This window comes from Novosphingobium sp. (assembly GCF_030696665.1).
Taxonomy (GTDB): Bacteria; Pseudomonadota; Alphaproteobacteria; order Sphingomonadales; family Sphingomonadaceae; genus Novosphingobium.
On record NZ_JAUYRV010000026.1, the window covers coordinates 113540 to 170200 of the forward strand.

Below are 56661 nucleotides of genomic sequence, written 5' to 3' on the forward strand. Positions count from 1 at the left end.
ATAACGGGCGATCTGGCCAACCTCACCGAAGAGGACGAACACGCGCTCTAAGGTCAAAATCCTCCCCGCCTTTGCGAAGCGCAGGTGGGGAGGGGGACCGCCCGCGCAGCGGGTGGTGTAGGGATGAAACCGTCCGACTGCCCCCTGCTGCTGTCACTCCGCCCCTTCTTCCACAAACTCAATCAGATTGCCCGCGCAGTCCCGCACGAAGCAGCCCTTGCCGAAGCTTTCGCGGACGACAAACGCTATGTCAGCGCCCTTAATCTCCATCTCGGCCAGAAACGCTTCAAGGTCCGCGACGCGGAAAGCCACGTGCTTGTTGCCGTGGGTGCGCACGTCTGCAGGGGGTGACCGGCGGTCTTCGGGAAGGGGCGCTGCGCCTTCCACCTCGAAGATCTCGAACCGCAGAGGCCCCTTGCGCACCATCGCGGTGTGGCTGCGCGCGGCTTGGATGTAGAACCGCTTTTCAACCTCGAAGCCCAGGACGCGCCCGTACCATTCAATCGCCTCATTCAGCGAAGGCACCGAAACACCGCCGTGGTGGAACGTGAAATCAGCCATCAGCTCAGCTCGGCAAATGTCTTTGCGCACCAATCCGCGATGTAATCGCGCATGCCTGTGCCGTTGTCGGCACCGCAATGCTCTACTTCGAAATCAGCCTTGGTGAATATGCGCACGTGCCGTTTGGGGCTGTTAACCGCCTGATCGTAGGACATTTGCGCATTGTAGGCGGGGATCTGCCGGTCGTTCTGGCCATGCGTGATGAGGAACGGCACGCGGATTTTCTCCACCTGCCCATCAAGCGTGATCTGATCGGCATATTCGAGGAAGGCTTGCTGGTCGTTGATGCCGAACACCCACATCACGTGGTCCCAGTAGTGCGGAACGGGATTTTCACCCTCGTTGGCCACACGCTCACGCTGGCGCTGGCCCCACACGTGGTTTGCGCCCATCACTGCACACAGCGCATAGCGCGGATCGTTGGCGGCGATGCGCGGCGCGTGATAGCCGCCGAACGACAGGCCAAAAATGCCGATCTTCGAATGGATCACGTCCGGCCGGGTCAGCAGATAATCGAAGGCCGGGCTGCCCCAGCGTTCGGCGTCGAACACGGCGGGCAGGTTGCGCTTGCGGATCGCCTCGCCTGTGCCGGGCTGATCCACGAACAGCGTGTTGATCCCGCGTGCAAGGTTCACCGCGCCGTGGCCTGCCATATCGACCTGTTCCTTCATGGAATCCAAGCCGTTGACCGATACCAGCGCAGGGCGCGGCGTGCCCGAACCGTCATGGACGAAGATCGCCGGATAGCTCGATCCTTCGTAGGGTATCTCCACCTTGTCCACGTGCAGCCCGCTCAGCGCGCTGCCCTTGTGGTAGAGTTCGAGACCTCTGTCATAAGCGGCCCAGCGCGGTGCGTAATCACGGCTTTGCAGGCGTTCGGCGCCCAGATAATAGCCCGACGCGCGCAGATACTTCGCCCCGGCAGACAGCAGGAACCCTTCCGCCTCGTCCCGTTCTGCATTGCGAGCCACCTGATCGGCCACGGCAATCCAGCTGTCGAACAACTCGGCAGAACCTGCGTCGGCCCCGGCTTTCGCAGCTTCGCGCACCGGGCGGCACACTTCATCCAGTTCGCCATGATTGCCGCCCGCAATCAGCGCAAGGTTGATGCCAAGGTTCCAGACGTAGTTTCCGGGGAAGGGTTCAAACATGGGACGATTTCCTATTCTGCGGTCCAGCCGCCATCGACGACAAGGCTGGTTCCGGTCATCAGGGCAGAGGCATCGGAAGCCAGGAACAGCACCGCGCCCATCAGGTCTTCCACCCTGCCGATGCGGCCCAGCTTGATCTTTGAAAGCACGCTGGCCTTGAACGCCGGGTCGGCGAACATCGGCTTGGTCAGCGGGGTTTCGATGAATGTGGGCGCTATGGTGTTGCTGCGGATGCTGTGGGCCGCAAGATCGAGCGCGAAGGACTTGTTCATGCCCTCCAGTGCCCACTTGCTGGCGCAATAGAGGCTGCGGTTCGGCCCGCCAACGTGGCCCATCTGGCTGCCCATGTGGATCAATGATCCTTGCGTGCCCGCCGCGATCATCCGCCGCACACAGGCTTGCGCCACAAAGAACGCGGCCTTCACGTTCAGGCCCAGCACCGCGTCGTAATCGGCCTCGCTCACATCCCACATCGGTTTGGGCCGGTTTGTCCCGGCATTGTTGACGAGGATGTGGAACGGATCGCGCGCGGCAAAGAACGCGGCCACGGCGGCAAGGTCCGATACGTCGAGCGTTGCGGCCCGCGCACCGTTGCCGATCGCGCTGGCCGCCTCGTCAATCTCTGCTGAGGACCGCGCCACCAGCGTGACCTGCGCGCCCGCCTCGGCCAGTGCAGCCGCAGCGGCAAGGCCGATGCCGCGCCCCGCGCCGGTCACCACCGCGCGCTTGCCATCAAGCCGGAACGACGGCGTGCGGGGCAGCGCCATCACGCCCGCGTCAGCTCGCTCGGCTCTGCCTGTCCGGCATAAGCCACGTTGCGCCCGCCATAGCGGCGCACGCGGATATTGGCCTGCTCGCCATGCCCGGCAAAGCCTTCCAGCGCGCACAGGCGGCTGCAATATTCACCGATCAGCGCCGACGCCTCATCGGTCAGCACGCGCTGATATGTGCAGGTTTTGAGGAATTTGCCGACCCACAGCCCCCCGGTATAGCGCGCAGCCTTCTTCGTCGGCAGCGTGTGATTGGTGCCGATCACCTTGTCGCCGAACGACACATTGGTCCGGCTGCCAAGGAACAGCGCACCGTAGTTGGTCATCTTCTGGAGGAAGTAATCAGGATCGGCCGTCATCACCTGCACATGCTCGCTGGCGATGTCATCGGCGATGCGGACCATTTCCTCGTAGCTGTCAGCCACGATCACTTCGCCAAACGTCTCCCACGCCTTGCGCGCATGGTCGGCGGTGGGCAGGATCAGCAGCAGCCGCTCGATCTCGGCCATCGTTGCGCGCGCAAACTTTTCGCTGTTGGTCAGCAGCACGCCGGGGCTGTCTGGCCCATGCTCCACCTGGCCAAGGATGTCGGTCGCTGCCATTTCTGGATCGCAGCCAATTTCGTCAGCGATGATCAGCGTTTCGGTTGGCCCTGCGAACAGGTCGATGCCCACGCGGCCAAACAGCTGGCGCTTGGCTTCGGCCACAAAGGCGTTGCCGGGGCCAACCAGAATGTCCACCGGATCGATGCTCGCCGTGCCGATGGCCATTGCGCCCACCGCTTGAATGCCGCCCAGCGCATAGATCGCATCGGCGCCTGCCATTGCCTGCGCCGCCACGATGGCGCGCGCGATTTTGCCCTGGAACGGCGGCGCACAAGTGATGACGCGCGGCACGCCTGCCACCTTGGCGGTGATGACGGACATGTGCGCCGATGCCAGCAGCGGATACTTGCCGCCCGGCACATAACAGCCTGCGTTCTGGATCGGCAGGTTCTTGTGCCCCAGCACCACGCCGGGCAGGGTCTCGACCTCGACGTCCTTTATGCTGTCACGCTGGATCTGTGCAAAATTTCGCACCTGCGCCTGTGCGAATTCGATGTCCTTGCGCTCCTGCGCGCTCAGACTGTCCACCGCCGCATCGATCTCGGCCTGGCTCAGCCGATAATCCTCGCGATCCCAGCCATCGAATTTGATCGACATATCGCGCACGGCGGCATCGCCCCGCTTTTCGATATCGGCGAGCGACGCCTCCACGATGTCGCGGACCTTGCGATCCGCCTGCGCCTTAACGTCCGCAGCCGCGCCGCGTTTGAGCCACTGGGCCATAGTTCTCCCCGCATGTTGCAATGCAATTGCCTTGCCCTTGCATCACGCGCCATGCGGCCACCATCGCATTCTATCGATGCAACGCTATCGACCGAATGCCTTTGCCGCCCCCATGCTGCACGCGTGCGCTGCAAAGGCGATCAGTTCCTGCTCCAGCCTGTCATCATCGCCACCGATGTGCATGGTGATGCTGTAATGATTATGCCCGCGCACCACCCCGCCTGCAGGCAGGCCGCCATTGTGCCTCAGCAGATCATCCATCAGCCCAATCCATTCCGTCTGGAACCGCACGGGATCGAATTCAGCGCAACACGCCATGATCGGCAACTGCACTTGCGCCAAAGCATCCTTCGTCCACCGTTGCGGATAGAGCGCCGGATCGCCTGTATAAAGCGCGTCGCGTGCATCGGGCGGGGTGTATCCATAAAGGCCCGACAGCAGGATCAACCCCCGCACATCGGCCTCGGCCTGTGCAGATCCCACATGCTTCACATAGCCCGAAACATGGACCGCCCCCGCCGAAGTTCCGCAGAGGATCACCTGCCCCGGATCGCCGCCGTGATCCGCTGCGTTCGCCTTCAACCAAGCAACAACCGCAGCAACGTCTTCCGCACCCGCAGGCCACACGTGGTCGGGCGCAAGGCGATAGTTGATCACCACACCAAGAAAACCGGCCCGCGCGGCAACGCGGCCCATGTTGGTGTTTGCCAGACTGCCGTTGTCGCCCTTGTCCCCCTTGAGGAAGCCGCCGCCGTGTACGAACACAAAGATCGGTGAAAGCGCATCACTCTTGGGCCGGTAGATGTCGAGCCGGTGCCGCGCGTGCGGACCATAGGCCACGTCCTGCACCGAAACCGGCATCGCATCGGCCAGCGCGCGTTGCTGATCGCCGTAAAGCGCCCCCAAGGCCTGCAACACCTGCGGTCCCAACTCACGCCCCATTTCGGCAATGCGAGCGGCAGTATCGGCAGACTCTTCCATCACGTGTCCTCTGGTTCCCGGCACCTTGGTAACCATTGCTGCTCATGCTGCATAGTACTACAAGGCGATGCAGCTATAACCATCGGGAATGATCATGGACATCGACACGCGGCATTGGCGGGCCTTGCGGGCGGTGATCGAACATGGCTCGTTCAACCGCGCGGCAGAGGCGCTTGGCGTCACTCAACCCGCCATTTCCAAAAGCATCGCCCTGATCGAACGTGTGGCCAAGACGCAGGTCCTGGAACGCGGCCATCGCGGGGCCGTGCCCACGGCGGCAGGCGTCATCCTCGGGCGCACAGCCATTGCGATGACCAATCTGGCCACGCAGGCGCGCGATGAACTGTCCTCGCTGGGAGAGGAAGCGCGCGGCCCCCTGATCGTCGGGTCCACGCCCAGCGCCATGCCCGGCCTGATGCCAGCGGTGTTTGGCCGCCTTTGCGCCGACAGTGGACCCTTGCGCATCGCCCTTCGTGAAGGGCTGGATTCCGAACTTCAGCCCGCGCTTGAAAAGGGCGAGATCGGGCTGCTGGTTGGCCCTGTTACCGATCTCGGCGGCACCGACGCAGGCAGACCATTACCCAACATCGTCGAAGGCGTGCTGCTGACTGAGCGCATGTATGTCGGCATGGCGAAGAGCAACCCTCTGGCAAGCGCCCAAACCTTGCGCATTCAGGACTTGCTCGATCAATCGTGGGTCTTGCCAACTGGTGGCAGCCGCTTTCACCAGCTGATCGAGGCGCTGTTCCTCAGCCGGGGCCTGCCTTGGCCCGCAGACGTGATCCGCACCAACTCACTCTACCTGCAAAAGCAGATCGCGCTGGCCAGCAACCGCCTATTCCTGCTGACTGACGTGGAACTGATCGGCCACGAACCGCAATTCGCATGGGTTCCCCTGGCAGACAGTCCCATCCGCAAATTCGGCTGGAAGCGCCTGAAGGCTGTCGTGCCCAGCCCGATGGCGAAGGCCTTCATCGACGTGATGACAGACCTGATCGCCGCCCACCGATAGAGTGGCGGCGCACCATCAGAAGCCCGCTTCCTACAGCCCGCCTCCCACCACCCGCTCATGCTGAGCTTGTCGAAGCATGCGGCACAGCGCAGCCGCAAACACCCTTCGACAGGCTCAGGGTGTGCGGGCGTGGGGAAGTCGAAGCAGTCAGCCCGCGCGGTACATCATGCTTCGTCGATCACCGGGTTGGTCAGCGTGCCGATCACGCCCACCGACACTTCGCAAACGTCGCCTGCCTTCATGTAAAGCGGCGGCTGGCGCTTGTCGCCCACACCGCCGGGTGTGCCGGTCACGATCACGTCGCCGGGAGACAAAGGCGCGAAGGTCGAACAATATTCGATCACGAAGGCCACATCCCAGATCATGTCCGAAATCGGCTGATCCTGCACCAGTTCGCCGTTCAGCCGGGTCTGCACCCGCTGGCTGCCAAGGTCGGCCACATCGTCGGGCGTCACCATCGCCGGGCCGAACGCGCCTGTGCCGGGGAAGGTCTTGCCCGGTGTGAACTGGATATTGTGGCGCTGCCAATCGCGCACCGATCCATCGTTGAACACCGAATAGCCCGCTACATGATCCAGCGCATTGGCGCGGGGAATGCGGCGGCCACCCTTTCCGATCACCACGGCCAGCTCGCCTTCATAATCGAAGCGGGTGGTTTCGGGCGGGCGTACCAGCGGTTCGCCGTCAGCAATCAGGCTGTCGGCCCAACGCGTGAAAATCGCCGGAAATTCCTTCTGGTCGCGCCCCGTTTCGGCCACGTGGGTGGCATAGTTCAGGCCAACGCACAGGATCTTGCCGGGGTTCGGCACAACGGGCAGCAGGCGCACATCGGCGCGTGCAAAGCTGGCTATGGCGGGCAGCGCCGCCAGATCGCCGCCCAGCACGTCCTTCAGGAAAGCGGGCGCGCCCTGTGCGCCCAGATCCTGCACGGTTTCACCATCAAGGCGGCCAAAGCTGGCGGTGCCATCGGGACGGCGGAAGCTGATGTAACGGGCCATTCTATTGTCTCCTCGGAGGATTTGCTTTGCGTGCCCCGGCATTCCCGCCAGCGCAAGTGCGGCCGCGCCGCCCACAAATCCTCGCCTGTTGATTGTCAAAGCGCTGCAGGTTCCCAATCGCGACGGCAGCGGAAACGCTCTTCCGCCACACGCAAGCCATCGAAATCCTTGTCCGAAACGCCCCATTGGTCGATGCGCTGCTCGGGCCACGTCCAGTCGTCCGGCACGCCGGTTACATAATCCGCAGGCACCTTCTCGACCGGCGTGGAATACTCGATCACCGGGCCGAACGGCGCGATGTAATAGGCATAGACATTGTCGCCCGGACCATGCCGCCCCGGACCCCACGCTGGTGCAAAGCCATTGTCGCGCATCCAGCCAATGCCGCGCATCACCGCGTCCAGATCGTCCATCTCGAACGCCACGTGGTTCAGGCTGGCAAAGCCCGCGCGGGCAAAGGCGGTGGAATGGTGGCTGTCGTTGCAGCGCACGAAAACCATGCCCTTTGTCCGGTCAGACACGCGGAAATCCAGCACGTCTTCCACCGCATGGCCCATCATTTCGGCATCGGCGGCGTTGAACACCACGTGCGTCAGCTTCACCGGGGACACGCGTTTGCTGGCCTTGGCAAAGCCGTCAATCGGAGCCACTTCGCTGGTGCCCGCCAGAAAGCGCAAGATCGTGCCTTCGGGCAGTTCCACCACAATGCCCGAACCATCGCCGGGATCGGTTGAAGTCACGGGCCGTGCTGCCCAACCCTGCTGCGTCACGCGCACCTTCAGTGCGGCCATCTCTTCGTCTGAACAGACAAACGTGGTTGAACGGACAAATTCAGCGTCCGATTTTTCGAACGCCACCAGATAGGGAAACGGCCCGGTCCCGCGCAGATAGTGCGTTTCGCCGCGCACATCTGCGGGATAAAGCCCCCACACGTCCACCATCCACGCCGCCGCGCCCGCCGGATCGGGCAGGGCCAGTTCGATGCTGCGCAACTTCATTTCGCATTCTCCAGATTCGCATTCGGCTCCAGATTGAACCCGGCCGCTCGAATGCCAACCAGCGCGCACTCCTCGTCACAATCGCCGGTATCGCCGCTGATCCCCACCGCGCCGATCACTGCGCCAGCATCGCGGATCAACACGCCGCCGGGCGAGAACGCGATATTGCCACCAACCACTGCCGTAACGCTTTGAAAGAAGGCGGGATTGCCTTTGGCGCGCTCTGCCAGAATGCGCGTATCGTCGCCCATGCCGATGGCGCCGAGTGCCTTTGCCCGTGCGATGTCATGGCGAAACATCGTCGCCCCATCCTCACGGGCAAAGGTCACCGGTTGCCCCCCGGCGTCCAACACGATCACCGCCAGCGGCTTGGCAGCACGCGCACGTGCCTCGGCCAGCGCTGCGGTGGCAATGGTCTGTGCGGCGGAAAGGGAAAGGCTCAAGCCGCAATCTCCTGCTTGTTTTTCAATAACATATCGCGCACGACAATAAGGTCGGCGGCATTGCCCGTGCCGAACACATAATGATCAGGCCGCACCAGCACAGCTTCTGCACCATGTGCATCGAGCCACGCCGCCACTGCACCACCATCGGGCAAGTCAGAGGCAACGAATGTGCTGACCGGGCTGAGGCCCCCGCCTTCGCGGGGGCGCGGTTCGGCCACGAACAACCGCCAGCCCTGACCGGTCAGATCATCCAGCTTGCGTCCGTCGCTCAGGATCGGCTGCACAAAGCGCGCACCTGCACCCGAAGTGCCCGGTGCGACGAAGCCCGTTGAAATTGCAGGGATTAAATCCGCCGCCGTCTCACCCGCCTTCTGCGCCGCCTGCTCGCGGATCGCGGCATCGCGCGCAGCCGCCTTGCCCGGATCTAGCTCGCAGATATAGCGCCCGGCCGCCACCGCCGCGCCAATCACCCCGCGCACATGCGGATCGCGTTCCGGCTGGTAGGTGCCAAGGATCGCCTCGTCCGCGCCATCGTTGACAATTGCCGCCATTTTCCACGCAAGGTTCGCCACATCGCGCAATCCATGACACATGCCCTGCCCAAAGAATGGCGGCGTCTGGTGCGCGGCGTCGCCGGCCAGAAACACCCGGCCCACCTGCCATTTTTCGGCAACCAGACCGTGAAAGCGATAGGTGGCAGCGCGCACGATCTTGTGCGGAACGTCCTTCATCCACGCGCCAACCAGCGCGGCGACATTGTCCGACTGCATCATCACAGCATCGTCTTCACCGGGAAGCAGCATGAATTCCCAGCGGCGGTGATTGCGCCTTCCGGGGACCACCGTGGCGGGGCGGGAAGGGTCGCACATCATCACCGAAAGGCGCTGCAGATCAGCGTCGGCGGGCACGCCGGAGATTGGCGGGAAGGTCACCGGGCCTTCCACTTCGGCATCGACAACAAGCCACGGCTCCTCGAAATCGAGGTCGTCCAGCTTCACGTTCAACGCCTTGCGCACAGGGCTGCGCGAACCGTCGGCTGCGATCACCCAGCGCGCGTCCAGATGCATCTCTGTGCGCTCTAGGTGCATCTTGGTGTCGTTCAGGAAATAGCGCACCCGCACATGGCTATCATGCTGTTCCAGAGAGGAAAATTCGGCCCCAAGCAGCAGCTTTATGTCGCCATTCTCGGCAAGGGCATCACGCAGGTGCGTTTCGAATTCCGGCTGGTAGAAAAAGTAATCGTTGGACCAACCGAACGGCTTGGGCTTCCCCACGGTGCCCATATAGCGGATCACGCCATGATCCGCGCCCACATGCAGATGGCCGTCCGTCGCCACCATGTCCGGCAAAACGCGGTCGATCACGCCCGCGCTCTGGAACAGGCGCATCATCTCGTGGTCAAGGTGAACCGCGCGGGGAAGGGGGTAATGCTCGGTCTCTTTTTCCAGCACGACGACCGAAAGACCCTGCCTTCCCAGCAGGTTGGCGGCCATAGCTCCGACAGGTCCGCAACCGATGATCGCAACGTCGATCATGCCGCAGGCGCTTTGTAGAGCGCGCCGCCCTGCATGATCATCGCCAGCCGCGCCTTGTCCTGCAGGATGCTTACGTCCTGAGTCGGGTCACCATCGACCAGGAGCAGATCAGCCAGCCAGCCTTCGCGGACGCGGCCCACTTGCAGGTCCATCAATTCACCGCCCAGCGCGGTCGCAGCGGTCAGCGCCTCGGCGGGAGTATAGCCGAAATGATCGACGAAAATCTGCAAGTCACGCGCGTTGCGGCCATTGGGATTGAACGGAAAACCATAGTCCCCGCCGATCAGGATGCGCATTCCGCGCGCCTTCAGTGCGGGCACCAGCTTGGCCTCCAGCGCCATGCGTTCGGCAGCGCTTTTCTTCATGTGGCTCATGTCGATATGCGGCGGCGGAGTGGCTTCAAGCGCGGCGATGGAGACGCCGGGCGAGGGGGCATAGAACGTAGTGTCCTTGGCCGCGATCATCACATCGGCCGCGGCCTCATCGGCATAGGATGCGTGGTAAATGATGCGCGCGCCGGCCTTTAGCGCAAGGTCGATGGCCTTGGGATAATAGGCGTGCGTGGCGATCCACAGACCGGCGTCGCGCGCGGCTTGTCCGGCGGCTTCCATTTCCTCATCGGTATAGAGCACATCGCCCGCAGAGCCGGGCTTCAGCGCATCTTCGCCCGAGACGACAAGTTTGAGCGAGCCGACGCCCTGTTCCTTGCAATAGGCCACGAAACTGCGGATGGCGTCCGGCCCGCGCCCGTTGAACACATCGCCGGTCTCGACGCCTTCCGCGCCTTCGGGGCTGCGTTCCAGCGTGGAGGGAATGAGGCGCGGTCCCGGCGTTTCACCTGCTGCGATGGCGCGGGCAAGGCCTACCTCGATGCCATCGCCCAGCGCGCCTGCGGAATAGGCGCTGGTGAAGCCGTGATCGAGCAGCACGCGCGCATTGCGCCACGCCGCCACTTTCAATTCGTCAGCCGGAAGGATGAACTGGTGGTAGATTTTTTCGACCGAGGATCCCCAGGTGAGGTGCGCATGCGATTCCACCATGCCGGGCATCAGCGTCATGCCCTTGCCTTCGATCACAGTGTCGAAAGCCTGCCCGTCAAACGCATCTGCGGCGTCTGCAATAGCCTCGATCCGGTCACCCGCCACGACTACAGCGTTGTTTCCGCTGCGCAATGTCTCGCCATCAAAGATCGAGACATCTCGGATCAGGGTACGCATGGTCTTCTCCCGGAGTGCTTTGGCTTGTTCCGGGGTTCTAGGGGGCGGAGACTATGCCGCCTAGTTCTATTGAATGATAAATGTATTCCGAATTGGAATGTTCAACATCCCCGCAAATCCGGCTCAATAGAGCTTCACTTCGATCAACCTCGGCCCGGCCTCGCCGTTCGCATTCAGCAGCGCGCGGGCCAGATCCTCGGCGGTTTCCACGCGAACGCCGGGGACGCCCATCGATTTGCCCATCGCAAGCCAGTCTATCGTCGGCCGGTCAATGTCGATCATGGTCAGTGCGCGTTCGGTGGGGGCGGGGCCAGCACCCATGTTGGAATATTCGGCCTTGAGGATATTGTAGCTGTTGTTGGCAAAGACCACCGTGGTCACCGGCAACTGCTCGCGCGCCTGCGTCCACAACGACTGGATCGTGTACATCGCGCTGCCATCGCCGACCAGACAGATGGTGCGTCGGTCAGGGCAGGCCATTGCCGCGCCGGTGGCCACGGGCGGGCTGTAACCAATTGATCCGCCAAGGTTGTTGATCATGTCATGCGGCAGCGCGCCCAATGTATAGCTCATCGATTCCCGCCCACTGGTGAGGGATTCATCCACCACGACGGCGTTTTCGGGAATGCCTGCGCACAGCGCATGGGCAATGCTGATCGGGTCCAGCTTGCCACTGGGCGCAATCCGTTCCGCCGATGATTGCAGGTGCGGCGCGGTGCCGCCAAGGCCAAGCGCATCGACCAGCATTTCGAGTCCCAGAATGCTGTCCTCGTCCGGTTCCACCAGCGTGTGGACGATGGCGTCGGGCGCTTTCATCAGGCTGGGTCGGTCAGGATAGGCAAAGAAGGCCACCGGCTCACGCGTTTCCACGGTGATGATGTGCTTGAAATCCTTGAGGAACGCCATCGCAGCGGGGACGGCATAGGGAATTCGCTCCAAGGACACGCGGCCCGCGCCCCGTTCAATCCGGGTGGTGAAGAACTGCGACCCCAGCCTGCACCCGGTCCCCGCCGCCACCATTCCGGCGAGTTCGAGCGGGGCGGTGCGCGCGGCCTTGTTGGCAAGGATCATCAGCGTCGGCTCGCCCGAGCGCAGGACGTTGGCAACGGCTTCGATGCGGGCAGCGTTCGGTGCCTTGCGCGGTTGTGCGGTGAAGCTTGGCGTGACCGAACCACTGGCGTCCTGCCACGCCGTGTCGCCCGGCAGGATCAACGTAGCGATCCGGCCCGGATGTTCGGACGCTTTCGCCACCGCCGTCGCCGTGTCCCACGCGATGCTCTGCGCGCTTTCGGCCCGGCGCACCCAGTGGCTGAGCGGGCGGCCCAGCCCTTCGATGTCGGACATCAGCGGCGGATCATGGCGCAAGTGCGAGGCGGAATGTTCGCCCACAATGTTGACCATGCCCGAACTGGCGCGCCGGGCATTGTGGATATTCGCCAGCCCATTGGCGAGGCCGGGGCCGAGGTGCAGCAGCGTGCAGGCGGGCTTGTCCCGCATCCGATACCAGCCATCGGCAGCGCCGGTACACACGCCCTCGAACAGGCACAGCACAGATTTGATACGCGGGGTTTCCAGCGCGGCCAGAAAGTGCATTTCCGACGTGCCCGGATTGGCAAAGCAGACTTCGATCCCGGTGTCGGCAAGCGTGCCGACCAATGCGTTGGCGCCGTTCATTCCGATCAATACCTCGCCCATTTGTGGCCATGATCGATAACACCACAAGAGCGCGCCAGGGCCAATACCAGCCAAGGCTAGCCGCCTTGATCAAAAATCACCACCCATATGGGGCAGCGGCACCAGATCCCAAAGGCGGGAACCATGTCTTCACGCGCTCGTTCAAAGCGCAAATAGGAGGACACATGCTAGGCAAGATCATATCGGCAATGGTCGGCAAGAAGATTGCCGAGCGGACGCATGGGATGAGCGACGGTAATGGTGCGCTGGTCGGTCTGGCCATCGCGACGGTTGCCCCCAAAGTGCTGCGGCGCATGGGACCGGGCGGCGTGATCGCTGCTGCTGCCGGTGGCTGGGTGGTTTCGCGATACCTTCGCAAGAAGCAGACCCGCCAGCGGGATTTGCCATACTGATCTGTCGCGAAGAGCGACGCACCAGTAACTATTCTCAACGTCCGGGCAAGCCAGCCGGGCGGGGCATGCATGTCCCGTTCGCGCCGGTCTGTGCGTGGACGACAAGACAGGACATTCTTCATGGCCAAGACCGTACCCGAAACTTCCGCCTCCTCGCCCGCGCTCGACAACGGTCTGGCTGACCATCAGCCGGGTAGCGGCGCGGCAAGCTATGAAACCGCCACCGGCAATGCCGGAGAGACGCATCAGAATGCGGCCAGCGGAAACAATGGTTCGGCCTTCCTGACCGACAATTTCGGCCATCGCATTTCCGACAACCAGAACAGCCTGAAGGCAGGCGCGCGCGGGCCGACGCTGCTCGAAGACTTCATCCTGCGCGAGAAGATTTTCCACTTCGATCACGAACGTATCCCTGAACGCATCGTCCACGCGCGTGGATCGGGCGCGCATGGCGTGTTTGAAGTGACCAAGGCGATCCCTGAACTGACCAAGGCAGGCCTGTTCCAGAAAAAGGGCACGACGTGTCCGGTGTTCGTGCGCTTTTCTACCGTCGCTGGCGGTGCAGGTTCGGTCGACACGCCGCGCGATGTGCGCGGGTTTGCGGTGAAGCTCTATACCGACGAAGGCAACTGGGATTTGGTTGGAAACAACATCCCGGTGTTCTTCATTCAGGACGCGATCAAGTTTCCTGACCTTGTCCACTCGGTGAAGATGGAGGCCGACCGCGGCTATCCGCAGGCTGGCAGCGCGCACGATACGTTCTGGGATTTCGTCGGCTTGATGCCCGAAACCATGCACATGATCATGTGGGCGATGAGCGACCGCGCCATTCCGCGCACCTTGCGCATGATGGAAGGTTTTGGCGTCCACACCTTCCGCTTCGTCAATGCAGCGGGGGAGGGCAAGTTCGTCAAGTTCCACTGGAAGCCCGTGCTGGGCATGGAATCGCTGATCTGGGACGAGGCCGTGAAGATCGCCGGGGCCGATCAGGATTTCCACCGCCGCGATCTGTTTGAAAGCATCGAGGCGGGCAGCTTCCCGGCGTGGGATCTGGGCGTGCAGGTGTTCGACGAGGAATTTGCCGCCAAGCAGCCCTACGATGTGCTGGATGCCACCAAGCTGATCCCGGAAGAGGACGTGCCAGTCGATATCATCGGCCGCATGACGCTCAACCGCAATGTCGACAACTTCTTTGCCGAGACCGAGCAGGTGGCCTTTTTGCCAACCAACGTGCTGCCGGGCATCGATTTTTCGAACGATCCGCTGCTGCAGGGACGCCTGTTCTCGTATCTCGATACGCAGAAGTCGCGCCTTGGCACGACCAACTTCCACCAGATCCCGATTAACGCGCCCAAGTGCCCGTTCCACAACATGCAGCGCGATGGTCTGATGCAGACGCTGGTTCCTACCGGCCGTGCCAACTACGAACCGAACTCGCTGGATGAAGCGGGCGAGGACGCAGGGCCGCGCGCATCTGTGGACACCGGCTTCACCTCGTTCCGCGAGAATGGCGAGCGTAACGACCCGACCGAGAAGGTTCGGGTGAGGGCAGATCTGTTTGCCGATCACTACAGCCAGGCAACGCTGTTCTTCCAGTCGCAAACGGAGAACGAACAGGCGCATATTGCCTCGGCAATGGTGTTTGAGCTGTCGAAGGTCACGCTGGAACACGTGCGCGTCCGCGTTCTGTCTCGCCTGCGCAATGTCGACGAGGCGCTGGCAAAGCGCGTGGCCGATGGGCTGGCGATGGACCTGCCGGAAAAGGCACCTGCCGCGCGTGAACCGGTGAAGATGAAGCCGTCTGATGCGCTTTCGATCCAGAAGCAGGCGAAGATGACCTTCGAAGGCCGCAAGGTCGGCATCCTCTTTGCCGAAGGTTCGGACAAGGCGACTATCGACAAGCTGAAGTCCGGCATCGAAGCGGCTGGCGGCAGCGTGTTCCTGGTTGCGCCAAAAGTTGGCGGGATCGCCGTCAAGGGCGGCACGCTCAAGGCCGATGGCAAGCTGGAAGGGTCGCCCTCGGTGCTGTTCGATGCGGTGGCTTCGGTCCTCATGCCCGATGCTGCGGCAAAGCTGGCCACGCAGGGCGCTGCGGTCCAGTGGTTCATGGACGCCTATGGCCATTGCAAGACCATCGCCCATTGCAAGGGCACGCAGGTGATCCTCGACAAGGCGGGCGTTGAGAAGGACGCGGGCGTGGTGCCCAACGAAGAACTGCTGAACGTCGGCCCGGTGCGCCACTTTGCGCGCGAGCCGAAGATCCGCGATCTGGCCTGAGGGAGTGACAAACATGGCAACCAAGACCAAGGAAAAAGCCCCGGCAAAGGCGAAAGCTGATGCCATCGCCAAGGCCAAAGCCATCGCGCCCGATGTTCCGGCGCGCATCGGGACAACCCCTGAGACTGACCTGCGCGGGCTGCCCGACATCTTCGGGCGGCTGATCGAAGACCACGACCGGCACCGCGCGCTGCTGGCCATGATCGAGGTGACCGAGGGCAAAAGCGCAGACCGCGAGGCCCTGTTCGAGGAACTGGTCTATGAGCTGAAATCCCACGCCGCTGCCGAGGAACAGGCGCTGTGGTCCACCGTGTTGCGCAACCCGGAAACCACCGAGTTTGCGCGCCACGCCGTGGCCGAGCACAAGGACATCGACAAGATGCTCGATGATCTGACCGCGCGCGATATGGGCAAGAAGAAGTGGATGGAGCGCTTCGCCGATCTGAAGCACGAATACCTGCACCACATCCGCGAGGAGGAGCAGGAGCAGTTCGTCGAGAGCGAAAAGATCCTGACCGACGCTGACCGCAAGCATATGCGCGACGTGTTCGAGCGCCGGAAGACCGAAGAGAAGGCGCGGGCCGAACTCAAGCCGAAGCTGAAGATCAGCGATATTGCCTGATATTTGGGCCTGACGTCACGGCGTCAGACAAAGCGGTGACGGGGCGGGGGACTATTCCTCCGCCTCTCCGCCATCGTCCATGCGGAATTCGTTCCACATGCCGTTGATGATCCCGAACGAGACGGCAAGGCCAAGGCCGAGTATCCAGGTGAAATACCACATCGTGTTGAATCCTCAGTAGAAGTCAGGACTGTTCTGGATTTCGCGCATGGTCAGCCGCCCGAACATCACCCGCATCGCCCATGCGGTATAGGTCAGCACCAGCGGCAGCAGCACCACCGTAACCAGCAGCATGATCCACAGCGTCAGGTGGCTGGATGATGCGTTCCACACCGTCAGGCTTGATCCCGGATCGATGGAACTGGGCAGGATGAACGGGAACATCGACAGCCCGACCGTGGCGATGATCCCCACCGTTGCCAGCGATGATCCGCCAAAGTTGAGCAGGTGGTTGCGGCGGCGGATTCCCACTAGCGCCAGCACCGGCCCGGCCAGCCCCAGCACTGGCGCAAACAGCGTCCACGGCTGTGCGGCATAGTTGGTCAGCCACGCGCCCGAAGCGGCTACGGCCTGCGCGTAGTGCGGGTTTGAAGGCCCGGCGGTATCCACCAGGCTACCCAGCCGGAAGCCCAGCCCGCCTTGCGCCACCGCGAGCCCGCCCAGTGCAAACAGCACCACCGCCGCCATCGCCGCCACGCTGCCAAACTTGCGCGCGCGGTCCAGCACCGGCCCATCCTCGATCTTCATGGCCAGCCATCCCGCGCCGTGCAGCACCAGCATCGCCACCGACAGCAGCCCGCCAAGCAGCGCAAAGGGCGTGAACAGGCCCAGCAGCGTGCCTTCATAGAAGCTGCGCAAATCGCCATCCAGCCGGAACGGCACGCCCAGCAGCACATTGCCCACCGCCACGCCGAACACCAGCGCAGGCACGATGCCGGACACGAACAGCGCCATGTCCCACCGGCTCCGCCACGCAGGATCGTTATGCTTCGACCGATACTTGAATGCCACCGGCCGCAGGATCAGCGCTGCCAGCACAAGGAACATCGCGATGTAAAAGCCCGAAAAGCTTACCGCATAGACAAATGGCCATGCCGCAAAGATCGCGCCTGCACCCAGGATCAGCCACACCTGATGCCCCTCCCAATGCGCGGCCACCGAATTGATCACCAGCCGCCGCTCGGCATCGCCCTTGGCCACGAAGGGCAGGAGCGAGGCGACACCAAGGTCATAGCCATCGGTCAGCGCAAAGCCGATCAGCAGCACGCCCATCAGCGCCCACCAGATGATCCGCAGCGTTTCGTAATCGAGGGGAATACCCATCGCGTTGGCTCCTTATTCGGCCGGCATCGGCGCAAAGCCGCCGCCGAAAGCTGTGTCTTGTTCAGGCTCAGGCGCATGCTCGACCGGTCCCTTGCGGATCGAGGACAGCATCAGCCGCACCTCTATCACCGCCAGCACCGAATAGAGCGCGGTGAACCCGGCAATCGTTGCCCACACTTGCCCCACGGTCAGCGAAGAAGCGCCAAGGAACGTCGGTAGCACGCCTTCGACGGCCCAAGGCTGGCGTCCGATCTCGGCCAGCAGCCAGCCGAACTCGATGGCCACCCACGGCAGCGGGATCATCAGCACCGACAGCTTGAGAAACCAGCGTTTCTCGAAGTGGCAAGTGGATGAGTAGTAGAACGCCAGCGAGAAAAAGCCGATGAACAGGAAGCCCATGCCCGCCATCAGGCGGAACAGCCAGAACATCACCGGCACGTTGGGGATCGTATCGCGTGCCGCCTGCACGATCTGATCATCGCTGGCCTTGCGTGGATCATCGATGTGGCGCTTCAGCAGCAAGGCATAGCCCAGATGCGCCTTGTTTCGCTCAAACGCCTCACGCGCGGCAACATCGGTGCGGTTCGCCTTCAGCTTTTCCAGCGCGTCATAAGCCAGAATGCCCGCCCGGATGCGCTCGTCCGCCTTCAGGACCAGATCGTTGATGCCCATGACCTCACCGGTCAGGCTGCGGGTGGAGATCAGGCCCAGCACATAGGGGATCTTCACTTCGTAGGCGGTGGACTCGCTCACAAGACTGGGAATGCCGAAGATCGAAAGCCCCGCCGGAGCGGGCTCGGTGTGCCACATCGCTTCAATCGCGGCGAGTTTCATCTTCTGGTTGTCGGTCAGCGCGTAGCCGGATTCATCGCCCAGCACCACGACCGAGAGGCTGGACGCCAGACCGAACGCCGATGCCACCATCATCGACCGCTTGGCCACGCCCACCCACTTGCCCTTGAGCAGATACCACGCCGAAACGCCCATCACGAACACCGCTGCGCAGACATAGCCCGCGCTGACGGTGTGGACGAACTTTGCCTGCGCCACCGGATTGAACAGCACCGCCGTAAAATCGGTCACTTCCATCCGCATCGTATCGGGATTGAAGCGCGACCCCACCGGGTTCTGCATCCAGCCGTTGGCAATCAGGATCCACAGCGCCGAAAGGTTGCTGCCCAGCGCCACGCAGAAGGTCACCGCAAGGTGCCCCACGCGCGAAAGCCGGTCCCAGCCGAAGAACATCAGGCCCACCATCGTGGCTTCAAGGAAGAAGGCCATCAGCCCTTCAATCGCCAGCGGCACGCCGAAAATATCGCCGACGTAGTGCGAATAGTAGGACCAGTTGGTCCCGAACTCGAACTCCATCGTCAGGCCCGTTGCCACGCCCAGCACAAAGTTGATGCCGAAGAGCTTGCCCCAGAACCGCGTGATCTGCCGCCAGATCGGGCGGCCTGTCATCACGAACACGCTCTCCATGATCACCAGCATGAACGACAGGCCGAGCGTCAGCGGCACAAACAAAAAGTGATACATCGCGGTCAGCGCAAACTGAAACCGCGAAAGTTCGACGACGGCCATATCCATAAAGGAAGCTCCGGTTCGTGACAGGCCGGATCATTGCCAGAACAGGCCCGACTCGACTTGGCCCGGCGTCTATCACACTTAGCAATATCAGAAAACGGTAATATACACTTGCAGTCACCCAAAGGGGCGCGCCATAAGCGGGTCTTGAAATGACCCAGCTTGCTTCTGCATTCCTGAAATCGAAATCGCGCCACGCGCGCCGCGCCGCTGCTTGGTGGCAAACAGATGTTGCTGGTGCGGCGTTGTTCGCTGCCGCGCTCGCCTTCTGGCTCGGCAGCGGAATGGAGGGGCGGTCGGCTTGGGCGACGATGCTCGCGCTTGTTGCTCTCGCGTTCAGCGGACCGCTGCGGGCGTTGGCCCAGTCGCGCGGGGCGGCAAAGGGGCAAGCCGCCGCCAATACTGCCAAGCAGGCCTTGCGGACCCGCCTGTTCGCTGCCCTGTTGCCCACCGGATACCGCCGGGGGCGCTTGCCGGGTGAGGACTTGCGCACCGCTATCGACGATGTCGAAGTGCTGGATGGCTATGTTGGTAAGTTCGCGCCGATCCGCAGTGCCGCCATGCTTTCTCCCCTGATTTGCGCTGCGCTGGCCGCGCTTGCCAGTTGGATTGCCGCTGCGATCATGCTCGCCACGCTGATCCCGTTCGCCTTCGGGATGATCCTTGCGGGCACCGCAGCGCGCGTGGAGGCAGAGCGTCAGCACCTCGCGCTGTCACGCATGACCGGCCTGTTCGTTGACCGCGCCCGCACGCTGCCCACCATCGTCAGCTTCGGCGCAGAGGATCGCGTCACCCGCCAGATCGCCAGCGCCGCGCAGGACGTGGCAATGCGCACCCTGCGCGTGCTGCGCATCGCCTTTGTTTCCAGCGCAGTGCTGGAATTCTTCGCCGCGCTCTCGGTCGCGCTGGTGGCGGTTTATTGCGGATTCTCGCTGCTCGGCATCCTGCCGTTCCCCGCGCCGGAAACCCTGGACCTGACGCGCGCCTTCTTCGTCCTTGCGCTCGCGCCGGAATTTTACCTCGGCATGCGCCGCATGGCCGCCGCCTATCACGAAAAGCAGCAGGGTGAGGCCGCGATGGCAACGATGCAGCCTGAGCTTGCGCGGGCCGAAGCGATGCTGGCGCAAGCACAACCGCAGCTTATCGCGCCGGAAGGCCTCACGCTTCACGAACTGCTCGTGCGCTATGATGACGGCTCCACCATCGGCCCCTTCAGCGCAGCTTGGCCGGAAACCGGGCTTCACGCCGTCACCGGACCCACAGGTTCGGGCAAGTCCTCGCTGCTCCACTCCATCGTCGGCATGGTCCCGGTCGCTTCCGGAAGCCTGCTCACGGCAGGGGATGAAATTGCGCCCGGCGCGCTCAACCCGCATGTCGGCTGGAGCGGCCAACGCCCTTTGCTGCTGCCCGGTACGCTGGCCGAAAACATCTTGCTTGGTAGTGCGGGCGATGCTGATTGGTTCGATCTGGCGCAGCGCCTGAGCCTCGACGCGCTGCTCCATGCGCGTGGTGGCGATTTGGTGATCGACCCTGTCGGCTCGGGTCTGTCGGGCGGAGAGCGCCGCCGCATCGGCATTGCCCGGGCGATCCTTTCGGGCCGCCCGATCCTGCTGCTGGATGAACCGACCGCCGATCTTGATGCAGCGACGGTGCAAACGGTCATCGACGTTCTGTGCGAAGTCGCCCGGACTCGCCTGGTCATAGTCGCCACGCACGATCCCTTGCTGATCGAAGTGGCGCAAACCACGGTGCCCTGCGCATGAGCGCAGATCTTCCCATCGCCCAACTCGCCGGTCGCCGGGCAGGCTTCGCTGCCGGGCTGGCAGGCGCACTAGCCGCGCTGTCCGGCGTCGGCCTGCTTGCGGTGTCGGGCTGGTTCCTGACCGGCGCGGCCTTGGCCGGAGCGGGCGGCGTGGCGGCGGTGCAGGCCTTCAACTACCTGCTCCCCAGCGCAGGCATTCGCGGCCTGGCCATCACGCGCACGCTGGCGCGCTATTTCGAACGCCTGCTCAGCCACCGCGATGCGCTGAACAGCCTTGCGGACGTGCGCCCGCGCCTCTTCGCCCGCCTCGCTGCCGCCGATATGGCAGAGATGACTCGCCGGGGCAGCGGCACCATCGCTGCACACCTCGGCAGCGATGTCGAAGCCTTGGAAGATCTGGCGATCCGGCGCGTTTCGGTCACGTCAGCCACGGCGGGCGCGGTGGCCGGGCTGGCGGCGGCGGTGCTGGCCGGACCGCTGGCCGCCGTCATTCTGGGAATAGGCCTCGCCACCAGCGTTCTTGCCACGCGCGCGTTCGCACCACGCTGGCTTGCCAAGCCTTGGCAGGATCACGGCGCGGCGCTTGAACGGCTCAAGGCGCTCTATGCCGAATACGCCACCGCCAGCGTGGAACTCGCGCTCTACGGGCAAGCCGAAAAGGTGGGCATGCTGCTCGGCGCGGAAGGCGATAAGGTCGATCAGGCGCGCGCCGCCATTGTCCGCGCAGAGGGTTGGCTTCAGGCGGTGCAATTGACCGTCGCGTCATGCACCGTAGCGCTGATGCTCGCCACCAGCGCAGCGCCTGTTGCGTTGCAGGCCTTGGCTGCGCTTGCCGGGGCTGCCGCTTTTGAAGCGCTGGGCGGTGTGAGCCACTCACTGCTCCAGCGCGCCCGCGTGGATGCGGCGCTGGCGCGGCTGTCGCAGATCGCGCAAATGCCGGAGCGCGGGGTGGATGATGCAAAACTGCCGGTCTCCGCCACGATCACGTTGGGAGAGGGCGCGCAGTCCGTTATGCTCAGACCCGGCGAGCGTGTGCGGATTTCCGGGCCATCGGGCAGCGGGAAGACACGGCTGGTGCAAGCGCTGTGCGGGTTGCGCCGCGATGCATCGCAGGTTGCGTTGATTGACGGCAGGCCGGTGGAAGGTCTGAATATCAATCAGTTACGCGGGCTCTTTGCCATGTCGGCGCAAGATGCGCCGCTGCTCGCAGGCACCGTGGCCGACAATCTCCGGCTGGCACGACCGAGGGTGAGCGAGGCCGAAATGTGGGCCGCGCTTGAAATTGCCTGCCTTGCCGATACGGTGCGCGCGATGCCCGCTATGCTCGAAACCTGGCTCGGCCCCGATGGCGCGCGCCTGTCCGGCGGCCAGCGCAAACGCCTCTCGCTCGCCCGCGCGCTGCTGGCGGGCAAACCTTGGCTGGTGCTCGATGAGCCGAGCGAAGGTCTTGATCTGCAAACGGAAATGGGCGTGGCGCAGGCGCTCGACACGTGGCTGCGCGAAACCGGCACCGGCCTCATACTGGTCAACCACCGCCCCGGCCTCGATTGGCTGGCGCAGCGGGTCTATGCGGTGAACGACAGCCAGTTGCGATAGAGCATGTAAGCGGCCACCACCACGATCAGTGTCGCAAACACGGTGTTCAGCAGTCCCTTGGCCCCCGCCAACCGCTTGGCCGCCATCGCGCCGAGCACCGAGCCGACAATCCCGCCTGCGATGAACGCTCCGGCCAGCGGGAAGTCCAACAGCCCCGATGCGGCGTAGTTGGCGGCGGTGGTGAGGCCGAAGGCGGCAACTGCGATCAGCGAGGTGCCGATGGCGCGGTAGATCGGCATGGCAGTGGAGGCGACGAGGGCGGGAACGATCAGAAATCCGCCGCCGATGCCGAAGAAGCCTGAAAGGATGCCGGTGCCAATGCCGAACAGCACGACCTTGGGCAGGTTCTCGCGGTTGCACTGCACGCCCTCGATCCCGGTATCGCCGCGCCCGCGATACATCAGCACTGCAACGACGAGCATCAGCAAGGCGAAGAGAAACAACAGTTTTTCGCCGTCAAACGCCTTGCCCAGCGTCGATCCACCCAGCGCACCCATCACACCTGCCAGCGCGAACGACCCGCCGCAGCGCCAGTTCACGTTCTTCTCACGCGCGTGGTTGAACAGGCCCGCCAGTGCATTGGCGGCGACCGCCAGCGCGCTGGTGCCGATGGCGAGGTGGGGGCTTTTGACGCCGACCACATAGACCATCAAAGGCACCGCGAGGATCGATCCTCCGCCGCCGACGAGGCCCAAAGTGAAGCCGATCAGAACCCCGCTGGCTGCCCCGAGCAAATACTGGATTTCGCTGTACATTTGCGGCGTTTCCGGTGTGGTTCAGAGGCGCTTAGGTGCAGCTAGGTGCATCTAGGTGCTGTTCAGAGAACGTTGAGCGGAAGCTTCAGATAGCGGGTTCCGTTGCCCTCCGGTTCCGGCAAATGCCCGGCGCGGATGTTCACCTGAATCGATGGGAGGATCAGGCGCGGCATGCCCAAAGTCTTGTCACGCGCCTCACGCATCTGCACGAAATCGTCCTCGGACACATCGCCGTGGACATGGACGTTGCCGGTGCGCTCTGCACCGATGGTGGTTTCCCACACAAACGTATCGCGGTTCGGCGCCTTGTAGTCGTGGCAGAGGAACACGCGCGTTTCATCGGGCAGCTGCATCAGGCGGCGGATTGAACGGAACAGCGTGCGTGCATCGCCGCCGGGGAAATCGGCGCGGGCGGTGCCATAATCGGGCATGAACAGCGTATCGCCGACAAACACAGCATCGCCAATGACATAGGCCATGCAGGCCGGCGTATGGCCGGGCACATGCAGCGCCACGGCGGGAATGCTGCCCAGCGCAAACGCCTCGCCATCATGCAGCAGCCGGTCAAACTGCGACCCATCGCGCGCAAAGCTGTGCGGCTCATTGAAAATGCTGCCGAAAACACCCTGCACGGTCAGGATATCGCGCCCGATCACGATGGTGCCGCCCAGATGCTCCTGCAGATAGGGCGCATCGGAGAGGTGATCGGCGTGGGCGTGGGTTTCAAGCAGCCAGTCTACGCCCAGGCCCTCGGCGCGGACATAGGCGATGACCGCGTCTGCCGAAGCGTGCGTGACGCGGCCTGATGGCTGGTCAAAATCCGCAACGGAATCAATGATCGCCGCGCGCTTCGTGGCGGGATCGTGGACCACATGGGTGGCGGTGAAGGTTGGCACGTCAAAGAAGGTGCGGACGACCGGGGCGGCAGCTTCCCTAACCTGAGCAATGGCTTGTTGGAGTGCGGTGTCGGTCATCAATCGATGTTCCTTTGAGCGCATTTCAGGTTGGCGTTACTTGAAGACATTGCTGGAGCGGATACCCAGCCTTTTGAAGGCCATCGCTGCCGGGCAAATGCCGGTAAAGCCAGCGATGAGCAGGCTGAGGCCGGCAAGGGCAGTGAGCCAGAGGAATCCGGGGTTGACCCAGTGCGCCAATGCAACGCTGGCCAACACGACCAGCCCGGCCAAGCGGAATACGGCAGCATCAATCGTCATTTCATCGTCTCCTTCGTGGCGCGAAAAATCGCTTCCCCATGAATCATGATTGACGAATATAATGCCTGCATGATATTAGCAAGTCATAATGTTAGGAGTGTCCTGACAATCCCGGCTTACGAGCAGGGATGATGGCGCGATTTTGACGAAAGGTGGATCAGATGGTTTTCGGTTTTGGCAAAAACAGTGCCCCGCAGCACAAGGAAGTGACCGCGCAGCACCTTCAAGGTTTGTTGCAGGCAGGTGAGGTTCTCGTCGTCGATGTGCGCGAGGTGAACGAATTCGAAGAAGGGCACATTCCCGGCGCTGTGAACATGCCGCTGTCCACTTTCCAGCCTTCGCAACTGCCCGATGCTGGCGGAAAAACGCTGGTGCTGAACTGCCTTGGCGGCAAGCGTTCGGGCATGGCGCTGGACAAGTGCAGCACGGCGCAAGGTGCGGTTGACACCCATCTGGCAGGCGGATTTGGCGCATGGCAATCGGCCGGTCTTCCGGTCGAGCGTTGATCTGATATCGGGCCGTCGTCATTCTTGCCATCTGCGTGGTATTGCGGGATGACGACTGTCCTTTTACGGAGCTGCGGCCATGAAGCCGACCGACCTTAGCGAACTGAAGACCAACGCGAACCGCATGGCGGGGCGTATGCGTCTTATGAGCCACCCCGAGCGGCTGCTGATGATGTGCCGCATGGACGAGGGTGAGGTTTCGGTAACGGAGTTGGTCGAACTGACCGGCCTTTCGCAGTCTGCCGTATCGCAACATCTGGCGCTGCTGCGCGAGGAAGAGATCGTGTCGATCCGGGGTGAGGCGCAGACCCGCTATTACAGCCTGAAAGACCCGATTGTGCGGGGAATCATCCACGCATTGTGCGAGCTTTGCACCCAATATCAGGTGTGAGGGGCGGCGGCATAGCGCCGCCCGGGTCATCAAGCGACTTTGCGCAGTTTGCGTCGCCGCTTGATATCCAGCCACAGGCCTATCCCGCCCATCAGCACGACGAGCGCCAAGGCAGCCCCGCCGACAATGCCGTTGAGCGCCAGCTTGCCCACCGGGTACAGGAAGTTCCATTTGTGGATGAAGCTGAACACCACACGTTCGGGCTTCTGCCAATCCTCCACGCGATCAGCCAGTACGCCGGTGGCGGTGTCTACAAAGAGGCTGGCGTTGACCGGCGCGCCGAAGTCCACTTTCCAGACCGGTAGACGCTTGTTGCGGAAATCGTAGTCGGTGCCGAAGCGGGTGATGAGGGTGGTGCCAGTGACCGGAGCATCGCTCCCGGCAAAGCGCTTGGCGATGACCAGCGCCAGTTCGCGGTCGGCCAGCGGCACGGCCTTTCCTGTGGTTACATCGACATAGACTGATGCGCCGCCCGGTTGGAGGCCGTCAAAGCGAGCCTTGCGGATGGCGTCGGGGGTTTTGGGCGCGTGATGTGCGTGGTGATCGTGCTCTCCGCCACCGGCCATCGGCGCGGCGGCAAGATCGAGGCGATAGAGCGGCTGGCCTTCCGGGCCTTCGACCAGTGACAGCGCGCGCACCTCTTGACCGCCTGCGAGCGCGGCCCAGTCCTGCTCCACCGGATAGCGCCCCGCGGAAAGATCGAGCGGACGCCCCATACGCAGTTGGCTGACGGGTGGTTCGAGCGAGAACTGTACAAGGTGGTAGATCCCGCTGAGCGAGAACATCAGCAGCGGCAGGGCGAGAACGTAGCCCGAGGCGCGATGCCATCCACGCGCACCGGGCAAGCGCTTTTTGCGTCGGATGGCCACCAGCATCACGATGCCGGTCACCGCCAGCGCGGCAAGGCTGGCGACCATCAGGCCGACGATTGCCACGCGCAGCCATTCAGCCTGCTGCGGAAACCAGTCCCACGTGTGCAGCCAGCGGAAGACGCGCTGCTGCACGGCCTTGGTATTATTGCTGACGGCGGCCAGACTGCCAGTTTCTGTGTGGACATAGGCGATCACGCCGTCGTCCCCGGCGAAGCGGACTTTCCACACCGGAAGCAGGCGGTTGACCCAAGGGTAATCGCCATCGAACGCGGTTTGCAATTCGATGCCGCTGACCGGGCGCTTTTCCGCAAGGTAATGCCGCGCGAGATATTCGGCCTGCCGCCGGTCCTGCCCCGCCACTTCGGCCCCGGTTGCGGGATCGAAATAGCGGCGTTCGGCCAGCGGATCGACGGTTGCCTGATAGAGCGTGCCTTGCGCCGAAGGCACGGTGCGCACGGCGATGGGACGGGTGATCCCGGCGGCGGAAAGGGTTTGCGCCACCGGTTTCGATCCCGCCAGATCAACCGGCTGGGCGGGTGGCATGAACACCGCCTGTTGCGGCCCATAAAGTGCGAGCCACACGTGGGTGAGGCCGGAAATGCCCCAGACCAGCAGCGAAATGCCGCCGATCATGGCCAGCCACTGGTGCTTGGAAAAGGACCAGCGGCCCATCTTTGCCTTGGTGCTCATGTTGCCCGCTCCCGTTAGAAGCCGAAGCTCAGGCCGCCATAGATGGCGCGACCCTGACCCGGAGTGTAGATCGCCGCACGCTCACGCGATTGGTTGGTGACGGTGGAGACGTTGGAAATGTGGACCACGTCGAACAGGTTCTCGACCGAAGCGAAGAGTTTCAGCCCATCCATCAGATAAACCCCGGCGGTCAGCCCGACCCATTCGTAGCCATCGGGCCGTTCGGTGTTGGCGTAGTCTGCCCACGCGCCTTGCGGCACCCAGCGGAGGTTGGCCGAGACATAGAACCGGTCCTTGCGGTCAAACCGGGCCTCGGCGTTCAGCACGTGGCGGGGCACGCCTGCCAACGCATTGTCACCGAACAGCGCATCGTTGTCGAAGCGGAAGTCGTTGAGCGTGTAGGCGACGCTGAGCCGCAGTTGCTCGCCGCGGGCCTGCAGCGCTTCTTTGGCCACGAACAGGTCCAGCCCAGCTTCGATGCCCTGATGGATCGTGCGATCCGCGTTGACGGTAACGGTGGTCGCGCCGTTGTTGATCGCGTTGTCGATGAATTCGTTTGCGATTTCAGCGCGATAGAACGCCACGTCCCACGACAGCGCGCCTTGCTGGCCGCGTGTGCCGATTTCGAACGTGGTGGCGCGTTGCGGATCGAGCGGGGCGAAGGGCGTTGCGCCGCCGGAGGTCAGGTCTGACAGTGTTGGCGGTTCAAAGCTGCGGCTGACATTGCCGAACACCTGTGCGTCCTGCCCAAGGCTGGCGACAAGGCCGAAGCGTGGGTTGAACTGATCATACTCGCCGCGCCCGCTGACCGTGGCGACTTGCCCGTCGACATCGCGGACCACGCGCGAATATTGCCCGCTGCCCACGGCATTGAGCCATCCGGTGAGCGGAACGTCCAGTTCGGCAAAGCCGGTGGTGGTGCTGGAATCCTGATCCGAACGGGTGCGCAAGGCTCCGCGTTCACCCGCCACGTTGGCAAAAGTGCTGGCATTGTTGGTGGAAAAGGCGTGCCAACCGCCCACGGTCCAGCGCGCATCGCTGGTGCCCATCGGCACCGTGCCGGACAGGCGCAACGAGCCGCCGACTTCGTCCTCGGTCTGGGCGATGATCCCTGCAAAGCGGGTGATCGCGTGATCGAGCACGCGGCGGGCGTACCAGCCACCCAGTTCCAGCTTGGACTGACCGAGGGTGAAGGCGGTGACGTTCGAGAGGCGCAGAACGTCAAGATTTCGGTCCCAGTCATCCGCGACCGGGCCGGGGTCAAGCGTCGTGACCGGGCCGCCGGGGAAGAACGGGCCGACCGTGACGGGGCGTCCCGCCGCGCGCGGATTGGCCAGAGCATCGGCCAGACGCAGCGATCCTGCGAGTTCGAAATTGTCGCTCAGGCCAGTGAAGTAGAAGCGGGTTTCGATATCTGGCGAAAGCTTGATGCCAAGGTTGCCGTGGGCGTAGACGCTTTTGACCGAACTGTGTTCGCGGTAGCCATCGCTGGTGAGGCCGGTGACGCCGACGAAGTAGTCCACCGTGTCACCTGCGCCTGAAACCGAAAAGTTGCCGCGCAGGGTTTCAAAGCTGCCGCCTTCGATGCGCGCGGTGAATGGAGCATTGGCCGTGCGTCCGGTGGGGCTGACGACATTGACCGCGCCGCCGAGCGAGGCCGCACCAAAGCGCAGGCCATTCGCGCCCTTGTAGACCTCAAGATAGCGGATCGTCAGCGGATCGACTTCCTGAAATTCGGTGCTGCCGCTGGCCCGGCTGATCGGTACGCCATCGCGCAGCACGGTGAGGCCGCGCCGTTCGAAGCCGGAATTGAGGCCCGAACCACGCACCGAAATGCGGCTTTCGCGCTGGGCGCTGATATCGGCAAAAACACCGGGCGTGAGGGCGAGGGCATCGCCGATGCTCTGGGTGAAATCGTCTGAAAAGGTGCTGTCTTCGACAAAGCCGATGGCGCCGGGAATGCGTTCGAGCGCGGCGCGGGCTTCACCCGTGGTGGGGGCGGTGAGCGTGCCGGTGCGCGAGGCGGTGACGATGATCACGTCTTGCTGCTGGCCAATGCCTTGGGCGTGGGCGGCGGCGGAAACGAGGCAAAGGGTGGCGGCACCGGCCATGAGGGCCGGGCGGAAAGTGGTGTTCGACATTCTGGGCAATCCTGATTGCGGATCGGAACAAGGGTTCGATGCAAAAAGGCTGTGCGGAGGGTGTGCGCTGGGGTGCAGCGCGCGCCTTGATAACGGGCCAGATGCGGCCCGCGTAACCGTTCAGCCTGTCAGGCCAGAGCCGGTGGGCCGCGCAAGGGTGGGCGCAGGAAGGCAATGCGGGCTGCGCGTGGGGTGGTGACCGGCGCAAAGCCCAGCGCAAGGATGAAGGCCAGCGCCAGCACCAGCAGCACCGGATCGACACCGCCAAGCGCGGTCATGGAATGTCCGGCGAAGGGGCATTCCCCGCTTGCGCTTTTGCCCGCCTGCTTGGCTCCGGCATCGATCAGGCCGGACTTCATCGGAATCGCAATCTGCCGGACCGCGTGGTTGCCGAGCTGATCGTCGCAGATCTGCACGGTGAAAACCTTGGCGGTAGGGCTGATCATGAAACCGGCGGGCACCAGAATCTTCATGCACAGCGCAATCAGGACCACCAGCAGGGCCAGATTGCGGTTGTTGCAGAAGAAGGCGCGAAGCGATGACATGCCGCGCGGCGGTTAGCGGCGGTGGTGGGGATTGTCACGCACGTTTTGGTGTAAGCAGCCGCTGTCGATGTCGGCCAGCGTGCGGCAGCCGGTGAGTGCCATCGCCAGTTCGAATTCTGCGCGCAAGACTCGCAGCGCGTGGGCGACGCCGAGCGCACCTGCGGTGGCTAGGGCGTGGAGGATCGGGCGGCCGACCAGCACGGCATTTGCGCCCAAGGCGAGCGCGCGCAGCACATCGGTGCCGCGCCGCACGCCGCCGTCCATCAGCAGCGGTACTTGGCCGTCCACCACTTCGGCAATGGCGGGCAGCAGGTCTATCGCGGCGGGCACACCATCAAGGGTGCGACCGCCGTGGTTGGAGACGATCAGGCCATCGATCCCGCAATCGAGCGCGCGGAGCGCATCATCGGGGTCGACAATGCCTTTGAGCAGGATCGGCAGGCGGGTGAGGGTGCGCAGCCACGCGATGTCCTCCCACACGGGAACGCTTTCCAGCAGCGGCGTGCCGAACAGCAGTGCGCCGTCGCGGCCGGGGGCGGGGTGGATCATGCCTTCAAGGTTCACCGCGCGGATGTGAGGGGGCAGGGTGAAGCGTGCGCGCGCCTCGGCATTGCGCACGCCGTTGACCGGGGCATCGACGGTAAGCACCAGCGCGCGATAGCCCGCAGCCTCGGCACGGGCGACGAGGCGCTCGGTAAAGGTGCGGTCGGGCTGGATGTAGAGCTGGAACCACAACGGGCCGGGGGCGGCTTGCGCGATCTGTTCGATGGACTGGCCTGCCTGCGTGCTGACGACGAGGGTTGTGCCGGTGGCTCCGGCGGCGAGCGCGGTGGCGGCTTCGCCATCGGGGTGGCACAGGCCGTGAAAGGCCATCGGCGCGATCAGGATGGGGGCGTCCATTGCGCAGCCTAACAGGTTGAGCGCGGTAGATGCGCTTTGCATCGGGCGCAGCACGCGGGTGCGCAGGGGCAGGCGGGTGAAGGCGGTGACGTTTTCACGCAGGGTCCATTCATCGCCCGCGCCGCCGTTGATATAGGCCCATGTGCCGGGGCCTATGCGGTCCCTCGCAAACGCCTCGTAATCGGCCAGTGCGGCGATTTGCGGGGGGATTTTCTGGAGCGGGGTGGTCATAGCATGGCTCGCAATGCCGGGCTGAGCCATTCCGCGCCCGAGCGTAGAACGATACGTGCGGCGAGATCATGGCGGATGGCCAGCGCTTGCGCTTCGGGAAGTTTTACGACGCCGAGCGCAGTGGCCCAGGCATCGGCCTCCATGCAGTGGCGGTGCAGCACGCTGACTGCCGTGGTGCCGTGAATGGCGGGCCATCCGGTACGCGGATCGAGCGTATGTGCGCCGCGCAGGTAATCGCCCGATGTCGCGACAGACAACTGGTGCAGCGCCACGCGCAACGGGGACAGGGAAAGGCCGGGTGGGCTTTCCAGATCGACCCACCACGGGTCACCATCAGGCCGCATCCCGCGCCCAGTGCATTCGCCGCCGATCTCCACCAGCGCATGGCTGATGCCAAGGGTGCCAAGCAGGTCTGCGACCGCATCGACGGCGTAACCCTTGGCGATGCCGGACAGGTCTAGCCACAAGCCGCCGGGTTGGTGCAGCGCTGAGGTGGATGGATCGAACGCCAGTTTGCGCCAGCCTGATACACTTTGCGCCTCGGCAATGGCGGTGGCTTCAGGTTCTGCGGGGGCGGGGTTGGGGCCGAGGCCCCATAGGTCGGTCAACTGCCCCTGCGCCGGATCGAATGCGCCGTCACTTTCGCGTGCAACGTTAAGGGCGCAGGCGATGACTTGGGCGAAATCGGTTGGAAGTTGGGTGGCAGAGCCTGCATTCGCGCGGTTGAAGCGGCAGAGGTTTGAGGCTTCGTCCCAATGGCTCATCTCGCCGACAATAGCGTTCAGACGCGCCTGAATCCTCGTCTTCACGTCATCCGTCGCAAGCCCAAGCCGTTCTGGCAGGGCGGCTTGCACCTGCCATGTCGTGCCCATCGTCTCGCCAGAGAGCGTGCAAACCGGCGCTGCGGGATCGAAACCTCGCAGCGCCGCAGCGTCAATCTCGACCGGCACCGCAATGCGCGGTGCCGGGGCTGTTTCGATCATGGGGCAAGGACTTCGAGCGTTGCGGTGTAGCTCATCCGACGCTTGGCAGCCTTTGGGTTGGAAGGCTTGTCGTCGGTATGGCTGGCGTTGATCCAGTAGAAGCCCGCGCCCGGCCAGTTGACGGTGAGCAGGCCCTGCGCATCGGTTTTCAGCTTCTGCGCCTGATCGGCCTCGCGATAGCGGCGGCCGCCGGGGATCACTTCCACTTCAAGGCCAGCGGCAGGCTTGCCATCGACGAGGAAGCGGAACTGGCCGGGTTCGTTTGAAACGAGGTCGGTCGGCAGCGTGACGGGCACGAATTCCAGACCCTTGCCGGTGGCCTTGAACAGGGTATCGCTCGGTTCGCCCGCCGTGACGAAGAATTCGTTGCGGCCAGTCGTTTCGGTCAGATCCAGGTCGGTCGCGCCTGCGGGGATTTCATCGACCGTGGCGACAATGTGGCTGCGATCGATGCTGGGACGCCCGCCCTGTGGGCTATTGGGACCGCCGGGAGCGGCTCCGGCTGCCGCAGGCGGGGCGGGCGGTGGCGTCATCGCAGGAGCAGCACCCCCCGGAGCAGCCGGAGGTCCGCGACGGCGGCCGACCATCCACTGTTCACCGTTCACCTTGAACGTGCCGCCGATGCCGTTGTTTTCCATGCCGATGCGCCATGTGCCCGGCTTGTCGATCTTGACGTCAAAGGTTGAGCGATAGCGCCCGCGCGATGCGTTCTCCACTTTGCCCATCGAGCCATCGGGCGCCCATACCTTCACGTTTTCAGCAGGCAGGGGCTGGTGGTTCGGCTCGAACGGAGCAGTCGACGCGCCCATGTCGACAGTGACGCTCTGGACCGTGTCCGACAGCACGGTGATCGAGGGCAGGAGCCACGCATTATGCGCGCTGGCCGGTGCTGCAACGCCGATGGCGGCGGCGGCAAGCAGGAGGAGAGATTTGGCGGTCATGGTTGAACCTTTCAGCTTGAATTTCAGCGGGCGGAAATGGTGATCGCGCCCAGTTCGGCCTTGCCGGTGGCACGACCGTTGGCGGCAGGAATGGTCAGCGGCATCGACACCAGTTCGCGCCCGCCATCTTCACGCGCCGCTTCGACGTGGAGCGTGTAGGCTCCGGCTTTGACGTTGGTGGGGATGGTGATGCGGTGCGCGCCCGGTGCGCGGGTCGCGCCGCTTACGCCATTGGCGGGCAGCTTCAGGCTGCGGCCGCCCTTGCGCCACCATGTGCGCAGGTCTGCCAGCCACTTGGTGCCCGGTTCATTGCCAACCTTGTCAACATCATACCACACCGCCAGCGTGCGCGCCTGCCCGCCGCCTGCCGGTTCGATCCACGCCGCCACGTAGGGGACATGGTATTCCGAGGCGTTGATGCGCGGAATCGTGATGGTGATGGTTCCGGCAGACGCGGCGGTCGAAACGGGGGCGGCGATTATCCCGGCGGCAAGAACTAGGCTTTTCTTCATCGGTAAAGGTTCCGTTCTTCGAAAAGTTCAGCTGTGCATGAACAGCAGAATGATGATCAGAGGCACCGCCGTGCCCAGCCCGACCAGCGGCCAGGTGGAAGGGCGGTGCTTTGCGTGAAGCTGCAGCAGCAACAGCCCGGTGAAAGTGAAGATCACGCAGGCCACCGCCAGCGCATCGATCAGCCAGAACCATGCGGTGCCGGTGTTGCGGCCCTTGTGCAGGTCGTTGACGAAAGAGATGAACCCGCGATTGGTGCGTTCGGCTTCCATCGCGCCTGTGGCACGATCAATGCTCACCCATGCGTCGCGCCCGGGACCGGGCACGGCGACATAGACTTCCGCGTCTGACCATTCCGCTGCGACGCCCTTGGCGTTGACGCCGACAAGACGCTTCACATCGTCAGCCACGGGGGCAGGCAGAGGTAGCGCGTCGGTCAATTCCGCAGACGCCGGGCCTTTGGCCAGTATGGCCAGCGAGGGGGCGGGCAACCGGGCCTGCGCGGTTTCGACCTTGGGGTCTGCTCCGATCGATGCAGCGTGGTTCAGCGTGAAGCCGGTGACCGAAAAGAGGAACATCGCAACCAGAGAGACCGCAGCGCTGACCCAATGCCACGTATGCAACTGCTTCATCCAGAACTGCCGCGATGACTTGCGCCGCTTGCTGTGGCTGACCCGCGCCGAGTTGGGGTGCCGCGCATTGCCAGCCGCACTGCTTATGCGCGGCGCTTCGGGAATGCTGTCGGTGGATTTTGGGCGTTCAACCACTTCCAAGAAACATCTCCGACGATTGCGAGTCTGCAACGAACTGGTCCGCCTATCTAATTAATGCGAACGATATGCAAGAGCGAAAAGGTTTGGAAGTTTTACGGATGCCCTAGGGCGTGTGGATCGCCCGTGTTTGCGGGATTTTTCCGGAAAACCCATTTAGTCCAACTGCATAGCGACCCAATCTCCCTCCAAACCCTCATTGACAATGCGAGTGACTCGCAATAGCGGGTCTCGGCATCGTGATGCATCTGTTGAAATTTGAGGGGTAAGCATGTCCGATTCCAAGACCATTCCATCCTTTCTGGCGCTGGGTTGCGTAGGCGCGATGGCCTTCACCGGCCCGGCCCACGCGCAGGAGGCTGAAAGCAACCAGCGCCTTGGCGGCATGACCGTGACCGACACCGTGATCGAGGAGCCGCAGGTCAAAGTAGAGCGCGCCGCGTCGCCCAAATACACAGCGCCGCTGCTCGATACGCCGCAGACGATCACGGTGATCTCGTCCAAGTCGATGCAGCAGCAGAACCTGTTGACGCTGCGCGATGTGCTGCAGACCGTGCCGGGCATCACGTTCGGCGCAGGCGAGGGCGGTTTTGGTTATGGTGACCGCATCATCCTGCGCGGGCAGGACGCCAAGAACGATGTGACCATCGATGGCGTGCGCAGCGGCGCGTTCCAGAACCGCAACGAAACCTACAACATCGAACAGATCGAAGTCGCCAACGGCGCGAACTCGGTGTTCAATGGTGGCGGTTCGGTTGCAGGCAACATCAACCTTGTCACCAAGAAGCCGCTGGGCACCGATCAGAGCGTGATCAATGCTGGTGTTGGCACCGACAACTATTATCGCGCCACGGTGGACATCAACAAGCGTGTGTCGGATCTGATCGCAGTGCGCCTGAATGCGGTCTATCACGAAAATGACGTGCCCGGCCGCGACGTGGAATTCTACAAGCGCTGGGGCGTTGCGCCTTCGATCAAGATTGGCGTGGATGGCCCGACCAGCCTGACGTTGCAGTACGAGCATCTCAATGATGAGAGCATGCCGCAGTACGGGCTGCGCTATTACGCCAACCTCGGCGGGTTCCTTTCGGACTTTGACCGCAGCGGCTATTACGGTTTCGCCAATCTCGACAAGCAGAATTCCAAGACCAATGCGGTGCAGGCGATCTTCAGCCACGAGTTGGGCGATGGGGTGAGCATCCGCAACCTGACGCGATATGAACATATCGCGCAGGATACCATCACCAGCCAGCCCACCGGTACGTTCTGTCTCGCCTCCACCGGCCTGCAGCCCGGCACGTTCGCGGTGCCTTCGGTTGAGGCGGCATGCCCGGCGACGGTTCCTGCGGGCTACTATCTACCCACCGGCGGGCGCGGTGTGCAGCGCTTCATCAACAACAGCACTTTCTATGACCAGCTTGACCTGACGGCCAGCTTCTCCACCGCAGGAATCGAACACAATCTGGTGATCGGCGGCTCAGCGCTCTGGGAGGATTTCGACCAGACGCAGGGCGCACTGCCGCGCAATGCCGATGGCACGACACCGGCCTTCGCGCTGGTCAACATCGCCAATCCGGGCGCGGTGGTGCAGGGTCCGGCCGGGTTTACCTATGGCAGCAATGTCTACACCGGCCCGGTCAACTTCATCCTTGGCAGCGTCAATCGCGGCAAGCGCCGGGCGATTTCGGGCTACGCGTTCGATACGATGAAGTTCGGCGAGATGTTCGAGCTGAACGGCGGCGTGCGGTATGAAAACGTACGCGGGTCCAACCGCACGATTTCCTATGCCACTACCGGCGCCACGCTGGGGCAGGTCAGCGCGACCACCGGCCCGTTCGAAAGCAACGATAACCTGTTTTCCTATCGCGTGGGTGCAGTGTTCAAGCCGACGCCGGACACCAGCCTCTATATCGCCACAGGTACTTCCAAAAACCCGTCGCAGACCGCAGTCGATGGTTCCTGCGCGGTGGCCACCTGCAATCTCGCGCCAGAGACCACCAAGAATTACGAGGTGGGTGCCAAGGCTGACCTGTTCGACAAGAAGCTGCTGCTGACGCTTGCATGGTTCCGCAATGATCGTGACAGCATCCGCGTGCCATCGGGTGACCCCACGATCGTGGAGCAGCGGCTTGACGGCAAGCAGCGCGTCCAGGGCGTATCGTTCGGTGCATCGGGCAACATCACCGAAAACTGGACGATTTCGGCCAACTACATGTATCTTGATGCCGAGATTCTTCAGGGCGTGTCAAACCTCTGCCTTGCCAATCCCGGCACGGATTGCGGCACCACGGCGGCATTTCCCGATCCCACCGGTGGCACACAGTTGATCAACACGCCCAAGCATTCGGGCAGCCTCTTCACCACCTACCGCTTCGGCTTCGGGCTGGAACTGGGCTACGGCCTTACCTATCAGGGCAAGTTCCTGCTGAACTCGCCGACGCTGGCGCAGCTCACTGCCGGAACCTATGTGCCGTATAACGTCCCGAGCTACACCATCCACCGCCTGATGGTGTCCTACCCGGTGACCGACCGTCTGCTGGCGCAGGTCAACGTGCAGAACTTCACCAATGAAAAGTACGTGACGACCGTGCGCAATGCCCTCGGCGGCAGCTGGGCACAGCCCGCTCCGACGCGTTCGGCGGTGTTGAGCCTCAACTACAGCTTCTGATCAAAAGCTGGTTTTCATGGCAGGCTGCTCTGCGCTGGCGGGGCGGCCTGCCGCATTTTTGATCCTGATCATTTCAAATAATGCGAATCTGTTGCAAGAACACTCTTGCGTTTGAAAGTGATTCGCAGTTGGAGTGCGGCATGTTCCTCGAACAAGACTCCTTTGTGGTTGCCGAAGACCACGGCAATGGTGCGGCGTACCGTCCCCACGGTTCGGTGGCCATCGCCGCCTCTGCTGCGTCCGCTTCGCCCTATATACCAGCAGGGGGACGCTATGGCGCAGGCGGCCGGGCAAAACTGCCCGGCGTCGCGCTTGCGGTGGGGGTTCATCTTGCCATCGTCCCGATCCTGCTCGGGCTTGGGTATCAGGTGGTGGCGAAGCCGGAACATCGGTTTGTTGCAGTAAACCTCACGCCGCCCCCTCCGCCACCGCCCGCCGCCGCGCCGGACAAGCCGCAGCAGCAAAAGCTCGACATACGGATCACGCCGCCGCCGGTGCCGTTGATGGTGCCCGTCGTGCAGCCTGTACCGATGGCGTTTGCCGATACGGTGCCGGTCGCCCAGCCCGCCACGCTTTCTGCCCCACCGGCACCCCCGGCTCCTCCAAGCCCGCCTGCAGCGGTATCCACCATGACCTCAGACTCGTTGGCCACGCGCATGGTTTCGGGCCATCCGCCGCGCTATCCGGTCGAAAGCCGCCGCCGAAAGGAGCAGGGCATCGTAGAACTGCTGTTGGTGCTCGGTACGGACGGCGCGGTCGAGGCAATTTCGATTGCACGCAGCAGCGGGTTTCCCCGGCTTGACGATGCCGCGCTTTCTTCCGTGCGTCGCTGGCGCTGGCAGCCAACAATGCGCGCTGGCACGCCGGTAAAAGTCAAAGGCGTGGTGGAGATTCCGTTCGTGCTGAAATCGGCCTGACACCGCACAATGCTTCTGCCCATTCCCGGCCTGCTGCACGCTGAAGAAGTGTCGTCCCTGCGCGCTTTGCTTGATGCTGCGATGTGGGAAGACGGTAGCGCCACGACCGGGCCACAGGCGCGGCTGGTGAAGAACAACCGGCAATTGCCCGAAGACAGTGAGGCTGCGCGCGAGGGCGGGCGGGTGATCCTTGGCGCGCTGGCGGCCAATCCGCTGTTCATCGCTGCTGCGCTGCCGAACCGCATCTATCCGCCGATGTTCAACAGTTATGCGGGCGGGCAGACCTATGGCCTGCATGTCGACAACGCAATGCGGCTGCGCGCAGGGACGGATTGGCGCGTGCGTTGCGATTTGTCGATGACGGTGTTTCTGGAAGACCCGGACGCTTATGATGGCGGAGAACTGGTGATCGAAACCCGCTTCGGTGCGCAAACGGTCAAGCTGGCGGCGGGTGATGCGGTGCTCTATCCGTCATCTTCGCTCCACATGGTCCAGCCGGTCACGCGCGGGCGGCGCGTGGCCAGCTTTTTGTGGGTCCAGTCGATGGTGCGTGATGATGCATCGCGCGCCAACCTGTTCGAACTGGATCAGGCGATCCAGACCCTGGCCGGGCAGGTTGGGCAGGGCGATCAGGCGATTGTCCGCCTGACCGGTGTCTACCACAACCTGCTGCGCCAATGGGCCGAAGCCTGAACCGGTCAGCGCTTCTTCGCGGCAATCGCCTCAATCTCGATCAGGAACTGCGGAGCGACAAGTGCGGCCACCTGAAAGGTTGATCGGGCTACGGTCGACGGGTTTTCTGCGGTCTTGAAGAACATCTTGAAGCCATCGTTGGCCCCGGCAAAGTCCATTTTGCCCAGCTTCGGATCGGCTGCGACGAACAGCGTCAGCTTGATCAGATCATCCATCGCATAACCGCGCGCTTCGAGCAGGGCCTTGATCTTCGTCAGCACGCTGATGGTCTGCGTCTTCGTATCGCCAAAGTCCGCCGTTGCACCCGCCGCCGGAGGGGCGACCGGCGAGGCAAGCTGGCCCGACAGGAAGATCATGTCGGTCCCGGCCTTCACGTCCGCCGCATCAAGGATCAGCGCGCTGGGGTTCGACTGGATCTTGGTCACTTGCGCGGAAGCAGCAGCGGGCAGGGCTGCAGCCAGCGCGCACGCGGCCAACAAGGTGTAACGGATCGGGAACAGGCCTTGCTGCATTCGAAATCTCCTTTTCAGCAGCAGGGCTGAATGACTTTCACGAAATTTGTCACGCATTCTCCTGCTGCACCACAACCTTAGGTGCGCATAGCGGTCCGCTCGACTCCTTTGTTGGCACCCCAAACAGTGCGCAAATGCCGGAAACGTTGGCAATTTGTGGCCACACCCGCGTCAGCATCGCAGGCCCTGCGTCAAATGACGTATGTTTTCAAACCGTAAAGAACCGAGGCTTGCGACCAAGTCGGACGTGCTGGGCGAGGCGGTGAAGTTCACCTGCCAGCATGTTTCGGTCGCAATAAAGACCGGAGGAGCAAGGCAGAAATGCCCGCGTGTACCATCCGGCATCGTTTCGGGAGAGGTCGACAACCATCAGGGGGTTCATGATGTCGACCGTATTCAGAGCAGTTCGTACAGCTCTTCTTGTCACAAGCTCGGCTTTTCTGGCCGTTTCCCAAGCTCAGGCTCAGGAATCTCCGGCAGACGAACAGCCGGTGACTGATGAGATCATCGTAACCGGATCGCGCGGCGCAGGCGGATCGGCCGCTGATTCCGCAGCGCCTGTCACGTTGCTTAGCGCAGATTCCCTTGCGCGGGTCGGCCAGCCCAACCTTAACCAGGCGCTGACCCAACTCGTCCCGTCGTTCACGGCGCAGACGCAGGGCACCGATATGTCCAACTTCTCGCTGAGCGCGCGCTTGCGCGGCCTCAGCCCGAACCACACGCTGGTCATGGTCAACGGCAAGCGTCGCCACGGCTCGGCCATTCTGCAGGTCATTTCCGGCCCGTTTCAGGGTTCGGCCGCACCTTCGATCGATCTGATTCCGCCCGATGCCGTGCAGCGCATCGAAATCCTGCAGGAAGGCGCTGCTGCGCAATACGGGTCTGATGCCATCGCGGGCGTCATCAACATCATGCTGAAAAGCAGCGATACCGGTGCCAGCGTTCGCGCGCAGGCCGGGCAGTTCTACGATGGCGAGGGCGAGACCTATTCGGTCAGCGGCAATCTTGGCTATGCGCTGGGCGACAATGGCTTTTTCAACCTGACGCTGTTTCATCGCCGCAATGACTACACATTCCTTGGCGATGGCCAGATTGTGGTCAAGGACATCAATGGTAACGTCAATACCTCGGTCCCGGCGGCATTCCAGACAGTTTATGCCGGACTTGATCTTGCCAATATCAACGGCGGGCAGGCCAAATCCGCGCTGTCGGTTGCTTTCTTCAATGCTGGCTATGATCTGGGCGGGGTGGAGGTCTATGCTTTTGGTGACATCGCCCGCCGCGATGGCAGCGCCAAGCAGGGCTACCGTCCACCCAACCGCGTCTGCACAAGCTCGTCGAACCCCGCATCGTGCTTCCAGAACACCGGCCTGACCGGCTTCGTGCCGCTACAGGAAGTGACGCAGGATGAATGGTCCCTCACAGGCGGCGTTCGCGGGGAAGCGGGCGGCTGGAACTGGGATCTTTCGGCAGAATACGGCAGCGATCGCAACGACATTTCCACCACGGAATCCGTCAACCGCTCGCTCTATATCAACACCGGCCAAAGCCCGACGTCGTTCTACGACGGCTTCTTCAAGCTCACCCAGTTCGTTTCCACGCTTGACCTGAAAAAGGAATACGACGTTGGCATGGCCGAGCCACTGACCGTGGCCTTCGGCGGCGAATATCGGCGCGAGACGTATGAGATCGGGCAGGGCGACAATCTGTCGACCTACTTCGAAGGTGGCCAGTCATTCCCCGGCTTTGCCGCAAGCGATGCTGGCAAATATGATCGCAACGCCAAGGCGGTGTACCTGAACTTCATCGCAAAGCCGTCTGACGCATTCACCGTCGACCTTGCCGGTCGTTATGAAGATTACAGCGATTTCGGCGATACGCTGATCGGCAAGATCACCGCGCGCTATGATTTCAGCCCTGCCTTCGCACTGCGCGGCACGGCCAGCACTGGCTTCCGCGCGCCGACGCTGGCGGAATCGAACTACTCGGCAACCAACGTCGCACCAACCAGCGCTACCGTGCAGTTGCCGCCAAACTCCACCGCATCGGCCATCCTCGGCTTCGGCTCGCTGCGGCCGGAAAAGGCGACCAACTTCTCAGGCGGTCTGGTGCTGCGCCCAGTTGATAAACTGGTGGCCACGATTGATGCCTACTACATCAAGATCAAGGACCGCATTGCGGGCACCTCGACCATTCGCGGCATAGTCAACGGCACGCCGCAGACCAACCTCGTCAACGGCATGACCGCCTTTGCTGCCGTCAACGCCGCTATTGCCGCACGCGGCGTTACGCTGGATTCAGCAGTTAACACCATTGGCGTCGCCACCTTTACCAACGGCATCGACACGCGCACGTGGGGCATCGATTTCCAGGCACGCTATCCGGTCGAACTCGGCATGGGTCGCCTCGATCTGACGCTGAGCGCGAACTACAACAAGACCGACGTGGTCGAAAACCGCATCGGCACGCTCTTCAACACGCAGGCCGAAAGCTTCCTTGAAACCGCGCAGCCCAAGTACAAGGTGCTGCTCGATACCACGTTCACTTCGGGCCGGTTCAGCGCCACGGTGCGCCAGTCCTATCAGGGCAAGGCATCGATCCTCGTAAACCCGGCGATCAGCGGTTTCGGTCCCTATGAAGGCGTGGTCAAGGCAACGCCGCTGACCGATGTCGAACTGTCCTATGACCTGACCGACAGCCTGACTTTCGCCATCGGTGCCAACAACCTGTTCGACAAGACGCCCGAAATTCCGGGTCTCGTGCCGACCACGGTGGCACCCGGCGTCTCGCCCTACATCAACGGATCGGGCACGGTGAATTCGCCTTATGGCCACGGTACTTACGGCACCAACGGCGGCTTCTACTATGCCCGCATGGCGCTGACGTTCTGATGCTGGCCGGGGCGGCGCTGCCTTGGCGGCCCGCCCCAACCCTTGCAAATTGCATGAAGTTCGAGGCGATTATTCCATGAACAAACTCATCCTTACCACGCTCGCCGCTACGCTTTCGTTCGCGGTTGCTACGCCTGCGATTGCCGCCTCGGCCAAGGCCAAGCCGCAAGTCACCCGTACAAAGGCCCGGCCCGATGCAATCATCGCGTCATCGGCCACGGTTCCGCCCGGCAGCACGCTGGTATTCCTTTCCGGCTCGGTCGCCAGCCCGCTCGATCCGGCCAAGCCTGACGATCTGGGTACCACCGGCCAGCAGACGCTTTCCATCCTTACCAAGATCAAGGCGCAGCTTGAAGGCATGGGCCTTGGCATGGGCGACGTGGTGAAGATGACCGTGTTCCTCGTTGGCATTCCCGAAAACGGAGGCCGTATGGATGCTCCGGCCATGAACGAGGTGTTCAAGACCTTCTTCGGAACGGCAGAACAGCCCAACAGCCCGACCCGGTCAACCGTTCAGGTGGCAGCGCTCGGCCGTCCGAATGTGCTGGTCGAGATCGAAGCGATCGTCGCCAAAGCCAACTGACCGGGGCAATGATGATGAACCAAATGCTTCGCTACGGTTCGCTTGCCTTTGGTGTTGCTGCGCTGGCAGCCACGGTTGCCCTGCGCGCGCAGGATGCGCCGGGTGGCGGCCCCACGGCGGTCGAAGTGTCGGGCGAGGGCAAGGAAGTCTACGAACAGATCTGTCAGGCCTGCCACATGGCCGATGCCAAAGGCGGTGGCGGAGCGGGTGCGGTGATCCCGGCGCTGGCGGGCAACCCGCGCCTCGCCGACAAGGACTATCCCACCGTGATCCTGCTCAAAGGCCGGGGCGGGATGCCGTGGTTCTCCGACATTCTGACGCCTGAACAGATGGCCGCCGTGCTCACTTACGTGCGCGGCCATTTCAACGATTACCAGGACCCGGTCACCGTTGCCGATATCGAGCGGGTGACCACCGCATCGCCGCCGGTGCCCGATTGCAATTGCACACAGTGACTGGACGCATTCCGGGGCCGCTGGCCCCAAGGGGGATTTGATGGACCACACCATATTGCCGCAGACGCGGCGCGAACTGCTCTCGATGATCGGCAAGGCGGGCGGCGGTGTTGCCATGTATCAGGCGATGACCGCACTTGGCCATGCCGCCGAAACGCAGTTCTCCGGCCCGCCCGCGCTTGCCGGTGCGCGCAAGGGGGCCAGCGTGCTGGTGCTGGGCGCGGGCCTTGCCGGAATGCTGGCCGCGCATGAATTGACCAAGGCCGGGTACAAGGTCCAGGTGCTGGAATTTCAGGACCGGCCCGGCGGCCGCAACTATTCGATCCGGGGTGGCGACAAGGTGGTCGAGACCGACGGAACGGTGCAGGACTGCAATTTCGCGCCGGGCAACTACCTCAATCCCGGCCCGTGGCGCATCCCGCATCACCACCGAACCTTGCTGCACTATTGCAAGGCTTTGGGGGTTGAGCTGGAGCCGTTTATCCAGTTGAACCACAACGCTTTTGTCCACCGCACCAAGGCTTTTGGCGGAAAGCCGCAGCGCTATCGTGAAGTGGCGACAGACTTCAAGGGCCACGTTTCCGAACTGATGGGCAAGGCGCTCAATGCCGGATCTCTGGACGACAAGCTGACCAAGGAAGACAAGGACAAGCTGCTTGTGGCGATGCGCGAATGGGGCGCGCTGGACAAGAACATGGCCTATACCGGCGACCTGAAGGTTGCCTCACAGCGCGGCTATGATCGCGCGCCGGGCGGAGGCGTTGGTGGCGCGCCAACGCCGTCTGCGGTCAACAGCCTGTCCGATACGCTGTCGTCCAATGTGTGGACGCAAATGGGCTTCTTCTTCAACTACGTGATGCAGACCACGATGTTCCAGCCCAAGGGGGGCATGGACATGATCGGCAAGGCCTTCTTCAAGCAGGTCGGCAAGCTGGTTCGGCTCAATACCCGCGTCACCGCCATCGCCCAGAATGATCAGGGCGTCAGCGTTTCATGGGAAGATACCAAGACCGGGCAGAAGGGTGTTGCGGCGGCGGACTACTGCGTCTGCACGATCCCCGCCACGATCCTCAACCAGATCGACATTCAGGTCGGCCCGGCGATGAAAGCGGCGCTGAAAGCCTTGCCCTATTCGAACTCGGTCAAGATCGGCCTCGAAATGAAGCGGCGCTTCTGGGAAGAAGACTATTCGATCTACGGCGGGCACAGCTTTACCGATCAGGCGATCAGCCTGATTTCCTACCCCAACAACAACTTCTTCAAGGATGGCTCGGCTGTGCTGCTCGGTGCGTTTGCGGGCGGAGCAGGGGGCTACCAGCTTGCGGGCATGACCCCGGCACAGCGCATCGAGGCAGCGCTGGTGCAGGGTTCGGTGTTTCACCCGGCCGAATATCGCAAGGAATTTGCCTCGGGCGTCGCCTTCGCGTGGAGCCGCGCGCCGTGGATCATGGGCTGCTGCGCCACATGGACCGAGGAAAGCCGCGCGGCACACTACCAGAACCTGTGCGCCTTGGACGGGCGCATTGTTTTGGCAGGCGAACACGCCTCATATTACGGCTGCTGGATGGAGGGTGCGCTGCTATCGTCGCTTGATGCAATTACCCGCCTGCACCAGCGGGCACAGGCGGCGTAAATCACAGGCGAGGCCGAACGCTCAAAGCGCCGGCCTCGTCAGTCCGTGTCTCAGAGACCGGCCATCCGCTGGCTCTTGGCGGCATCGGTCAGAGCGGCAATTTTTACCGCAGCATCGTTGCGCAGTTCGCGGCGGCATTTGAGATCAGGCATCGGGCCGCTGCTTATGCGGTCGGAAGGGTTGCAGGCCTCGATCACGGCGAGGTCGATGTGCTTGCGCAGCTTGGCCACCTGCGAAGGGTTCGTCAGGTCGTAGCCTTCGCTCGAAATGGCGAGGTTGAACTTTTCGCGCGGTCCGGCGAAAGCCGGGCTGGACAGGCACAGCAGCGAAACAGCCGAAACGGCTGCAAGGGCGATCTTCATGGCGTTTCTCCTGCGAAGGACATGGACCGTTTACGGCCCTTATTGCTTCCGGGGTAACGGCTCTTGCCAACAAGCCTTGTACTTTCCGGACAAGCGTCAAGATACGCCACGATTCGTTGCTAGACAAGCCAGCGCGTAGTGCGAATTGCGATCTGGAAAAGACATGAGGTATGCGATTTAAGATGCTGAAAAATATATAGATATTACGCGATGCCTAGATCGTATGTGATGTAGGCTGGCCGGGTTCGGTAATACCGCTTCAAAATCCCGAATCAGACCGCAATACGTCAACTGACGTATGCGGGCCTGTTGAGTCAGGCCTCTCACCCCAATTGCCCCCAGCGCGGCTGTTCAGTCAAGGCCAAGGCTGAGGAGCTGCAGGATGGCCGAATAGTAGTCCTGCGCCAATGCATCGGGCTGCGCGGTTCCCAGCGTTCGCGCCAGCACCGCCATCCCCCCTGCCGAAAGCGCGTAGGGTGCTGTCTCGCCCGATTGCGCATCGATCCACGCGGGCACTTGTGCTCCGCTGGCCAAGACGCTGCGCCACCATGCGGTGACCGTTTCCGCCACCGCCATGCGGCGGCCTGCGCTGGCGTAAAGCGGCACGCGGATCGCATCGAAGCCGAAGCGTGCGGGCTTGTCATGGGCTGGGGAGAGCTTGCCATCTGCCGCCATCTCGAACCAGTCCACCGGCAGTGCCAGCGGGCCAAAACGCGCCGCTGTCAGCAGTTTAACCCCATCGTCGATCACCGATGCCCACACCGCATCACCATCGAGTGCGGCAAAGGCATCAAGCGCGGACCAGATGTAGTAGGACGGGTTGATGACCGTCCGACGCGCGTCGGCAAAGCCCTCCAGCCCCGGCAGCAGCACCAGATGGCCTGCGCGCTCCACCACGAGCCGCGTGCGGATTGCGCTGCGGATTTCGGCTGAGCGGCGGGCATAGGCAGGCTTGTTCCACCGCTTGGCGGCGCGGGCCAGCGCCCAGGCGATCAGGATGTCGCCATCGGTCGCATTGTTGCGATCTGCCACCGCCACCGTTTCGCGCGGGTCGTATTTCCATGCGTGAAGCGCCACGTCGTCACGGGCCAGCGTCTGTGCCGTCCATGTGGCAAGCGAATCAAAAGTTTCGCGGTCGTTGTTAAGGCTAGCCAGCAACATGCCATAGCCTTGGCCCTCGCTGTGGCTGATGTTGCCATTGCCATTGTCGATCACGCGCCCGGCGGGTGTGATGAAGCGTTCGCGGAATTCCGGCCAGAACCCCTGCCGCGCCTTGGCGTTGCCGCTGGGCACCTTGGCACAGGCCGCGGTCAGCGTGGCGACGCTGCCCAGAATGAAATCGCGCCGGTCAAAGCGCAGGGAATCAAAGGCCATGACGCAGTTCGATGGTCCGTTCATGCCAGACGGCAGAAGTCTGAACGCCCGGCGCGCTGCCAAGGGCGCGGAAGCAGGCATCGCAAGCGCCGCGCAGGATTTCCAGCAGGAAGGGGCGTGCGGTGGGTGACAGCACGTCGGGGCGCATGAGGCCCGGATCGTGTTCGACAACCAGCGCCGCTTCTTCGGCGTGCAGACGGCATTCGCCAAGGCCCAGATCGCTCCAGAGGCGGTTTAGGTGCATCTCTAGGTCGTTCAGGTCTGTCACCTGATCAAGCCGCAAACGCGCCGCCAGGCGCTGCCCAAGCGCAAAGCCGAAGCCCGCGATTTGCTGCGCCGAGGCCGCGTCGGCCAGTTCGGCAACCACTTCCGACAGGATCAGCGGAACGCCCGGCGAGCGGGTGCTGCCAAAGGCTTCGCGCAGGGGCATCTGGATCACCGGGTTCCTCCAATGGCTTGCCGAATTCCGATCAGCGAGCGGAATTCCTCGTATTGTCCGAAGCTTGTGAACGAAACGTTGCCGCCGACCTGTGTATTTGGCGAAACCTTGTAATAGACCTCACCCCCTGCCGAAATGGCAAAGCCGGTGCGGCTCAGGCTGTCGTAACGCGCCCTCACATCGGTGTTGAGATCCTTCAGCGCATCGAGATTGGCCTGCAACGCCGGATCGGTGGGATAGAGCGCAGTTTCGTCCTGACTGAAGCTCTGGAAGCCGGGAGTCAGGTTGGCTTTGATATCCAGCGTTTCGCTTTCCATCGTGTAGTTGATCGGGAAGCCGATGGACAGGAAGCTTTGCGGGCTGAAATAGCCGCCGTGGCCATAAGTGAAGTAGTTCTGGTTGTTGTCGTAGGTCTGGTAGTTGGCGTTGATTCCGCCGGTCAATTGCGAGCGCTGGCCCTTGATCAGGCGCAGATAGCCGCCGACGTTTGCCTCAATCCCGCGATTGTTGCGCACGTTGGTGCCACGGTATTGGTTGTAGGCAACCTCGCCATATACGCCGCTGCCATTGCGATCATACGAAAAGCCTGCGCCGCCGCCGGTGCGCATGACCTGGCCCCAGCGTTCACCTGACACCGGATCGCGAGTGCCTGCGTAGGAGACGATGGAATCGGTCACCGGCTTGCGCTCAGCCCACGCTTTTGCTTGCATGCCGGGGGCGAGTTCGGGTGTGATGGCAGCGCGGAAAGTGGCCTTGGTTTCACCCATGCCGAGCGGCGTGGTGCCGCCTTCGACCTGCACGGTGCTATCGGCATAGCCGAGCGTGAAGGCCACGCCTGAGGATTGCTGCGTCTGCGCCGGTTCCAGCACGGCCCGCTCTTCATCGACGATGGCCTGCGCTTCGGCGGTAGCGTTCTGGCCAAAGCGCGACAGGCCCGAGCCGGTGGGGCGGCCGGAATCGATCACCACGGCTTCGGCACGGGCGCGCACGCGGCCCCCGGCAAGACCGGTTGAGAATTCGGCGGTGCCTTTCAGTTCGCTCAGCGCGCTGAGGCCGGTTTCGCCCTTGCGGCTGCGATAGCCGGTCTGGAGATCGGCGCGCGGGCGGGAATCCTCGCTCAAAGTTTCGATATCGGACGCGATGGAGGCGAGGACCGGATCAGCGGAACCATAGGCCATGTCGGGCGAAGGTGCGGTTGGCGCGGGCATGCCGAATGAACCTGCCGGAACACCGCCCCAGCCCGATGGGGCCTGCATGGCAACGGATGGCACGGGTGTGGTCGGTGATGCAGCGGCATATCCCTGCGGTGCGTAGGCGGGACTGCTCAAACCGCCGCTGACAGGGGCCGAAGGCAGGCGCGTGCCGTTGCCCAGCGCAAACGGATTGACCGCTGCGGGAGTGGGGGCTGCATAAGCCTGCGCGCGGAAGGGATTGCTGTCAGCCGTTCCGGGCATGGCGGCGAAAGGGTTGGCTCCCGGCGCGATGGCGGTGGAGCCGCCGTTCTGGCGGGCGTAGAGTTCACGCGCTTCCTTGAGCAGGCGCAGCGCCGCACCTTTGTCACCCCGGTCCTGCGCGACGCGGGCAAGGGTGAGGTGAACCTGATAGTCGTCCGGGTAGGCGTTCAAGGCGCGGTCGGCGGCTTGCTTTGACAGATCGCGGTCACCGGCTGCCTGTGCTGTTTGGGCAAGGCCAAGCAAAGCCTCGCGGTTGCGGGCTTCTCGCACGAGCACGAGTTGATAGGATTGCGCGGCGCGGGCGGGCATGCCGCCGCTTTGATAGAGACGGGCGAGGGCTGAGAGCACTTCGGCATTTTCGGGCGCTGCGTTCCATGCACCCTGAAGCAGATCGAACGCGGGGGCGAACTGGCCTGCAAGACGCATCCGGTCAGCCTGCGCGATGGCAAGGCCCGCCGACATGCGGCCGACTTCACGCTGTGCATCGGGTGACGAACCACCCAGCGCGGATGCCTTTTGCAGCGCGGCGCGGGCAAGATCATCGCGCCCGGTGGCTGCCAGAACGCGCACCAGCGCATCGTATCCGCCAAGATCGGCAATATCACTGTCGAGTGCGGACTGCGCAAGGCTGGCGGCGGTTGCCTCGTCGCCCAGTTCATAGAGTGCGCCTGCCACTTCGGCACGGCGGGCGGCGGGCACCGCGGGCTGGCTGGCAATCTGGCGCAGGGCCGAGATGGCACCGGCTTTCTGCCCGGTTTCGGCAAGGGCCTTGGCGCGGGAGATGGCCGCCTCGATCTTGATGGAGAGGGCAAAGTTGCGCATCGCCGGGCTGCGGCGGCTTTCGGGCACCCGCTCTACCAAAGCAGAGGCGGCAAGCAGGTTGCCCAGATCCTTGTTGATCAGCGCGGCGGCATAGGTCGCGTCGGGATCGGCCGATTGCGAAAGCGAGGCCACCAGCGATTCCGCTTCGGCGCGGCGTCCGCGACCAATCATGAAGCGGGCGAATTCATAGCGGATCCACGGATCGTTGCGATCAACCATCAGGCCGCCCTGAAATTCCTGTTCGGCGGCATAGTCGTCTCCGCGGGCCATAGCGGCAAGCGCGCGCCCACGCGCGGCGCGGCTGGCGAGGCGAGCTTCATCGGCCCCGCCACCAGCGCTGGCCTGCCGGTAGAGATCAGCCGAATCGGCAAAGCGACCCTGCTTTTCATAGATCTGTGCCAGCAGTTCGAGCGCGGGCTGCGGGTCGGCATAGCCAAGGCGCACCGTGTCTTCGGCAATGGCCTGTGCCTTGTCGAGATAGCCCCGGTCGAGGGCTTCACGCGCGTCCTCGATCCCGCCAAAGAAGCGGGCGGACGACAGGGCATCGGCCCACCGCTCTGCGTCGGGGAGGCGTGAGGCGCGTTCGAGCAGATCGCGCGCATCGGCAAAACGGCTTTGCCGCAGGCGCACGATGCCGAGGCCGCCCAGTGCATCACCATCGTTGCGATTGGTGGCAAGCGCGCGTTCGAAGCGGGTGGAGGCGGTGGCAAGATCGCCGGAATCGAGCGCGGAGAACCCGGCCACGCGGGCGGTTCCGGCAGTTGCGGCGGCGGGGCGCACAGGTGCCTTGCGCGGGGCAGGTGCGGCCTTTGCGACGGGCTGAGTTGCCTTTGGTGCGGGAGCGGGGGCGCGGGCGGGAGTGGACGCCGGAGCAGCGGCGGGTTTGGGCCGTGCAGGTGCGGCTTCCTTTGCCGTCGGATCGATTGCCCGCGCGCGGCGCAAGGCTTGGTCTGCGAGGTCATTGCGGCCCTTGCCGCGCCAATAGGTTGCTTGATCCAGCAGCGCCTTAACCGCCGGGGTTTCTGCCAGCGCAACCGACGGAATTGCCACGCCGGCCAGCAGCGCGGCGACAAGTCCGAGCCGGACCGAGCTTTGCATCAGGCGCATCTCAGGCGTCCTTTTCATCATTGGTCGCAAGCCGCGCCTTGGCTTGACGGCTGAAGAACAGATAGGCCGGGCCGGTCAGCAACAGAGCCAGCAGCAGCGTGGACATCGCCATCAGCAGCGGACGTTTGCTGAACCAGTAGGCCACCTTCATCCACACGGGCAGCGAGCCGACCCAATAAGTCGGCCCGACCGCGTAGCTGGCCATGCCATCGCCTGAGGTGACCGACAGATCGCCTTGAATCTGGGCGTTGATCTTTGGATCGGCCAGGCCATCGACCAGCAGCGGCAACTGGCGCACATCATCGGCCAGCAAGGCGACGACGGTGCGGTCCTTGGCATAGGGTGAGCGAAAGCTGGCAATGCCGGAAAAGGCGCGCGCGCTCTGCACGATGGCGGCGACCTCTTCAGGATCGGCCTGATCGCGGTTGCTCAACAGCGCGCCAACATATTGCAGCGGTGAGCGCTGGGCGACCTTAAGCCCGCCGCTTTCATAGCGGACGGGGGCATTTGCGAAGAACTGTTCAGCCCCGGCAAGCGATGAATTGCCGATCACCAGAATGTCCTGATCAGCAAGGCGCGAAGGTTCGATCCGGTCGGTTACGGTCACGCCGGTGGCGGCAGCGCCGGTGGTATCGCCAAAGCGTCCCATCAGCCCGAGAAACGCCTCGACCGATGCGGCAGAAGGCGCGCCGGACATTATCACCGTGGTTTCAGCAAGATCGGGGCGGACGGTGAAGGGGTAGCCAGCGCCCGCGAACGGGGCGAGGTCTGGCATTTCGATGCCGTGGTAGGCGTCGGTCAGATCGATAACCGATTGGGGCAGGACCGATACGCGCACGTTATCGGGCAGCATGCCGGTGCATTTCTGCTTGTTCGCCACGATCAGGTTGTAATCGAAGACGATCTCGTTCTGGCCGAACAGGGCATAGCGGGGCAGGACCACGCTTTGGTTGCTGTCATGGCTGGCCGCACCTTCCGTACCGAACAGGCCGGACCACCAGTTGCCCGACAGCGGCAGGGTCTTGAGATACTGGCCGTTCAGCGAGACATCGAGGCGCGAGGCATCGCGATCAAGCCAGTTGGCGACGGGATAGCGATAGCGCAGGTCGATCTCGCCACCCTGACGGGGCCAGAAGAACAGGTCGGGCGCAACGCGGAAGCGCGCGGTAAGCGGACCCGGGGGCAGGCCCATCCCTTGCAGAGCAAAGGGCTCCACCAGTTCGCCAAGGCGGATCGGGCGGTCGGTCGTAAGCCAGCGCGGTGCGCCATAGCGCGGCCATGTAGGAATGCGCGCGCCGTCAAAGCTCATGCGAGTGCCGCCGAACACACCTTTGCCTGTAGCGATGGCGCTGGCAGCAAGGCGCAGTTCGGCATTGTCGCGGCCCATGATAACCAGCAGGGTGCCGGTATTGTCACGCGGGTTGGCAATTACCGCAGCCGACGGGCCGGTGATGGAAAGGCCAAGTTCGGGCATTGCGCCGTTGCGGTTGAGGAAGACCACCGCGTTGCCCATTGGGATATCACCGAACGCAGGCTTGAACGCGAAGCCGCGATAGCTGGCGAGGCTGCCGAGCCACGAGGCAATGGGTGCGGCAGCTTCCAGCTCTCCGGCGCGGGGCTGGGCTGCGAAGACGAACGGCACCTTGAGCGCTGAATTGACGCCCTTGTCAAAGAACGGGGCAGGCAGGCGGGAAAGGTCTGGCCGCAAAGGCAGATGCTGTGTGGTGAGATCGAGCCACGAACGGGTGTTGCTGATATTGGCCCAGAGCAGGCTGCTGAACGGGTCTTCGCAATCACGCGCGTAATGGCCGATCAGGCGCAGGTTTAGCTGGTTGTCGCCGGGCAGGAACAGCGCCGGGTTGACCGGCACGGTGATGACTTGGCCGCCCGAGTTTTCCGCACGCAGCGGCACAATCTGCGCCACTTCGCCATTGACGATTACGACGAGCTGGCTGCTGTCACCCAACAGGGCAGGGGACCACGCCGCCTGCAGCGTGATGGAGGCCGCGCTGACGACCTGATCCTGACGCAGGCCGAAGGGTATGCTGATTTCACCGCGCGTACCCTGCAGGCGGATCGCGTTGCGGATGCGCAAATCCTTGAAGGTCAGGCGTTCAGCGGTGAGGGCGGTGGTTGGCGTGGGTGCGGTGGCTACTGCCGGGGCTGCTGCCGGAGCGGCGCGGACCGTGCCGGGCAGCAGGGCATATCCTGCGGTTGCCAGCGCGAACGCCAGACCGGCGGCCTTGGCGAGCGGCGCAGCAGCAAAGTTGCGCTTCGTTTCTGCAACTGCCTTGGCATTTGCGGCATCTTCTGCCTTGAACGCGCGGCGTTCAGCAAAATTGAGCCGCAGTGCGCGTTTGACGGTCATGGCGTCGATCACGATGATGTCCTGAAGCGAACGCAGCCCGGCGACGCGCTCTGGCGGGGCGGTGCGCTGCCATTCGTCGGCCCGGCCCATGATGGCGCGCACCAGTTGGCGTGCAGCGATGTTTTCCAGCGGCAGGAACTTGACCGAGACGAACCCGTCGCGGCGACGCACCTGATCCACGCGGATCGCAAGGTTTTCCGATCCGGTGGATAGGATGATGTGGGTTACAGGCACATCGAGCGGAGCAACGCCGGTGGGCAGATCTACCGCTGCCCCACCCATCGAGATGTCTGTCGTCTCGCCCTTGGCAACGTGGCCGGAGGCGAAGTGGACGGTGACTGGCAAGCGGGCCTGAAGGCGGATTTCCTGCCGCGCCTGCCGTGTTTCACGCGCCACGGACACGGCGGCTAGCAGAAGGATGAGGCTGAAACCTGCCCATGCCAGATTGAGGGCGAGAGTATCAAGCTGCACGTTGAAGTATTGCGGGAAGAACAGATACTTGGAGATGGCGAGCAGCATTCCGCCGACCAGCAGGCCAACCGTGATCAGGTGCGGCTTGACGATGGCCCAATCGAAATAGGTCCGATCGAGCAAACCGCCCTTGTCGGTCACGTTGAACTTGCCCTTGCGCGGCTGGAACCACGTGATGACGGTGGGGGCGACAAGGTGGAAGGCGAGGATGGTCTCGTAGATTTCGCCCCAGAACGGGCGACGCCAGCCAACTTGCTGCCGTTCAGACGCAACTTGCGAGCAGAACAGATGCGGCAGGGCATAGGCGAAGATCAGCGAGGCAGAAGCCTGAATGATGTTCTGGCCGAAGATCAGGTAGGCGAGCGGGCTGGTGAGGAACACGATGCGCGGCAGCGGAAACTGGAAGTGCAGCATGGCATTGAGGTAGCAAAGCCGTTGCTGCCACTTCAGGCCCTTGCCCAGCAGCGGATTGTCGATGCGCATGATCTGCGTCATCCCGCGCGCCCAGCGGATGCGCTGACCGATGTGGACGACTAGGCGTTCTGTGGCGAGGCCAGCTGACAGGCGCGCCGAGATATAGGCGGTGTTCCAGCCCATGCGCTGAAGTTTCAGCGCAGTATGGGCGTCTTCGGTCACCGTTTCGCCTGCAAAGCCGTTGGTCTGCATCAGCGCTTCACGGCGGATGACAGCGCACGATCCGCAGAAGAATGTGGCGTTCCACAGATCGTTGCCGTCCTGCACGGGGTTGTAGAACAGGTCGCCTTCGCCGGGCATATCGCGCACCGGGGCCAGATTGCGCTGCACCGGATCGGGCGAATAGAAGAAGTGCGGCGTCTGCATCAGCGCCAGTTTGGCGTCCTTCTGGAACCAGCCCAGCGTCAACTGCAGGAACGAGCGCGTGGGCACGTGGTCGCAGTCAAAAATCGCGATCAGCTCGCCGTCGGTCTTCTTCATCGCGGCGTTGAGATTGCCGGCCTTGGCGTGAAGGTTGTTGTCGCGCGTGATGTATCCGCAGCCTGCTTCGCGAGCGAAGGCGCGGAATTCTGGGCGGCGGCCATCGTCGAGGATGTAGACGTGGAAACGATCCGCCGGGTAATCCATGTCCATCGCCGCGTAGACCGTGTTGCGAACGATATCGAGGCTCTCGTTATAGGTGGGAACATAGACGTCGACCGTCGGCCACCGGTGCGGTTCGCCTTCGATCTCTACCGGCGGGCGTTCAAGCGGCCAGCTTGTTTGCAGGAAGCCCAGAAGCAGGAGCACCCATGCGTAAAGCTCTGCCAGATAAAGCCCGCTGCCGAACAGAAATTCGGGAAGGGTGTTGAACTGCAGCGTCTGCGTGGTGCGCCAGAACATATAGCGCGAGGACGTGAGGATCGCGAGGATGCCCAGCGTAAGCGCTGCCTTGCGAGAGCCGCGACGCGAAAGGATCATGGTGCCGACAACCGTGCCGCCTGCCATCAACCATTGCTGCTGCAGATCAAGCGGAACGCCGATCACGACTGCGGCCGCAAAAATCAGGGCGCCGAGGGCAAGCCACGGCGCAAGCTTTTGATAATAGCGGGTCATGCAGCGTTGCTTCTCGATGGCCGAATGCCGGTTGCCTCGACCGGCAGGGACGGGGCGGCAAGCAGTGCGATCCTGCCCGCGATTGCCCCAATATCGGCAAGGGCGGCGCTCGCAGGGGAATGGCGTGCGAGCGGTTGCATCATCGCGCCGGCTTCTGCGACCGCCTCATCGGCATGGATGGTGGCGATCAGCCGGGGACCAAGAAGCTCGCGCACGAAGCTGGCAGTGTGCCGCCCAAGCCGCCGGGTGTCGTCGCAACGGTTAAGGACGAAGACAGTCTCGGCAGGCAGGCTGTCGAGCGCGGCAGGCAAATGATAGAGGCACTCAGCCGAGGGCACGAGAACGCAGATTTCGAGATCGGCATGAGGCCGCAGTTGCACCGCTGCGCCGGGATCGGCTCCTGACAGGTCGGCAATGTGGACCACTTCGCCAGTGAAGCTGAAATCACCGCTCGACAGCCCCTCGCCCAGATCCTTGCTTACTGCCTGTGGGGCGGCATTGAGGAGGCGCACGCCGTGGATCGGTCCAGTCGCAGCAGCGGGTGCATCGAAGCCAGGCACGGGTTGGCGCGGATCAAGTCCGAAATGCAGGCCAAGCGTGCTGGCCTGCGAAAGATCAAGCACCACAGTGGAGTGCCCGCCGGAAGCGATAGTCATGGCGAGGTTTGCTGCGATGCTGGTTACTCCAACACCGCCACGCAGGCCGGAAATCATAACCAGAGCCATCAGATCAATCCCGTCTTTGCCGCTGACGATATCCGCGCAAGCAGGCCGCGCACGTCACCGCCCGGGTTTTCGGCACGTGCAGAGTCGTCGCTGCGATACTTGCCGGACAGCACCGACCCTATCGATGGCGCTTGCGAATCCGATTGAGGAAGGCCGATGGATGAATTGTTTGCGCTGTTTTCAAATACGCGCGGATCACGGATGACAGCTTCGAAGACGGGCCAGGTCTCAAGTTCCGAAAAACGATCGGAAAATTCTTTGTACTTGAACTGGCTCCGGCCCATTCGATCGAGCAACGTCTTTACATCGGTGCGCATTTGCCTGCCTCCGGACACGATTTCGCCAAGCTCGTCCTTCAGGATGTCTTTCGGATGCAGCACGGCCAAGTCCTTAGTAAATTCACGTAATTCCTCGCAGGGAATGGTAAACATGAAGATAATGAAGGAAAATTTATCCAGTAAAATCATTGAGTCACGGTTTTGGGGCCGCGCGCCGGTCTCTGGCTGTTGATCGACAAGGCGCGTGAACCGTTGATGCGCCATAACGTGCGTTGGCAGGCGAGGGGGTGATTGGCAGGAGCGGGCAAAAAAAGCCCGCTTACCCAGTTGACCATGTGCCCCGGCAAGGTTAGAGGCGCGCCCTACCGAACGGACAGCTGCCAGGCTTGGCACTGACCGAAACGGGGCGGAGTAGCTCAGCTGGTTAGAGCAGCGGAATCATAATCCGCGTGTCGGGGGTTCGAGTCCCTCCTCCGCTACCATCCCGGATTGTCCACCGGTGGCCCACTGAGGCCACTGGCAGACATTTTTCGAGGAAAATCAAATATTTTTCGCGTCCCGTTGCGTACGCCGGCGTCCCGGTGCGACCCGCTGCGGCCACCCACGGCGATTTGGATTGGGGGTATTTTGGGGGTATTTTTCGGCTGTCCCCAAAACAGGCGATACCCCCAGATGGCTTTGAAAGAACTTGAGGTCAAATACGCCACCAAGCGGCAGCGCCCCTACAAGCTGTCCGATGGAGAAGGCCTGCACCTGCTCGTCCAGCCGAACGGATCGAAGCTCTGGCGCCTGAAATACCGCTTCGACGGCAAGGAAAAACTGCTGAGCTTCGGCAAATATCCGACCGTCACGCTGGCGATCGCCCGCGAGAAGCGGACCGAAGCCAAGCGGCTGCTCGATCAGGGTGAGGACCCCGCCGAGGCCAGGAAGCGGGCGAAGAAGCAGAGGGCCGCGCTCAAGCTGTTCGAAGAGATTGCGCGGGCCTGGCACGCCAATCGTATTGAAGGGCTGGACTCGGCCCATGCCCTGCGCGTCATCAACCGGATGGAGCGCGACGTCTTTCCGGTCATCGGGAAGCGTCCGATCACGGAAATCGACCCGCCCGAGATTCTCGAGATGATCCGCGCGGTCGAAGCGCGCGGCGCCCTCGATATCGCCCGTCGCCTCAAGCAGAACGTCAGCCAGATCTATCGCTTCGCGATCGCGAGCGGCTGGGCGACCATCGATCCGACGCTCGGCCTCAACGATGCGCTCAAGCCCAAGCCGCCCGTCAGGCACATGGCGCGCGTGCCGCTCGCGGAGTTTCCGAAGCTGGTGCGGGCGATCTTCGCCTATGACGGCGAGGACACGCCGCGCCGCCGCGAGATCACCCGTGACGCGCTGCTGTTCACCTTGCTCACATGGGTCCGAACCAGCGAAACCCGCTTCGCGGCCAGGGACGAGTTCGAGGATCTCTATGGACCGAACCCGCTATGGCGTCTGTCGCCGGAGCGCATGAAGATGGAACGTGAGCATCTTGTTCCGCTGTCCCGCCAGGCCGCAATGATCGTTCAGCGCCGCTTGCAGGCGACGAACGATGCGTTCCTCTTTCCCGGAGCCAAGCCTGGAAAGCCTATTTCCGAGAACACCATGATCTATGCCTG

Annotated in this window: 50 protein-coding genes and 1 tRNA gene (2 of these 51 only partly in view); 18 read left to right on the forward strand and 33 right to left on the reverse strand. The window is 63.0% G+C overall.

Annotated elements, in window-relative coordinates:
• On the forward strand, positions 1–51 hold the end of the coding sequence (locus Q8R81_RS06140; protein ID WP_305616561.1) for a VOC family protein. Its footprint begins 1053 nt before the window's first position; 51 of the gene's 1104 nt are visible here — the last part of the coding sequence; the start codon falls outside the window, past its left edge; it ends in the stop codon at positions 49–51.
• Between the two features lie 102 nt (positions 52–153).
• On the opposite strand, the gene Q8R81_RS06145 is transcribed toward Q8R81_RS06140, so the two are convergent.
• From Q8R81_RS06145 to Q8R81_RS06165, 5 genes are all read right to left on the reverse strand, one after another.
• Positions 154–561 (reverse strand): VOC family protein, encoded by a 408-nt coding sequence (locus tag Q8R81_RS06145; protein WP_305616562.1) that lies wholly within the window; start codon positions 559–561, stop codon positions 154–156.
• The gene (locus Q8R81_RS06150; RefSeq protein WP_305616563.1) at positions 561–1712 is read right to left on the reverse strand and encodes an alpha/beta hydrolase; all 1152 of its coding nucleotides are present in this window, start codon (positions 1710–1712) and stop codon (positions 561–563) included. The genes Q8R81_RS06145 and Q8R81_RS06150 overlap by 1 nt, the downstream gene beginning before the upstream one ends.
• Before the next feature lie 11 nt (positions 1713–1723).
• On the reverse strand, positions 1724–2479 hold the full coding sequence (locus Q8R81_RS06155; protein WP_305616564.1) for an SDR family NAD(P)-dependent oxidoreductase: 756 nt from the start codon (positions 2477–2479) through the stop codon (positions 1724–1726).
• Positions 2479–3810 carry a histidinol dehydrogenase gene (gene hisD, locus Q8R81_RS06160; RefSeq protein ID WP_305616565.1) on the reverse strand — a complete coding sequence of 444 codons (1332 nt, stop codon included), beginning with the start codon at positions 3808–3810 and terminating at the stop codon, positions 2479–2481. Before hisD ends, Q8R81_RS06155 begins: the two co-directional genes overlap by 1 nt.
• 84 nt (positions 3811–3894) lie before the next feature.
• On the reverse strand, positions 3895–4827 hold the full coding sequence (locus tag Q8R81_RS06165) for an alpha/beta hydrolase (RefSeq protein WP_305616566.1): 933 nt from the start codon (positions 4825–4827) through the stop codon (positions 3895–3897).
• A 58-nt stretch (positions 4828–4885) separates the two neighbouring features.
• Between Q8R81_RS06165 and Q8R81_RS06170 the strand changes: the two genes are divergently transcribed.
• Positions 4886–5803 (forward strand): LysR family transcriptional regulator, encoded by a 918-nt coding sequence (locus Q8R81_RS06170; protein ID WP_305616567.1) that lies wholly within the window; start codon positions 4886–4888, stop codon positions 5801–5803.
• A 164-nt stretch (positions 5804–5967) separates the two neighbouring features.
• Here the strand turns inward: Q8R81_RS06170 and Q8R81_RS06175 are convergent, their stop codons facing one another.
• The 6 genes from Q8R81_RS06175 to Q8R81_RS06200 all read right to left on the reverse strand — a co-directional run bounded on the left by Q8R81_RS06175 (position 5968) and on the right by Q8R81_RS06200 (position 12671).
• The gene (locus Q8R81_RS06175; RefSeq protein ID WP_305616568.1) at positions 5968–6801 is read right to left on the reverse strand and encodes a fumarylacetoacetate hydrolase family protein; all 834 of its coding nucleotides are present in this window, start codon (positions 6799–6801) and stop codon (positions 5968–5970) included.
• A gap of 95 nt (positions 6802–6896) precedes the next feature.
• Positions 6897–7799, reverse strand: coding sequence for a VOC family protein (locus Q8R81_RS06180; protein WP_305616569.1), 903 nt, complete (start codon positions 7797–7799; stop codon positions 6897–6899).
• A complete protein-coding gene (locus Q8R81_RS06185) occupies positions 7796–8242 on the reverse strand; it encodes a heme-binding protein (RefSeq protein WP_305616570.1) in 447 nt (148 codons plus the stop codon). Before Q8R81_RS06185 ends, Q8R81_RS06180 begins: the two co-directional genes overlap by 4 nt.
• Positions 8239–9780: a bifunctional 3-(3-hydroxy-phenyl)propionate/3-hydroxycinnamic acid hydroxylase gene (locus Q8R81_RS06190; RefSeq protein WP_305616571.1), complete on the reverse strand. Its 1542-nt coding sequence runs from the start codon at positions 9778–9780 to the stop codon at positions 8239–8241. The genes Q8R81_RS06185 and Q8R81_RS06190 overlap by 4 nt, the downstream gene beginning before the upstream one ends.
• Positions 9777–10997 carry an amidohydrolase family protein gene (locus Q8R81_RS06195; protein WP_305616572.1) on the reverse strand — a complete coding sequence of 407 codons (1221 nt, stop codon included), beginning with the start codon at positions 10995–10997 and terminating at the stop codon, positions 9777–9779. The genes Q8R81_RS06190 and Q8R81_RS06195 overlap by 4 nt, the downstream gene beginning before the upstream one ends.
• Positions 10998–11120: 123 nt before the next feature.
• Complete coding sequence (locus tag Q8R81_RS06200; RefSeq protein WP_305616573.1) at positions 11121–12671, reverse strand: acetolactate synthase large subunit; 1551 nt, start codon at positions 12669–12671, stop codon at positions 11121–11123.
• Between the two features lie 185 nt (positions 12672–12856).
• Here Q8R81_RS06200 and Q8R81_RS06205 point away from each other — a divergent pair, with 185 nt between their 5' ends.
• The 3 genes from Q8R81_RS06205 (at position 12857) to Q8R81_RS06215 (ending at position 15983) form a co-directional block, all read left to right on the forward strand.
• Entirely contained in the window at positions 12857–13084 is a 228-nt protein-coding gene (locus Q8R81_RS06205) for a hypothetical protein (protein ID WP_305616574.1), read from the forward strand.
• A 120-nt stretch (positions 13085–13204) separates the two neighbouring features.
• Positions 13205–15361, forward strand: a complete 2157-nt coding sequence (locus Q8R81_RS06210) for a catalase (RefSeq protein WP_305616575.1) — start codon at positions 13205–13207, stop codon at positions 15359–15361.
• 13 nt (positions 15362–15374) lie between these two features.
• On the forward strand, positions 15375–15983 hold the full coding sequence (locus Q8R81_RS06215) for a hemerythrin domain-containing protein (RefSeq protein WP_305616576.1): 609 nt from the start codon (positions 15375–15377) through the stop codon (positions 15981–15983).
• A gap of 51 nt (positions 15984–16034) precedes the next feature.
• Here the strand turns inward: Q8R81_RS06215 and cydX are convergent, their stop codons facing one another.
• The 3 genes from cydX to Q8R81_RS06230 are packed head-to-tail and all read right to left on the reverse strand — an operon-like array spanning position 16035 to position 18893.
• Positions 16035–16145 carry a cytochrome bd-I oxidase subunit CydX gene (cydX, locus tag Q8R81_RS06220; protein ID WP_305616577.1) on the reverse strand — a complete coding sequence of 37 codons (111 nt, stop codon included), beginning with the start codon at positions 16143–16145 and terminating at the stop codon, positions 16035–16037.
• Between the two features lie 12 nt (positions 16146–16157).
• A complete protein-coding gene (cydB, locus tag Q8R81_RS06225; RefSeq protein ID WP_305616578.1) occupies positions 16158–17306 on the reverse strand; it encodes a cytochrome d ubiquinol oxidase subunit II in 1149 nt (382 codons plus the stop codon).
• Between the two features lie 12 nt (positions 17307–17318).
• Entirely contained in the window at positions 17319–18893 is a 1575-nt protein-coding gene (locus Q8R81_RS06230) for a cytochrome ubiquinol oxidase subunit I (protein WP_305616579.1), read from the reverse strand.
• A 149-nt stretch (positions 18894–19042) separates the two neighbouring features.
• On the opposite strand from Q8R81_RS06230, the gene Q8R81_RS06235 reads away from it, so the two are divergent.
• Complete coding sequence (locus Q8R81_RS06235) at positions 19043–20653, forward strand: ABC transporter ATP-binding protein/permease (protein ID WP_305616580.1); 1611 nt, start codon at positions 19043–19045, stop codon at positions 20651–20653.
• Positions 20650–22248 (forward strand): amino acid ABC transporter ATP-binding/permease protein, encoded by a 1599-nt coding sequence (locus Q8R81_RS06240; RefSeq protein ID WP_305616581.1) that lies wholly within the window; start codon positions 20650–20652, stop codon positions 22246–22248. The genes Q8R81_RS06235 and Q8R81_RS06240 overlap by 4 nt, the downstream gene beginning before the upstream one ends.
• Here Q8R81_RS06240 and Q8R81_RS06245 read toward each other — a convergent pair.
• The 3 genes from Q8R81_RS06245 to Q8R81_RS06255 form a co-directional block, all read right to left on the reverse strand.
• Positions 22218–23003: a sulfite exporter TauE/SafE family protein gene (locus Q8R81_RS06245; protein ID WP_305616582.1), complete on the reverse strand. Its 786-nt coding sequence runs from the start codon at positions 23001–23003 to the stop codon at positions 22218–22220. The two genes, Q8R81_RS06240 and Q8R81_RS06245, sit on opposite strands and share 31 nt — an antisense overlap.
• A 62-nt stretch (positions 23004–23065) precedes the next feature.
• Entirely contained in the window at positions 23066–23977 is a 912-nt protein-coding gene (locus tag Q8R81_RS06250) for an MBL fold metallo-hydrolase (protein WP_305616583.1), read from the reverse strand.
• Between the two features lie 36 nt (positions 23978–24013).
• Complete coding sequence (locus tag Q8R81_RS06255; protein WP_305616584.1) at positions 24014–24217, reverse strand: DUF2892 domain-containing protein; 204 nt, start codon at positions 24215–24217, stop codon at positions 24014–24016.
• A gap of 161 nt (positions 24218–24378) precedes the next feature.
• Here Q8R81_RS06255 and Q8R81_RS06260 point away from each other — a divergent pair, with 161 nt between their 5' ends.
• Together Q8R81_RS06260 and Q8R81_RS06265 are read left to right on the forward strand one after the other, a co-directional pair.
• Entirely contained in the window at positions 24379–24723 is a 345-nt protein-coding gene (locus Q8R81_RS06260; RefSeq protein WP_305616585.1) for a rhodanese-like domain-containing protein, read from the forward strand.
• A 79-nt stretch (positions 24724–24802) separates the two neighbouring features.
• Positions 24803–25114: a helix-turn-helix transcriptional regulator gene (locus Q8R81_RS06265; RefSeq protein ID WP_305616586.1), complete on the forward strand. Its 312-nt coding sequence runs from the start codon at positions 24803–24805 to the stop codon at positions 25112–25114.
• A 29-nt stretch (positions 25115–25143) separates the two neighbouring features.
• On the opposite strand, the gene Q8R81_RS06270 is transcribed toward Q8R81_RS06265, so the two are convergent.
• The 8 genes from Q8R81_RS06270 to Q8R81_RS06305 form a co-directional block, all read right to left on the reverse strand.
• Positions 25144–26676, reverse strand: a complete 1533-nt coding sequence (locus tag Q8R81_RS06270) for a PepSY-associated TM helix domain-containing protein (protein ID WP_305616587.1) — start codon at positions 26674–26676, stop codon at positions 25144–25146.
• A 14-nt stretch (positions 26677–26690) separates the two neighbouring features.
• Complete coding sequence (locus Q8R81_RS06275) at positions 26691–28817, reverse strand: TonB-dependent receptor domain-containing protein (RefSeq protein WP_305616588.1); 2127 nt, start codon at positions 28815–28817, stop codon at positions 26691–26693.
• 128 nt (positions 28818–28945) lie between these two features.
• Positions 28946–29362 (reverse strand): hypothetical protein, encoded by a 417-nt coding sequence (locus Q8R81_RS06280; protein WP_305616589.1) that lies wholly within the window; start codon positions 29360–29362, stop codon positions 28946–28948.
• Positions 29363–29374: 12 nt separating this feature from the next.
• Positions 29375–30493: an alpha-hydroxy acid oxidase gene (locus tag Q8R81_RS06285; protein WP_305616590.1), complete on the reverse strand. Its 1119-nt coding sequence runs from the start codon at positions 30491–30493 to the stop codon at positions 29375–29377.
• A complete protein-coding gene (locus tag Q8R81_RS06290; RefSeq protein WP_305616591.1) occupies positions 30490–31476 on the reverse strand; it encodes an FAD:protein FMN transferase in 987 nt (328 codons plus the stop codon). The genes Q8R81_RS06285 and Q8R81_RS06290 overlap by 4 nt, the downstream gene beginning before the upstream one ends.
• Complete coding sequence (locus Q8R81_RS06295) at positions 31473–32417, reverse strand: DUF4198 domain-containing protein (protein ID WP_305616592.1); 945 nt, start codon at positions 32415–32417, stop codon at positions 31473–31475. Before Q8R81_RS06295 ends, Q8R81_RS06290 begins: the two co-directional genes overlap by 4 nt.
• A 23-nt stretch (positions 32418–32440) precedes the next feature.
• The gene (locus Q8R81_RS06300) at positions 32441–32929 is read right to left on the reverse strand and encodes a DUF2271 domain-containing protein (protein WP_305616593.1); all 489 of its coding nucleotides are present in this window, start codon (positions 32927–32929) and stop codon (positions 32441–32443) included.
• Between the two features lie 27 nt (positions 32930–32956).
• Positions 32957–33559: a PepSY-associated TM helix domain-containing protein gene (locus Q8R81_RS06305; RefSeq protein WP_371135317.1), complete on the reverse strand. Its 603-nt coding sequence runs from the start codon at positions 33557–33559 to the stop codon at positions 32957–32959.
• Between the two features lie 409 nt (positions 33560–33968).
• Here Q8R81_RS06305 and Q8R81_RS06310 point away from each other — a divergent pair, with 409 nt between their 5' ends.
• The 3 genes from Q8R81_RS06310 (at position 33969) to Q8R81_RS06320 (ending at position 37975) form a co-directional block, all read left to right on the forward strand.
• On the forward strand, positions 33969–36365 hold the full coding sequence (locus tag Q8R81_RS06310; RefSeq protein WP_305616594.1) for a TonB-dependent siderophore receptor: 2397 nt from the start codon (positions 33969–33971) through the stop codon (positions 36363–36365).
• A gap of 140 nt (positions 36366–36505) precedes the next feature.
• On the forward strand, positions 36506–37282 hold the full coding sequence (locus tag Q8R81_RS06315; RefSeq protein ID WP_305616595.1) for an energy transducer TonB: 777 nt from the start codon (positions 36506–36508) through the stop codon (positions 37280–37282).
• A 9-nt stretch (positions 37283–37291) separates the two neighbouring features.
• The gene (locus Q8R81_RS06320) at positions 37292–37975 is read left to right on the forward strand and encodes a Fe2+-dependent dioxygenase (protein ID WP_305616596.1); all 684 of its coding nucleotides are present in this window, start codon (positions 37292–37294) and stop codon (positions 37973–37975) included.
• 5 nt (positions 37976–37980) lie between these two features.
• Here Q8R81_RS06320 and Q8R81_RS06325 read toward each other — a convergent pair whose 3' ends face one another.
• Complete coding sequence (locus Q8R81_RS06325; RefSeq protein WP_305616597.1) at positions 37981–38487, reverse strand: Rid family hydrolase; 507 nt, start codon at positions 38485–38487, stop codon at positions 37981–37983.
• A 383-nt stretch (positions 38488–38870) separates the two neighbouring features.
• Between Q8R81_RS06325 and Q8R81_RS06330 the strand changes: the two genes are divergently transcribed.
• From Q8R81_RS06330 to Q8R81_RS06345, 4 genes are all read left to right on the forward strand, one after another.
• Positions 38871–41378, forward strand: coding sequence for a TonB-dependent siderophore receptor (locus Q8R81_RS06330; RefSeq protein ID WP_305616598.1), 2508 nt, complete (start codon positions 38871–38873; stop codon positions 41376–41378).
• 76 nt (positions 41379–41454) lie between these two features.
• The gene (locus tag Q8R81_RS06335) at positions 41455–41961 is read left to right on the forward strand and encodes a Rid family hydrolase (RefSeq protein ID WP_305616599.1); all 507 of its coding nucleotides are present in this window, start codon (positions 41455–41457) and stop codon (positions 41959–41961) included.
• A gap of 14 nt (positions 41962–41975) precedes the next feature.
• On the forward strand, positions 41976–42416 hold the full coding sequence (locus tag Q8R81_RS06340) for a cytochrome c (protein WP_305616600.1): 441 nt from the start codon (positions 41976–41978) through the stop codon (positions 42414–42416).
• Positions 42417–42456: 40 nt separating this feature from the next.
• Positions 42457–44049, forward strand: coding sequence for a flavin monoamine oxidase family protein (locus Q8R81_RS06345; protein WP_305616601.1), 1593 nt, complete (start codon positions 42457–42459; stop codon positions 44047–44049).
• Positions 44050–44099: 50 nt separating this feature from the next.
• On the opposite strand, the gene Q8R81_RS06350 is transcribed toward Q8R81_RS06345, so the two are convergent.
• From Q8R81_RS06350 to Q8R81_RS06380, 7 genes are all read right to left on the reverse strand, one after another.
• A complete protein-coding gene (locus Q8R81_RS06350) occupies positions 44100–44411 on the reverse strand; it encodes a UrcA family protein (protein WP_305616602.1) in 312 nt (103 codons plus the stop codon).
• A gap of 351 nt (positions 44412–44762) precedes the next feature.
• Complete coding sequence (locus tag Q8R81_RS06355) at positions 44763–45785, reverse strand: glycosyl hydrolase family 8 (RefSeq protein WP_305616603.1); 1023 nt, start codon at positions 45783–45785, stop codon at positions 44763–44765.
• Entirely contained in the window at positions 45775–46215 is a 441-nt protein-coding gene (bcsD, locus tag Q8R81_RS06360; protein WP_371135318.1) for a cellulose biosynthesis protein BcsD, read from the reverse strand. The genes Q8R81_RS06355 and bcsD overlap by 11 nt, the downstream gene beginning before the upstream one ends.
• A 5-nt stretch (positions 46216–46220) precedes the next feature.
• Positions 46221–49625: a cellulose biosynthesis protein BcsC gene (locus Q8R81_RS06365; RefSeq protein WP_305616605.1), complete on the reverse strand. Its 3405-nt coding sequence runs from the start codon at positions 49623–49625 to the stop codon at positions 46221–46223.
• Positions 49609–54015, reverse strand: a complete 4407-nt coding sequence (bcsA, locus tag Q8R81_RS06370) for a UDP-forming cellulose synthase catalytic subunit (RefSeq protein ID WP_305616606.1) — start codon at positions 54013–54015, stop codon at positions 49609–49611. Before bcsA ends, Q8R81_RS06365 begins: the two co-directional genes overlap by 17 nt.
• Complete coding sequence (locus Q8R81_RS06375) at positions 54012–54740, reverse strand: cellulose synthase operon protein YhjQ/BcsQ (RefSeq protein ID WP_305616607.1); 729 nt, start codon at positions 54738–54740, stop codon at positions 54012–54014. Before Q8R81_RS06375 ends, bcsA begins: the two co-directional genes overlap by 4 nt.
• Positions 54740–55282, reverse strand: a complete 543-nt coding sequence (locus tag Q8R81_RS06380) for a hypothetical protein (protein WP_305616608.1) — start codon at positions 55280–55282, stop codon at positions 54740–54742. Before Q8R81_RS06380 ends, Q8R81_RS06375 begins: the two co-directional genes overlap by 1 nt.
• 141 nt (positions 55283–55423) lie before the next feature.
• Between Q8R81_RS06380 and Q8R81_RS06385 the strand changes: the two genes are divergently transcribed.
• A tRNA-Met gene (locus Q8R81_RS06385) sits at positions 55424–55500 on the forward strand.
• 190 nt (positions 55501–55690) lie between these two features.
• A protein-coding gene (locus Q8R81_RS06390) for an integrase arm-type DNA-binding domain-containing protein (protein WP_082657688.1) crosses the window boundary here: on the forward strand, positions 55691–56661 show its 5' portion. The gene runs 355 nt beyond the window's last position; only the first 971 of its 1326 coding nucleotides appear in the window; it begins with the start codon at positions 55691–55693; its stop codon lies beyond the right edge, outside the window.

What these genes read in the sequence shown, in the direction of transcription:
- Q8R81_RS06145 (WP_305616562.1), bottom strand. Translation starts at nt 561, where the DNA reads ATGGCTGATTTCACGTTCCACCACGGCGGTGTTTCGGTGCCTTCGCTG.
- Q8R81_RS06150 (WP_305616563.1), bottom strand. Translation starts at nt 1,712, where the DNA reads ATGTTTGAACCCTTCCCCGGAAACTACGTCTGGAACCTTGGCATCAAC.
- Q8R81_RS06155 (WP_305616564.1), bottom strand. Translation starts at nt 2,479, where the DNA reads ATGGCGCTGCCCCGCACGCCGTCGTTCCGGCTTGATGGCAAGCGCGCG.
- hisD (WP_305616565.1), bottom strand. Translation starts at nt 3,810, where the DNA reads ATGGCCCAGTGGCTCAAACGCGGCGCGGCTGCGGACGTTAAGGCGCAG.
- Q8R81_RS06165 (WP_305616566.1), bottom strand. Translation starts at nt 4,827, where the DNA reads ATGGTTACCAAGGTGCCGGGAACCAGAGGACACGTGATGGAAGAGTCT.
- Q8R81_RS06170 (WP_305616567.1), top strand. Translation starts at nt 4,886, where the DNA reads ATGGACATCGACACGCGGCATTGGCGGGCCTTGCGGGCGGTGATCGAA.
- Q8R81_RS06175 (WP_305616568.1), bottom strand. Translation starts at nt 6,801, where the DNA reads ATGGCCCGTTACATCAGCTTCCGCCGTCCCGATGGCACCGCCAGCTTT.
- Q8R81_RS06180 (WP_305616569.1), bottom strand. Translation starts at nt 7,799, where the DNA reads ATGAAGTTGCGCAGCATCGAACTGGCCCTGCCCGATCCGGCGGGCGCG.
- Q8R81_RS06190 (WP_305616571.1), bottom strand. Translation starts at nt 9,780, where the DNA reads ATGATCGACGTTGCGATCATCGGTTGCGGACCTGTCGGAGCTATGGCC.
- Q8R81_RS06195 (WP_305616572.1), bottom strand. Translation starts at nt 10,997, where the DNA reads ATGCGTACCCTGATCCGAGATGTCTCGATCTTTGATGGCGAGACATTG.
- Q8R81_RS06200 (WP_305616573.1), bottom strand. Translation starts at nt 12,671, where the DNA reads ATGAACGGCGCCAACGCATTGGTCGGCACGCTTGCCGACACCGGGATC.
- Q8R81_RS06205 (WP_305616574.1), top strand. Translation starts at nt 12,857, where the DNA reads ATGCTAGGCAAGATCATATCGGCAATGGTCGGCAAGAAGATTGCCGAG.
- Q8R81_RS06210 (WP_305616575.1), top strand. Translation starts at nt 13,205, where the DNA reads ATGGCCAAGACCGTACCCGAAACTTCCGCCTCCTCGCCCGCGCTCGAC.
- Q8R81_RS06215 (WP_305616576.1), top strand. Translation starts at nt 15,375, where the DNA reads ATGGCAACCAAGACCAAGGAAAAAGCCCCGGCAAAGGCGAAAGCTGAT.
- cydX (WP_305616577.1), bottom strand. Translation starts at nt 16,145, where the DNA reads ATGTGGTATTTCACCTGGATACTCGGCCTTGGCCTTGCCGTCTCGTTC.
- cydB (WP_305616578.1), bottom strand. Translation starts at nt 17,306, where the DNA reads ATGGGTATTCCCCTCGATTACGAAACGCTGCGGATCATCTGGTGGGCG.
- Q8R81_RS06230 (WP_305616579.1), bottom strand. Translation starts at nt 18,893, where the DNA reads ATGGATATGGCCGTCGTCGAACTTTCGCGGTTTCAGTTTGCGCTGACC.
- Q8R81_RS06235 (WP_305616580.1), top strand. Translation starts at nt 19,043, where the DNA reads ATGACCCAGCTTGCTTCTGCATTCCTGAAATCGAAATCGCGCCACGCG.
- Q8R81_RS06240 (WP_305616581.1), top strand. Translation starts at nt 20,650, where the DNA reads ATGAGCGCAGATCTTCCCATCGCCCAACTCGCCGGTCGCCGGGCAGGC.
- Q8R81_RS06245 (WP_305616582.1), bottom strand. Translation starts at nt 23,003, where the DNA reads ATGTACAGCGAAATCCAGTATTTGCTCGGGGCAGCCAGCGGGGTTCTG.
- Q8R81_RS06250 (WP_305616583.1), bottom strand. Translation starts at nt 23,977, where the DNA reads ATGACCGACACCGCACTCCAACAAGCCATTGCTCAGGTTAGGGAAGCT.
- Q8R81_RS06255 (WP_305616584.1), bottom strand. Translation starts at nt 24,217, where the DNA reads ATGACGATTGATGCTGCCGTATTCCGCTTGGCCGGGCTGGTCGTGTTG.
- Q8R81_RS06260 (WP_305616585.1), top strand. Translation starts at nt 24,379, where the DNA reads ATGGTTTTCGGTTTTGGCAAAAACAGTGCCCCGCAGCACAAGGAAGTG.
- Q8R81_RS06265 (WP_305616586.1), top strand. Translation starts at nt 24,803, where the DNA reads ATGAAGCCGACCGACCTTAGCGAACTGAAGACCAACGCGAACCGCATG.
- Q8R81_RS06270 (WP_305616587.1), bottom strand. Translation starts at nt 26,676, where the DNA reads ATGAGCACCAAGGCAAAGATGGGCCGCTGGTCCTTTTCCAAGCACCAG.
- Q8R81_RS06275 (WP_305616588.1), bottom strand. Translation starts at nt 28,817, where the DNA reads ATGTCGAACACCACTTTCCGCCCGGCCCTCATGGCCGGTGCCGCCACC.
- Q8R81_RS06280 (WP_305616589.1), bottom strand. Translation starts at nt 29,362, where the DNA reads ATGTCATCGCTTCGCGCCTTCTTCTGCAACAACCGCAATCTGGCCCTG.
- Q8R81_RS06285 (WP_305616590.1), bottom strand. Translation starts at nt 30,493, where the DNA reads ATGACCACCCCGCTCCAGAAAATCCCCCCGCAAATCGCCGCACTGGCC.
- Q8R81_RS06290 (WP_305616591.1), bottom strand. Translation starts at nt 31,476, where the DNA reads ATGATCGAAACAGCCCCGGCACCGCGCATTGCGGTGCCGGTCGAGATT.
- Q8R81_RS06295 (WP_305616592.1), bottom strand. Translation starts at nt 32,417, where the DNA reads ATGACCGCCAAATCTCTCCTCCTGCTTGCCGCCGCCGCCATCGGCGTT.
- Q8R81_RS06300 (WP_305616593.1), bottom strand. Translation starts at nt 32,929, where the DNA reads ATGAAGAAAAGCCTAGTTCTTGCCGCCGGGATAATCGCCGCCCCCGTT.
- Q8R81_RS06305 (WP_371135317.1), bottom strand. Translation starts at nt 33,559, where the DNA reads ATGAAGCAGTTGCATACGTGGCATTGGGTCAGCGCTGCGGTCTCTCTG.
- Q8R81_RS06310 (WP_305616594.1), top strand. Translation starts at nt 33,969, where the DNA reads ATGTCCGATTCCAAGACCATTCCATCCTTTCTGGCGCTGGGTTGCGTA.
- Q8R81_RS06315 (WP_305616595.1), top strand. Translation starts at nt 36,506, where the DNA reads ATGTTCCTCGAACAAGACTCCTTTGTGGTTGCCGAAGACCACGGCAAT.
- Q8R81_RS06320 (WP_305616596.1), top strand. Translation starts at nt 37,292, where the DNA reads ATGCTTCTGCCCATTCCCGGCCTGCTGCACGCTGAAGAAGTGTCGTCC.
- Q8R81_RS06325 (WP_305616597.1), bottom strand. Translation starts at nt 38,487, where the DNA reads ATGCAGCAAGGCCTGTTCCCGATCCGTTACACCTTGTTGGCCGCGTGC.
- Q8R81_RS06330 (WP_305616598.1), top strand. Translation starts at nt 38,871, where the DNA reads ATGTCGACCGTATTCAGAGCAGTTCGTACAGCTCTTCTTGTCACAAGC.
- Q8R81_RS06335 (WP_305616599.1), top strand. Translation starts at nt 41,455, where the DNA reads ATGAACAAACTCATCCTTACCACGCTCGCCGCTACGCTTTCGTTCGCG.
- Q8R81_RS06340 (WP_305616600.1), top strand. Translation starts at nt 41,976, where the DNA reads ATGAACCAAATGCTTCGCTACGGTTCGCTTGCCTTTGGTGTTGCTGCG.
- Q8R81_RS06345 (WP_305616601.1), top strand. Translation starts at nt 42,457, where the DNA reads ATGGACCACACCATATTGCCGCAGACGCGGCGCGAACTGCTCTCGATG.
- Q8R81_RS06350 (WP_305616602.1), bottom strand. Translation starts at nt 44,411, where the DNA reads ATGAAGATCGCCCTTGCAGCCGTTTCGGCTGTTTCGCTGCTGTGCCTG.
- Q8R81_RS06355 (WP_305616603.1), bottom strand. Translation starts at nt 45,785, where the DNA reads ATGGCCTTTGATTCCCTGCGCTTTGACCGGCGCGATTTCATTCTGGGC.
- bcsD (WP_371135318.1), bottom strand. Translation starts at nt 46,215, where the DNA reads ATGCCCCTGCGCGAAGCCTTTGGCAGCACCCGCTCGCCGGGCGTTCCG.
- Q8R81_RS06365 (WP_305616605.1), bottom strand. Translation starts at nt 49,625, where the DNA reads ATGAAAAGGACGCCTGAGATGCGCCTGATGCAAAGCTCGGTCCGGCTC.
- bcsA (WP_305616606.1), bottom strand. Translation starts at nt 54,015, where the DNA reads ATGACCCGCTATTATCAAAAGCTTGCGCCGTGGCTTGCCCTCGGCGCC.
- Q8R81_RS06375 (WP_305616607.1), bottom strand. Translation starts at nt 54,740, where the DNA reads ATGGCTCTGGTTATGATTTCCGGCCTGCGTGGCGGTGTTGGAGTAACC.
- Q8R81_RS06380 (WP_305616608.1), bottom strand. Translation starts at nt 55,282, where the DNA reads ATGGCGCATCAACGGTTCACGCGCCTTGTCGATCAACAGCCAGAGACC.